The organism is Corynebacterium incognita (genome assembly GCF_014217255.1).
Taxonomy (GTDB): Bacteria; Actinomycetota; Actinomycetes; order Mycobacteriales; family Mycobacteriaceae; genus Corynebacterium; species Corynebacterium incognitum.
In genome coordinates this window covers 287,698-344,196 of record NZ_CP059404.1, presented here as the reverse complement: position 1 = coordinate 344,196, position 56,499 = coordinate 287,698, and the positions used below count along the sequence as shown (strand labels likewise).

The following is a 56,499-nucleotide window of genomic DNA, read 5'->3' as shown; positions in this document are numbered from 1 at the left end:
GGGCGCCGCTAGTGAGCTCGGTGTCCCACTGGGAGCGGGGGACCACGTGGCCGTCGACGGCCACGGCCATCCCGTCCACGGAGCCGTCGCCGGCGAGCTCGACGAGCAACTCGCCGATGGTGCGGGCGGAGGTGGAGCGGGGTTCGCCGTTGAGTTCAATGTTCATGATGTTCATGATGTTTATGATGCTCCTTCGTTGGGGTTGTGACGCAGCGGGGCGCAGGCCGAGAGATCTGTGGCCGGGGTCGTTCCCTCCAACACGTCCGCGGTGGCGCGGGCCGCGAGCGCGGCCAGCAGGATACCGTGGCGGAAATAGCCTGTGGATAACACTGCAGTCGGACTCATCCGGCCCAAGTAAGGAAGGTCGTCCGGGGTGCCGGGGCGGGCGCCGGTGGTGGCCTCGAGGAAGTCACAGTCCTCGAGGCCGGGGACCAAGCGGATGGCGTCGCGCAGCAGATCGTGGACGTCGCCGAGCCGGGGTGTGGGACGCCCGTCCTCGCGGGAGGTCGCACCGATGGCAACGGTGCCGTCCGCGCGCGGGATGACGTAGACCGGACGGTCCTCGACGAAGCCGCGGATCACCCGCTCACACAGCGGGAACTGCCGCTCGGGCACGCGCACGCGCAGGATATCCCCGTAGACCGGGCGCAGCTGCAAGCCAGGGACCAGTGCGCTGGCACCCAGGCCGTTGGCGATGACCACCTGGCCGCCGTCCTGGCACGCCAGCTCCGGGTCATGGAGTGAGTCTACTGCCCGGGGGACGAACTCCACTCCGAGGTTCAAGGCGGCATCGCGGGCGGCGGTGGCGAAAACCCGGGGTGCGACGTGGTGGTCACCCGGCAGTGATACCGCGCCCGCGAGTGCAGGCGACAAGGCAGGTTCCAGCCCGCGCGCCTGGCGCAGCGTGAGCCGCTCGACCGTCATGCCGTGGGCCGTCTGGTACTCCTGCAGCTCGCGCAGGTGCTGCGCATCCGCGCGGTCGGCGGCCACCACTAGTGTGCCCTCGGACCGGTGGCCCGTGGGCAGATCGGTATGCGTGGCGACGTCCCTTAAGAGCTCCGGCCACAGCTTCGCCGAGGCCAGCATCAGCGGGAACAGCGGTTCCTGGCGATACACCACCTCCGCGGCCGGGGCGAGCATGCCACCGGCGTGGTGTGTGGCACCCGACGCCGGGGCCGGATCGAAAACGCGCACGTTGGCGCCGCGGACAGCGCACGTGACCGCGGTGGCCAACCCGACGATCCCGGCGCCGATGACATCAATCTTCATCCGAATCCTCTTCCGGGCAACCCGCCTCGAATTCCCGGATCACCTCGCGCGCGAAAGCCTGGGGATCGGCCGCATGGGCGAAGCCGCGGACAATCGCCACCCCCGCGGCGCCCGCCTGTGCCAAGGCCGCGACATCGGAGATCTGCACATCACCGATGGCCACCAGCGGCACATGCGATGCCGCGGTGAGCGCTGGGTAGCCGTCCAGCCCAATCGGTGGGCGGCCAGAGTCCTTCGTGGGGGTGGACCGCAGCGGCCCGCAGCCGATATAGTCCACTACCTCGCGCAACTCGTTGGCGCCGTGGACCAACTCCAGGGTTCCAGTGGTCAGCCCGATGAGCGCGTCGTTGCCGAGCAAGGCCCGGGCGTCGCGGGGATCAAGATCGTCTTGGCCTAGGTGCACGCCGTGGATCGGCACGCCTTGGTCGCGCAGGGCAAGCGCGACGTCCACGCGGTCGTCGACAAGCACGCGGGTGCGGGGGTTAGCGTCCGCGACGGCATAGGCCACCTTCTCCGCCAGGGATGTCAGTGCCCTCGCTGAGATTGGTTTGCTGCGTACCTGGACCACCCCGGCGCCACCCTGCGCGGCAGCGGCGGCCGTGCGGACGATGTCCTCCGGCTCCCCAGCGGCGGTGACCAGATAACACCGCAAGTCAAGATCAGTGCGCAGCATGCGTCTCCTCGTCGCGAAGGTAAACCTTGGAACCAAGGTCCTTAAACTCTTGGGACTTTTGCGCCATACCCGCCCGGGCTTCCTCGACGGTCTGCACATCCTCGGCCACCGTAGGAGGGAAGGCGGGCATGCCCAGCTGGCTTTCTAACTTATCGCCAAACTCGTCCCGGATGTCCTGGCTGATGCGCATGGAGCAGAACTTCGGGCCGCACATGGAGCAAAAGTGCGCCGTCTTCGCGGGCTCGGCGGGCAGGGTCTCGTCGTGGTACGCCTGCGCGGTGTCCGGATCCAGCGACAGCGCGAACTGGTCGTGCCAGCGGAATTCGAAGCGCGCCTTGCTCATGGCGTCGTCCCAGGCCCGCGCGCCCGGATGGCCCTTAGCGACGTCCGCGGCGTGCGCGGCGAGCTTATAGGTGATGACACCGGTCTTCACATCATCGCGGTTGGGCAGGCCCAGGTGCTCCTTGGGGGTGACGTAACACAGCATGGCCGTCCCGCCCATGGCGATGTGTGCAGCACCGATGGCCGACGTGATGTGGTCGTAACCGGGCGCGATGTCGGTAACCAGCGGGCCCAGGGTGTAGAACGGCGCGTCGTGGGCCCACTTCTGCTCCAGCTCGTTGTTGTCCTGGATCATGTTCAGCGGCACGTGGCCGGGGCCTTCCACCATGACTTGGACGTCGAAGTCCCAGGCCCGCTTGGTCAGTTCGCCAATGGTCTTGAGCTCAGCGAACTGGGCGGTGTCGTTGGCATCGGCCAGCGAGCCGGGCCGCAGGCCGTCGCCGAGCGAGAACGCGACGTCGTAGGCCGCGAAGATCTCACACAGCTCGTCGTAGTTCTCGTAGAGGAAGGATTCCTTGTGGTGCGCCAGGCACCACCCGGCCATGATCGAACCGCCACGGGAGACGATGCCCGTCACACGCTTGGTAGTGAGCGGGATAAACGGCAGACGCACACCGGCGTGGACGGTCATATAATCCACGCCCTGCTCGCACTGCTCGATGACGGTGTCGCGGAAAATCTCCCACGTCAGATCCTCGGCGATGCCGCCCACCTTCTCCAGCGCCTGGTAGATAGGTACGGTGCCGATGGGGACAGGGGAGTTGCGGAGGATCCACTCGCGGGTGGTGTGGATGTCATCTCCGGTGGAAAGGTCCATGACCGTGTCTGCGCCCCACCGGGTGGCCCACCGCAGCTTGTTCACTTCCTCCTCGATGGACGAGGTCACGGCGGAGTTGCCGATATTCGCGTTGATTTTGGTCAAGAACTTCCGGCCGATGATCATCGGCTCGGACTCCGGGTGATTGACGTTGTTGGGCAAGATCGCGCGACCGCGGGCGATCTCCGAGCGCACGAACTCGGGATCGCAGTGCTCGCGCAGCGCCACGAATTCCATCTCCTTGGTGATAATGCCCTGGCGCGCATAGTGCATCTGCGTGACGCGCTTGCCCTCAACTGCCTTGAGCGGGGCGCGCTTCTCGCCCTGCCACTCCATGGATGCCGCACCGCGCTTTTGGGCGCTGCGGCCATCATCCGCGAGGTTGCGGGCACGACCGGCGTAACTGGCGACGTCGCCACGCTCGGCGATCCACTCCGCGCGCAGCGCCGGGAGACCTTCGGTGGGCTCGCACTGCGGCCCGCGCGTGCGATAGATACGGAAAGGTTCGTTCGGGCCGGTGGGGGAATCATCCAGCTGAATCTCGGTCTCCGGGACCTCCAGTCCGTCCTGGCGGATGGGGGAGTAGGAGTGCTTGGGGTGGATTTCGCGATCAAAATGGGTAGCCGTCATGGCCTTCAACCTCACTTCCTTCGCTGGTGTTAACCAGACAGGTTCAAACGGTGCTCGCACTGTGGCGTTAGTGCGATCTCAGCCCACTGCCATGGGCGCCCGTGTGATGGACAAATGCGCTTACTACCCTAAGCATGAATTGCGCGCCGGGGAGGAGAAATGGGAATTATTGCCCACGATCAAGGGGGATTTGGTGCGTGTCGTCGCCGTGTGGAAAGATGGGGAAGCTGAAATGTAACGGGCACGAACCGGTTAGCTGTCCCAGGCGCTAGGTTCCTCTACCTCAAATTGAAAAAGGACTGCTATGAGCAACATTCTTGACAAGGTCGATGCAGCGCAGCTGCGCGACGACATCCCATCCTTCCGCCCGGGTGACACCCTTGACGTCGAGGTCAAGGTCATCGAGGGTAGCACCCAGCGTACCCAGCTCTTCCGCGGCGTTTGCATCCGTCGCCAGGGCTCCGGCATCCGCGAGACCTTCACTGTTCGCAAGGTGTCCTTCGGCATCGGCGTGGAGCGTACCTTCCCGGTTCACTCCCCGAACCTGGACTCCATCAAGGTCTCCCGCCGTGGCCGCGTGCGCCGCGCCAAGCTGTACTACCTGCGCGATCTGCACGGCAAGAAGGCTCGTATCAAGGAGCGTCGCTAGTCGACGTCCCCTTGCTGGAATCCGCCGCATCCCTCACGGGGTGTGGCGGTTTCGTCGTTTTCTCCCGGTGCTAGGCTGGTTGCTCGTGGAAGAGAAGAGCTCAGCAGATAAGAAGCAGCTGCCGTGGTTGGTGGAAACCGCGCTCATCGTGGTCGTAGTGCTCGCCGTGGTCGGTGTGTTTCAGGCGTTCATTGGGCGCCAGTACGTCATCCCGTCTGGGTCCATGGAACCCACCCTGCATGGCTGCGAGGGCTGCGCGAATGATCGCGTATTCGTCCAAAAGGTGTCCTACTACGGTTCCGAGCCGGAACCGGGAGATGTCATCGTGTTCGAGGGCACCGAGGACTGGAACACATTGTGGGAGTCCCCGCGCAGCGACAACCCCACCGTGGCCAAGATTCAGGACGCGCTGAGCTACGTGTCGCTGGCCCCGCCGAATGAGAACAACCTGGTCAAGCGCGTCATCGCGACCGGCGGCCAGGAGGTGTCCTGCCAGGAAGGCGACCCTGCGGTGATGGTGGACGGCAAGCCCATCCAGCAAAATTACGTCCTGGATCCACCGACCTACGCCGTGGACCCGGCCACCGGCTCCGAGGCGTGCGGCGGCGAGTATTTCAGCCCCATCACCGTTCCAGAGGGGCGCTTGTTCATGATGGGCGATTCGCGCACCAACTCCCTGGACTCGCGCGCGCACATCGACGACGGTTCTTACGGCACCATCCCGCTGGAGAATGTCCGCGGCAAGGTGGAGTTCGTGTTCTACCCGTTCAACAACATCGGCGCCGTCGAAGACTACGATATCCAGGCCAAGTAGGCGCGCCATGGCCCGGCTTGCCCGCAGCTGGTGGCTGCTCCTGGTCGCGCTCGCGGTGACCGTCGCGGTGCTTGCCGCCATCCATACGTTCCTCGGCCGCGCCTACCAGGTGCCGTCGGCGTCTATGGAGCCGACGCTCATCGGTTGCGAGGGCTGCACCAATGACCGCATCGTCGTGGAAAAATTGAGCGAGCCCGGTGTCGGCGACGTCGTGGTGTTCCAGGCGCCGGTCTCGTGGGCGTCGGTGGTGGCCGCACCGCCGCTGTCCGACGATCCCTTCTCCCGCGGCCTCCGTCGCATCGGCACGGCCACCGGCCTGGTGCCCGGCGACAACAACGTCTTTGTCAAGCGCATCGTGGCCACTGGCGGGCAGGTCGTGCGCTGTCTGCCAGGCGATCCGGCTGTGATGATCGATGGGCGCCCCGAGCCGGGCAAGGCCGGCTGCGAGGGCGATTATTTCGGCCCTGTGCACGTGCCGGAGGGACGGCTGTGGGTCATGGGGGACAACCGCGACAACTCCCTCGACTCCCGCGCGCACATCGGAGACCAGTGGCAGGGCACTGTGGATGCCGACGCCGTGCGCGGGCGCGTGGTTGGCATCGTCTTCCCGTTGTCTCGCATCGGGGCAGTGCACTGACATGCGTCGGCTGAAACAATTACGGACGTACGAAGTGGCGCTGTCCAAGGCCGGGCTCGGGCCGGTGGCCGGCGTGGACGAGGCCGGGCGCGGCGCCTGCTGCGGGCCCATGACCATCGCCGCGTGCATCCTGCCCGAGCGCATCGTGCCGGGGCTGGCAACGCTCACCGATTCCAAACAACTCTCGCCGACCCGCCGCGACGAGCTTTGCGACGTCGTGCGTTCCGTCGCGGTCGCCTATGCGATTGTCCACATCCCGGCCGCCGCCATAGACGCCCGTGGCGTGCAGCACGCCAACCTTTCTGGCATGCGGCGGGCCGTGGCACGCCTGGATCCGCAACCCGGCTACGTGTTGACCGACGCCATGAAGATCCCTGGCCTGCCGCGGCCCCAGCTGCCCATCATCGGCGGCGACGCCGCCGCGCGCTGTATCGCCGCAGCCAGCGTCTTAGCCAAGGTCAGCCGGGACCGAATCATGGAACAGCTCGACGCCGACTACCCCGGCTACGGCCTGGCAGGCCACAAGGGCTACGGCACCGCCGCACACCACGCGGCCGTCGCCACGCACGGGGCAACGCAAGAGCACAGGATGAGCTACGCGAACGTCGCCAAGGCCCACGCGGAGTTCTTGGCGCGCCGCTAGCTAAAACCCCGCCGCGGAAGATTAAAGTATGCACGGACAACCGTTGACCGTCGAAGGAGCAGGCCGTGAGCGCTGAGGAACTAGACAACTACGAAGCCGAAGTCGAGCTGTCGCTGTACCGCGAATACCGCGATGTGGTCAGCCAATTCTCCTACGTGGTGGAAACCGAGCGCCGCTTTTACCTGGCCAACGCCGTGGAGGTCATCCCGCACACCTCGGGTCCAGACGTGTACTACGAGGTGCGTATGTCGGACGCGTGGGTGTGGGACATGTACCGCTCGGCGCGTTTCGTGCGTTACGTCCGCGTAATCACCTACAAGGACGTCAACATTGAGGAGCTGGACAAGCCGGACTTTGTGATGCCGGAGTAAAAGTCAAGACCCAATTTCTTCCCCTGTGGATAACTGCGCCGATGGTGGCGGAGTTATCCACAGTTTTGTTGTGTGCGGCTGCGCGGGGCTGGAACAGGTGCACGGGGTTGGGGCACGCTGTGAGTCGACAGTAGTTGTTGACACATCAGGGGGAAGACAATGACGCGTTCGGTGGCGCTACACAACCGAGAACTGGGCAAGCGGGGAGAACGTTTTGCTGCGGATTTTTATCGGCGGCGCGGGGCGCAGGTACTGGCACGCAATGTGCACTATCGCTGCGGGGAGCTGGACCTGATTGTGCGGGAGGGCGCGACGGTAGTCTTCGTGGAGGTCAAGACCCGCTCTTCCGTGGCTTTTGGAGGGGCGGAGGCCGTGACGGCGCGGAAATTAGCGCGGATGCGGCAGGCGGCGTTCCAATGGCTGCGGGATAAACCGGCATGCCGCGTGCGCTTTGATGTGGTGGTGTTGGTGGCGCAGGGGGATACGTTTTCGATGGAGTACTACGCAGGGGTGGAAGACGGTGCTCGGTAGGTGCTACTCGATTGCGCTGCAAGGCGTGGACGCCTCGGTGGTGACAGTGGAGGCGAATGTGGGCTCCGGTTTGCCCGGGGTGCACGTGGTGGGATTGGCTGACACGGCGGTGCGCGAGTCGCGGGAACGGGTGCGCACGGCGGCGCTGAACTCCGGGCTGGGGTGGCCGAAGACGAAGGTGGTGGTGTCGTTGTCGCCGGCGAATCTGCCGAAGGCGGGCTCCCAATACGACCTGCCAATGGCGCTGGCGATCTTGACGGCTGCGACGGACGGCGCCGCGGATATCCTGGCCGACGCGCTGGTGCTGGGCGAGCTGGGCCTCGACGGAGAGGTGCGGCCGGTGCCGGGTATCGTGCCGTCGCTGCTCGCGGCGCGGCGCCACGGGGTGCGCACGGTGGTCATCCCGCCGGGCAATGCGGCGGAGGCGATGTTTGTGCCGGACGTGGAGGTGGTGGTGGCACACACGCTTGTCGACGCCGTGCGGTGGGCCACCACCGCAGAACCCCTGCCGTTGGCGCGCGGGGCTGCGCAGATGGAGGGCGAGCGCCCGCAGGTGGGCGACTTCGCTGATATCGCCGGACAGGAGGAGGCGAAGCGGGCCGCGGAAGTCGCGGCAGCGGGCGGTCATCATTTGCTGATGATTGGCCCGCCCGGATCCGGAAAATCGATGCTGGCGGCGCGGATCCCCGGAATTTTGCCCCCACTGAGCCCAGAACAGGCCATGGAAGCGACCGCGGTGGCATCGGTAGCAGATAAGCCCGGCGATGTCATAACGCATCCGCCGTTCGTGGCCCCGCACGCGTCGGTGACCCGGGCGGCGTTGCTGGGCGGCGGGCCCGGGAACCCGCGGCCAGGCGCGGTGAGTCTCGCGCACCACGGGGTGCTGTTTCTGGACGAGGCTTCGGAAATCTCGGCGGCGGTGCTGGATGGCTTGCGCGCGCCGCTGGAAGAAGGAAAGGTGCGCTTGGTGCGCCACCGGCGCGAGGTGGTGTTCCCGGCGCGCTTCCAGCTCGTGCTGGCGGCGAACCCGTGTCGCTGCGCGGCGGATAACCCCGGGGAGTGCCGGTGCAAGGGGCGTGAGCGTGCCGACTATCTGAAGAACCTTTCGGGCCCACTGCGGGACCGCCTGGACATGCAGATCCGGCTGTCGGGTCAGGCGGCGGTGCTGCACAGTGACGGTGAGGAGTCAAGCGCGGTCATCGCGGAGCGGGTGCTGGCGGCGCGTGCCTATGCGCGGGAGCGGTGGTCGGCGGCGGGGTATGCGGCGGTGACGAACGCGGCGATGCCCGCGCCCCGGCTTCGACGCGAGTTCCCTGCGGACGAGGTAGGCATGGCCTTGTTGGGGAGCCATTTGGCGGCGGGGGAGCTGAGCCAACGGGGCGTCGATAAGGCGCTGACGTTGGCGTGGACCATCCGCGACTTGGAAGCGGCGCGTGATCCCTGGACAGCGGCAGCGGCACCGAATATTGACCACGTGGCGCAGGCCCTAGAACTGCGGGAGGAGGCAGCCTGATGGAGGCGTGGGCGTATCTCAACCGGGTGGTAGAAGGGCCGTCGCGGCCGCTGCAGGAGTTCTTGGCGGCGGGTAAGAGCGCGGAAGAGTTGGCGAATGGAATCCGGCGGCGGGCGTCTTGGCTCGGGGAGCTGGGGCGGCAGACGCAGGCGCGCTATGAGTGGGACCGGGCGGCGGAAGACCTGGCCATCGCGGCCGATCACGGGGCGCGGCTGATAGTGCCGGGCATGGACGAGTGGCCGACGGCGCCGCTGGACCAGGCGTTTGGCTTCGCGGCCTCGGGCACGAGTGAGCACGTGCGTAGCTACCAAGACGATGCGGTGGCGCCGCACGGGCTGTGGGTCCGGGGCGGCGACCTGGGTGCGGCGGTGGCGCAATCGGTGGCCGTGGTAGGAACCCGGGCGCACACGCGCTATGGGCATGATGCCACCGCGGAACTCGTGAAGGACCTGGCAGCGCACCACTGGACGGTGGTCTCCGGAGGTGCGCTGGGTATCGATACCGCGGCGCACACGGCGGCGTTGCGCAGCGACGGACCGACAGTGGCAGTGATGGCGTGCGGGATTGACCGGGCGTACCCCGCTCGAAATGCGGGCCTGTTCGATGACATCGTGGCAGCCGGGGGCTGTGTAGTCACCGAGTACCCGCCGGGGGTCCCGCCGCAGCGACACCGGTTTCTTACACGCAATCGCCTGGTGGCGGCGCTGACGGCGGGCACCGTGGTTGTAGAAGCCGGTTGGCGCTCCGGGGCATTAAATACCTTGAGTTGGGCTGAAGGTCTGGGCAAGGTCACGATGGCGGTGCCCGGCCCGATTACGAGCACGGGCTCGCTGGGCTGCCACCAGCGGATAAAGACCGGTACGTCGCTGGTGACCAGCGGTGCCGATATCCGCGAGCTCGTAGGCGCGGTCGGTGAGGTGGACGCGTCCTACCAACACGAGCTGGATTTTGGGCCATCGCCGGTCCAGCAGCTCAGCCGCAATGAATTGCGGGTTTTTGATGCGCTACCCGCTGCGGGCACGGATGCTGGCGCTGAGTCCGCGGCAGTGGCGTCCGCAGCCGGACTCACCGTGCCGCTGACCGTGCACCTCCTGGTGGATCTGGGCAAGCGTGGCATGGTGCGCCGTGAGGGAGTGGAGTGGTTCCGGGCGCTAGACTAGGTGCCCATGACAATGCTTGCCGAGGCAATCGAGGACTTTGCGCACTACCAGCGCACCGTCCGTGGGCGCGCGGAATCTACCGTTAAGGACTACCGCGCGGACCTGCGAACCCTCGTGGACTACGGCGTCACTGACTTCGCGGCGTTCGACCTCAATGCGCTGCGCGGCTGGCTTGCCGACGCCGTGTCTGCCGGCAAGTCCCGCGCCACCCTCGCCCGGCGCACGGCAGCGGTGCGCGCGTTTTCCACCTGGGCCGCGCAACACGGCTACATTCCGCGTGACGTCGCCGCGCGCCTCGTCACGCCGAAGCGCGGCCAGCACCTGCCCGTGGTCCTGAAAAAGAAAGACGCCGGGGAACTCGTGGGCAATGCGGTGAGCGCGGATGAGACCCATTTCCTGCGTGACACCGCCATGCTGGAGACGCTGTACGCGACCGGCATCCGTGTGGCCGAGCTGTGCGGGCTCAACGAACGCGACATCGATTTCGGCGCCCACACCCTCAAGGTCACCGGCAAGGGAAACAAACAGCGGGTTGTGCCCTTCGGCGCCGCCTGCGCGGACGCCCTCCAGCAATGGTTCGACGTCGGCAGACCCCACCTGGCGAATCCCGACGAGCAGGCCGTATTCGTTGGAAGCCGGGGCGCGCGCATAGACCCGCGCCAGGTACGTCGGGTCGTCACCAAGGCAGCGGCGGTGACCGGTGCCGGCAACCTCACCCCACACGGGTTGCGTCACACTGCCGCCACCCACCTTCTCGAAGGTGGCGCCGATCTGCGCATGGTCCAAGAACTCCTCGGCCACGCCTCCCTGCAGACCACCCAGGTCTACACCCACGTCTCCGCGCAGCGCCTCAAGGACGTCTTCAACCAGGCGCACCCCCGGGCCTAAAGTGGTTTGAGTCGGATGACGGGGGCGTCGAGAAGCTCTAATGGATCGAAGTAGGTGTCCGGGCCCGTCTTCGCACCCCAATGCAGGCCCGGGTGGCCGTGCCCCAGGCGGCCAATGACCTCGCCCTCCGCCACAACGTCACCGCGCGAGACTGCGGCATGTACCGGCTGGTAGGTGGTCCGAAACCCCTCCGGATGATCCACAGAGACCACCGGGGTCCCCGCGACCACACCAACGAACGCCACCCTCCCGGCCCCGGCCGCGAGCACCGGCGCGCCGGGCTCCAGCGGCACGTCGACGCCCCGATGCCCCGGCGACCATTCCTTCTCTGGCTGTTCAAACCCCCGCGTCACGCGCGACGGCGACCGTTGCCCGCTGGCCGGATCCACCCAGCCGGACAGCATGAGACTCAACACCACAAACCCACTGGCGATACCTTTTCGCTTCATGCTTTCCAGTAGAGCCCACAGCGGGTAACGCGGGGAAGAGTATCGTGGCCGGCCTGTGGACAACTGTGCCGCGATCCCCGTCATCCGTAATACCTTGTGGAATACTCGGCGCGTGGTTTGGACGATTGCGCGCATTGCCACTAAGATTGTGCTACAGCAGTGTGCTTGCGCACTGACTACGCGCGGCGAAGTCGGCGCCACCAGCTATAATGGGCGCGCCAATCGGTCATCGACGGGGTCCCTGTAATCCAGGGTGTTGATGTCGATATTCGTTGCCAGGGTGGGGGATAAAAGCCCTCACAACTTCTCATAACCGAAACTATTTGATTTTCAAGAAAGCGAGCGAATCATGGCAGTTGTAACCATGCGCGAGCTCCTCGACGCTGGTGTGCACTTCGGCCACCAGACCCGTCGTTGGAACCCTAAGATGCGTCGTTTCATCTTCACCGACCGCAACGGCATCTACATCATCGACCTGCAGCAGACCCTGACCTACATTGACGAGGCTTTCGAGTTCGTCAAGGAAACCGTGGCTCACGGCGGCACCGTGCTGTTCGTTGGCACCAAGAAGCAGGCTCAGGAAGCTGTGCAGGAGGCTGCTGAGCGCGTCTCCATGCCGTACGTCAACCACCGCTGGTTGGGTGGCATGCTCACCAACTTCCAGACCGTGTCCAAGCGTCTGCACCGCATGAAGGAATTGCAGGCCATGGACGCTGCTGAGGACGGCTACAAGGGCCGCACCAAGAAGGAAGTCCTGATGCTCAACCGCGAGCGCACCAAGCTGGAGCGCGTTCTCGGCGGCATCGCTGACATGACCAAGGCTCCGTCCGCACTGTGGATTGTTGACACTAACAAGGAGCACATCGCGGTCAAGGAAGCTAAGAAGCTGAACATCCCGGTCGTGGCCATCCTGGACACCAACTGCGACCCGGACGACGTCGACTTCCCGATCCCGGGCAACGACGACGCCATCCGTGCGACCAAGCTGCTCTCCGGCATCGTGGCAACCGCCATCGAAGAGGGCAAGAAGGCTCGCGAGGAGCGCCAGCTGGCTGCCGCTAAGGAAGCTGCCGGCGACACCGCTGAGAAGGACGCTCGCGACGCTGCTGAGGCAGCCGCTGCTTCTGACCCAGCTTCCGCTGAATAAACTACCGCAGTGACCCGGGTTTCCATGCTGAAACCCGGGTTTTTGTATGCTTGTCGACGCCCACTCAACCGCCCGGTAAGGTGTGGGTGAGCGTTTTTCGACCCTGATTTCAGCGCGATGTGTAAGTGTCGGCTACGCTTAGACGTCGAATACCGATCTATTTCAAGGAGGATCGCCCCAATTATGGCGAACTACACTGCTGCAGATGTCAAGAAGCTGCGCGAAGCAACCGGCTCCGGCATGATGGCCTGCAAGAAGGCCCTGGAAGAGGCTGGCGGCGACTACGACAAGGCTGTCGAGCTGCTCCGCATCAAGGGTGCTAAGGACGTGTCCAAGCGTGCTGACCGCGAGGCATCCGAGGGCCTCATCGCTGTTTCCGGCAACACCATGATTGAGATCAACTGCGAGACCGACTTCGTTGCTAAGAACGACGACTTCAAGGCTTTCGCTGCTCACGTGGCTGAGGCTGCAGCTGCTGCCAAGGCTAACTCCGCTGAGGAGCTGGCTGAGGTGGAGATCGACGGCATGAAGGCCTCCGAGCGTGTGGAGCAGGAGTCCGCAAAGATCGGCGAGAAGCTGCAGCTGCGCCGCGCTGTCACCGTTGCGGGCGACAACGTCGCTACCTACCTGCACCAGCGCTCCGCTGACCTGCCGCCGGCAGTGGGCGTCATGGTCACCTACGAGGGCTCCGCAGAGGGCGCTCACGCAGTTGCGCTGCAGGTTGCCGCTATGAAGGCCGAGTACCTCAACCGCGACGAGGTCCCGGCTGAGCTCGTTGCTAAGGAGCGCGAGATCGCCGAGCAGATCACCCGCGAAGAGGGCAAGCCTGAACAGGCAATCCCGAAGATCGTCGAGGGCCGCCTGAACGGCTTCTACAAGTCCGTCGTTCTTCTGGAGCAGGCTTCCTTGTCTGATTCCAAGAAGACCGTTGAGCAGGTTGCCAAGGAAGCTGGCACCACCATCACCGGTTTCGAGCGTTTCGAGGTTGGCGCCTAAGGCCCGCCTCTGGTACCACCCGCGCCCTGTGGCTCGGGTGGTCTCTTCGTTTTCCACCGCCACACCAGCTCGCCGCCCACTCGCTCTATGCGGCCGTTGCGTGGGGGAGCGTCTGGGTTGTCGTCGTTGCGGCCGTTGTGAAAGCGACACAGCATCGTGAGGTTGCCCGGTTCGGTCTCGCCGCCGTGCTTGTGCGCCCGCAGATGGTGAACCTCGCAGCGATCCGCCGGCACGTTGCACTCCGGCCACGCGCACCGCGGGGACTCCGCCATCGCAAGGATTCGCTGTTTCCACGACGCAAAACGCGCCCGGTAGAGGTTTACCGGGGCCGCTACCGGGTGAAACAGCCCCGCGAAGACCTCGTGGCTCATGTTGCCCCGACGCACCGCCGTGAGCCACTCGACGCCGGAGATCGACGTGCCGTCGGAAAGCTGCAGCTCCACGTCATCCCCGGCACCCGCCACGATCTTGTCCAGCGACTCCAAAGGAACCGTCACGACCGTGGTGTAGCGCGCTCGCGCGAGACCATACCCCGACTTCACGTGCTGCCAGAACGCCCCCGCCAGCGCCAACGAGCGCGGCTCATGGCTGCCGCGCGTATAGGTCTCCAGGGTCTTTTCTAAGTCGGTGATCATCCGCTGGTCGCCGCAAATGCTTAAAGTTCGCATGCCGTCACGCGCCGTACTAATGCGCACGCCCGCCTGCGGCGGCGCCGGGGCCGCCAGCTGAGCCACCCTTGCCCGCGCCAGCCGCTGCACTTCCTCGAAGCTCCCCGCGTGTGCGCACAGCTCCTCCCGCAGCGCCCACGCTCGGCCGCGCCCCCGCACGCGCCCAGCGTGCCGCTCGATCATCTCCAAACGCTCCAGCGACCATCCCCGCTCCCGGGACACCGCCACCGCCCGTGCCTGCCGCGCCGGCGAGTCCGCCGGGCCAAAATAGACCTCCGCCAGCCGCCGCCAGCGCCGCGCCTGAGCCACAGAGACGCCGAGGCGCGTGGCGACGTCGCCAGGCGCACGCCGCGCACATTCCTCCAGGATGGCCATGCCCTGGCGGCTCACCATCTCCAACGCCTCAAACACATTCATGACCGTGACCCTAAACCCCGCCTCGCCCCACCTCAACCCCCTCAATCGCCTCCTGTGGATAACTGTCACCGCCCCGCTCAGTTATCCACAACCCCGGCGCGAGCGAGTGTGTATCTCGCGCCGCGTTGGGTAGGATGGGATCCAATTGTGCCCACTGCATTGTTCAAGGAGACTGAAGTCCGCCGTGTCTAATCCCGAAGAGTTTAAGCGAACTGGCTACAAGCGCGTGATGTTGAAGCTGGGCGGTGAGATGTTCGGCGGCGGCAAGGTCGGCATCGACCCGGACGTGGTGGAAAACGTGGCGCGTCAGATTGCGGAGGTGGCGCGTCAGGGCACCGAGATCGCCGTGGTCATCGGCGGTGGCAATTTCTTCCGTGGTGCCGAGCTCTCGCAGCGCGGCATGGACCGTTCCCGCTCGGACTATATGGGCATGCTGGGCACCGTCATGAATTCCTTGGCGCTGCAGGACTTCCTCCTGCAGGAGGGCGTCGAGTGCCGAGTGCAGACTGCCATCAACATGGCGCAGATTGCCGAGCCGTACCTGCCGCTGCGTGCGGCGCGCCACCTGGAGAAGGGCCGTGTGGTCATCTTCGGTGCCGGAATGGGTATGCCGTATTTCTCCACTGACACCACGGCAGCGCAGCGCGCTCTGGAGATCGGCTGTGAGGTGCTGTTCTTGGCCAAGGCTGTCGACGGCGTGTACTCCGACGACCCGCGCACCAACCCGGACGCCGAGCTGTTTACGGAGATCACCCCTCGCGAGGTCATTGAGAAGAACCTCAAGGTCGCTGACGCCACCGCGTTCTCGCTGTGCATGGACAATAATATGCCGATCCTCGTGTTTAATTTGCTGACTGAGGGCAATATCGCCCGCGCCGCCAACGGTGAGCAGATTGGCACCTTGGTAGAGTCTAAAAAGGCTTAAACCTCCCCAGAAAGGAATCTCCCCATGATTGATGAAATTCAGATGGAAGCCGAAGAGCGCATGTCCGCCTCGGTGGAGCACACCCGCGAGGACCTCACCACCATTCGTACCGGTCGCGCAAACCCGTCGATGTTTAACGGCGTGGTTGCAGAGTACTATGGCGCCCCGACGCCGATTACCCAGATGGCCACCATTTCGGTGCCAGAACCGCGCATGTTGCTCATTAAGCCCTACGAGCAGTCCATGATGGGTGAAATCGAAAACGCCATTCGCAACTCTGATCTGGGCGTTAACCCGACTAATGACGGCCAGGTGCTGCGCGTAACCATCCCGCAGCTGACGGAGGAGCGCCGTAAGGAAATGGTGAAGGTCGCTAAGTCCAAGGGCGAGGATGGCAAAATCGCGATCCGCAACGTGCGTCGTAAGGCTATGGAACAGCTGAAGAAGCTGCAGAAGGACGGCGACGCCGGCGAAGATGAGATCACCGCTGCCGAGAAGGAAATGGAAAAGGTCACCCACGGCTACATCGAGCAGATCGATGAGCTGGTGACCAAGAAGGAAGCGGAGTTGATGGAGGTCTAGAAAGACTTCTGGCGCGTCGATGAGGGAGGAATCCATGGTGGCTGATGCCAATTCGCCGCAGCGGCGGCGCGGGCATTTGCCACAGCCAAAAAATAACGCCGGGCGTAATCTGCCCGTGGCTATTGGCATGGGCGTTTTTCTCGGCGCGCTCGTCATTGGCGCCATTTGGGCGGGCCCGTTCTGGTGGTACCTCTTGGTCTCCGTGGCCGTCGCGTGCGCCACCTGGGAGGTCGTTGGGCGCCTGCGCGAACATTCGTACCACCTGCCCAAGTACTCCATGTCCGCGTGGGGAGCGGTGATGGTATGGGTGTCCTGGTTCGCGGACGCCAAGGGTTTGGTGGCAGTGTTCGTCACTGCGGTGTTGGCCTTGATGTTTGGTCGGCTGTTCCATAACGGGCGACACCGGCCGCCGATAAATTATCTCCGTGATACGGCGGTGGGTATCTTTGTGCTGACCTGGATTCCGCTCTTTGCGACGTTCGCGGCCATGCTGTCTACCGTTTCCACCCCGTTTGCTTCGGGTGCGGCCTCTATTGTGACGTTTATGCTGTGCGTGGTGGCCTCGGACGTCGGTGGCTTCATCGCGGGCGTTATGTTTGGCTCGCACCCGATGGCGCCGGCGGTGTCGCCGAAGAAGTCATGGGAAGGCTTTGCAGGCTCGGTGCTTTTCGGCACGGTGACCGGCGCTCTCACCGTCCATTACTTGCTGCACCACCACGCCTGGATTGGCGCCATCATGGGCTTCATTCTGGTTATTTGCGCTACCTTAGGCGACTTGGTGGAATCCCAGTTTAAGCGCGAACTGGGAATCAAGGACATGTCGTCGATGATTCCCGGCCACGGGGGCCTTATGGATCGCCTAGACGGTATGCTCCCCGCTGCTATGGTCACGTGGGTCGCCATGACCTTGCTCGCTACGCAGCACTCCCTGATTTGATTTCTTGACCTGTCGGCGGAGTTCAAACATGCGCCAACCGCCGACCAGCGCCATGATCAGCGCGCCCGCGATAGCGAAAATCAAAAACGCCACGCCCGCAGGCCACTCCACGGACCAGGCGAAGAAGTTCAGCTCAGTCGTCTGCTGGTTTTGCAAGATGAAGATGATGAGCAGGATGAGCAGGAGGAAGCCCACGATGAGGCTGAGCCAGGTCGTCGCCGCAAAGGAACCTTTAACTTTTGTCTTTGGAGAGTTATTCATGACACCCATTAAACCGTGCTGCCGTAGATTGTGCTAAAACAGGGGCGATCTGGGAAGATGGGCACTATTATGGCTGAATCTCTGAAACTCAATTTTTCCGCGCCGCGACGTGGCATGCCGCCGAAGCATTTTGCGGACCTCGATCAGGACGAGCGCGTCGAAAAGCTCGCGGAGCTTGGTTTGCCGAAGTTCCGCGCTAAGCAGCTCGCCACTCATTACTACGTGCACCATACCGCCGACGCCTCGGAGATGACGGACCTGCCGGCCGCCGCCCGCGACCAGGTAGGGGAGGCGTTGTTCCCTGAGCTGATGACGCCCATCAAGGCCACCGAGACTGATGACGGCGAAACTTCCAAGTCGCTGTGGCGGCTTCACGATGGCACCTTGCTCGAATCGGTGCTCATGCGTTACCCGGGCCGCGCGACGCTGTGCATTTCCTCGCAGGCGGGCTGCGGTATGGCGTGCCCCTTCTGCGCTACCGGCCAGGGCGGTCTCGACCGCAACCTGTCCACCGCGGAGATCGTCGAGCAGGTCCGTCACGCCGCGCGCACCATGGAGGCCGAGGGCGGGCGCCTGTCCAACATCGTGTTCATGGGCATGGGTGAGCCGCTGGCAAACTACAAGCGCGTGGTGCAGGCCGTGCGCCAAATTACCGCCCCGGCGCCGTTTGGTTTTGGCATTTCGATGCGCAACGTCACCGTGTCTACGGTGGGCGTGGCGCCCGCGATCCGCAAGCTTGCCGACGAAGACCTGTCCTGCACGCTCGCCGTCTCCCTTCACACGCCTGACGACGAGCTGCGTGACACCCTCGTCCCCATTAATAATCGCTGGTCTGTCGACGAGGTCCTCGACGCCGCGAAGTACTACGTGGAGAAGACCTCGCGCCGCGTGTCCATCGAGTACGCGCTGATCCGGGACAAGAATGACCAGAATTTCCGCGCCGACATGCTCGGCCGCAAGCTGAAGGAAGCTCTGGGCACTAAGGTGCACGTTAACGTCATCCCGCTTAACCCGACACCAGGCTCGGAATGGGATGCGTCTCCGAAGGCGCAGCAGGAGGAGTTTGTCCGCCGTGTCCAGGCCCAAGGCGTGCCGTGCACCGTGCGCGACACCAAGGGGCAGGAAATCGCCGCCGCCTGCGGTCAGCTCGCTGCCGAAGAGCGCGAGCAAGCTAGCGCATAAAAAATAGCCCCGGGCCTGGCGGCCTGGGGCTTCGTTACGCGGAGCTTACTTATTGAGCTCGGCGCGCAGGTGAGCCACGCGGGAGGGCTCGATGTTGAGGGCGCGCAGCTGGGCGTCGTTAAGCTCGGAGTAGCGGTTGGACACGGTCTTCTGGTCGTAGGTCCAGTCGTACTCCTGGTAGCCCGCCGGCTGGTTGCGGCCGGTGAGGGTGCGGACCTGGTTCAGCTTCGGCTGGAACATGTGGATGAGCAGGCCGATGGCGATAAGTGCGGCGCACAGGAACAGCCAAATAGTCTCCACGTGGCCCTCGTGGTTTCCGAAGTTGTACATCAAGAGGGTGAATACGGAGATCCAGCCGAAGATCTGCACGCCGGAGCGTGGGGTGCGGCTCCAACCGAAGCCGGCAGATGGGACGTCCTCGGTGGAAACGCCGTCGAATACCTCGTACTCGTTCTTGTGGGAAGACACGTGCTCTCCTTCGCAGGTCATTAAACTCTCCCAGTATTTTAGAACATTTGTCACCGCTTGGCGATTAATACCCCCGAGGTGTCGATTATGATAGGCCAGCGTGAGTAAAAAGCGAATTTTAGTTCTCGGCTCTACTGGCTCGATCGGCACGCAAGCGCTGGAGGTTATGGCTGCTAACCCCGATAACTTCGAGTTGGTGGGTATCGCTGCGGGAGGCAGTGATCCGGCGTTGGTGGTGGAGCAGGCGCGCGCCTTCAACCTTTCTGCTGACCACATTGCTGTGGCGCGTGCCGACGCCGCGGCCGTCGTCACCGGCGAATTAGGCGCGGCGGTGCGTTACGGCGACGACGCCGCGGAGCAGCTCGTGCGCGACGTCGCCGCGGATACAGTACTCAACGCGCTCGTTGGCTCTCTGGGCCTGGGTGCGACGCTGGCCACGCTGGAGCGGGGCGCGACACTCGCGCTGGCTAACAAGGAGTCCCTCGTGGCCGGCGGCCAGCTGGTCATGGACGCCGCGGGACCGGGGCAGATCGTGCCTGTGGATTCCGAGCACTCCGCGATGGCGCAGTGCCTGTGGGCGGGGCAGCGCCGCGAGCTGGACTCGCTGGTGCTCACGGCCTCCGGCGGTCCGTTCCGCGGCCAGACCCGAGCGGACATGTGGGGCGTCACCCCGCAGCAGGCGGCACAGCACCCCACGTGGTCCATGGGGCAGATGAACACTTTGAACTCCGCGACGCTGGTGAATAAGGGCTTGGAACTCATCGAGGCGACGTTGCTTTTCGACGTCCCCGCCGAGCGCATCGACGTCACCGTCCACCCACAGTCCATCATCCACTCCATGGCGACGTTTACGGATGGCTGCACGATTGCGCAGGCCTCGCCGCCGTCGATGAAGCTTCCTATCTCGCTGGCAATCAACTGGCCCGAGCGCGTGCCGGGCGCACAGCAAGCACTGGACTTTTCCACCGCGCACGAGTGGCGTTTCGAGCCGTTGGACGAGGAGAACTTCCCCGCAGTGCGCTTAGCTCGCGAGGCCGCGGCCGCTGGAGGGACCACCCCGGCTGTGTACAACGCGGCTAACGAGGAAGCGGCCGCCGCGTTCCTGGCTGGTCGGATTCATTTCCCGCAGATTGTGGACGTCGTTGGCGAGACGCTGGCGCAGGCAAATGAGTTTGCTGTGGTGCCACGCGACGTCGCGGACGTGCTCGCCGTAGAGAAGGAGGCGCGGGCGCGCGCCAACGCGCTCGTGGATCAGATCGAGAAGTAGGATGACAAACCTGTTAGGCATCGCGCTCTTTGCCCTAGGCATCGGGCTGACCATTGCGCTGCACGAGGCCGGGCACATGCTCACGGCTCGCGCCTTCGGTATGCGTGTGCGGCGCTACTATATCGGCTTCGGACCGAAGGTGGCGTCGTTTCGCCGCGGCCACACCGAGTACGGCTTGGCGGCACTGCCGCTGGGCGGGTTCTGTGATATCGCGGGTATGACGGGCGAGGACCCGCTGACCCCCGAGGAGGAGCCACTCGCGATGTATAAACGGCCGTGGTGGCAGCGCGTCATCGTGCTGTCCGGCGGTGTGATCGTCAACCTCCTGCTGGGGCTTATCATCTTGTATTTCATCGCGGTGAGCTCCGGCATCCCGGACCCCACGGCTGACACCCGGCCGCGGGTGGGGGAGCTGTCCTGCTCGGCGGACCAGCGGACCGACGGAGAGCTGGAGAAGTGCTCCGGGCCGGGCGCAGGTGAGCGCGCCGGCATCGCTGCCGATGACGTCATCGTGGCCTTGGACGGCGAGGAAGTGAAGTCCTTCGCCGAGGTGCGTGACTACGTGCTCGTGCGCCCCGGCGAGGAAGTCATCTTCACCGTGGAGCGCGGCGGCGAGGTGAAGGACGTGGCTGTAACCCCGGACGTCGTCAAGCGGCTCAATGCCCAGGGCGAGCTCGTCGAGGCCGGCGCCGTCGGGCTGGCCAACAAACCGCTAAACATCGTACGTACCTACGGGCCACTGGAGGCCGCGCCGGCGGTGGTGCACCTGTCGGTGCAGCTTCTCGACGCCACGATCGACGGCATCGCGCAGTTCCCGGCGAAGATTCCCGGTGTGGTGGCCTCCATCTTTGGCGCCGAACGCGACGAGGAATCCCCGATGAGCGTCGTGGGCGCCTCCCGGGTGGGTGGCGAGCTGGTGGAGCGGAGCCTGTGGCCGTCGTTCTTCATGCTGCTGGTGTCGCTGAATTATTTTCTAGCGTTGTTTAATCTCATTCCGCTGCCGCCGTTTGACGGGGGCCACATCGCGGTGGTGTTTTATGAGAAGATTCGGGACGCGCTGCGCCGGATGCGCGGGCTCCGGCCGGGTGGACCGGCAGACTATTCCGGACTGATGCCGGTGACCTACGCAGTGGCGGCACTGCTGTTGACGGTGGGTGCCATCACCATTGTGGCGGACGTGGTCAACCCGATCCGGCTTTTTGGCTGAGTGCTAGAGTGGGAAAGAATTCACAATAAACACCAAGCATGTAGGAGCATTATGTCTACCCCTATCGGACTCGGAATTCCGGACGGCCCACCACCGACGCTGGCGCCGCGTCGTAAGACGCGCCAGCTGTTTGTGGGCCCGGTGGGCGTGGGTTCGGATCACCCGATTTCGGTGCAGTCGATGACTACGACGAAAACTAACGACGTCAACGCGACCCTGCAGCAGATCGCGCAGCTGGCGACCGCGGGTTGCGACATCGTCCGCGTGGCATGCCCGAAGACCATTGACGCGGAGGCGCTGCCGGAGATCGCGCGCAAGTCTCCCATTCCGGTCATTGCGGACATTCATTTCCAGCCGAAGTACATCTTCGCCGCTATTGACGCGGGCTGCGCCGCCGTGCGCGTGAACCCGGGCAACATTAAGGAGTTCGATGGCCGCGTCAAGGAAGTGGCTAAGGCTGCTGGTGACGCGGGCATCCCAATCCGCATTGGCGTGAACGGCGGCTCCCTGGACAAGCGGATGCTGGAAAAGTATGGCAAGGCTACTCCGGAGGCTCTGGTGGAGTCCGCGATGTACGAGGCGGGCTTGTTCGAGGAGCACGGCTTCGGCGATATTGCGATCTCCGTCAAGCACTCCGACCCGGTGCTCATGGTGGAGGCTTACCGCCAGCTGGCGGAGCAGACTGATTACCCGCTGCACCTGGGCGTGACCGAGGCAGGCCCGAAGTTCATGGGCACCATTAAGTCCTCGGTGGCCTTTGGCTCGCTGCTGGCTGACGGCATCGGCGACACCATTCGCGTATCTTTGTCCGCGGATCCTGTGGAGGAGATCAAGGTCGGCGACCAGATTCTGCAGTCGCTAAACCTGCGTCCGCGCAAACTGGAAATCGTGTCCTGCCCATCCTGTGGTCGCGCCCAGGTGGACGTGTACAAGCTGGCTGAGGAGGTCACCGCTGGCCTCGACGGCATGGAGTTCCCGCTCCGCGTGGCCGTCATGGGCTGCGTGGTCAACGGCCCGGGCGAGGCCCGCGACGCCGACCTCGGCGTAGCATCCGGCAACGGCAAGGGCCAGATCTTCGTCAAGGGTGAAGTTGTTAAGACCGTGCCTGAGGACAAGATTGTGGAAACCCTCATCGAGGAGGCCATGCGCATCGCCGACGAGCAGGGCCTGGAGGCCATCGAAGGTGCTAAGGCCGAGGTTCGCGTCACCAAGTAAAACTGGAGTCGCGCCCCCGAAATTAGCCACCGACCTGCTAATGTTCACCTCTATGAACAGGTCGGTGGCTTTCTTGTGCACGGTGCTCGTGTGTGCGGCGTCGCTCGTGGCGTGCACCCCTAAACCGGTCTCGGCGAAGCCGACGGCGCAGCAATTCCTCGACGCCTTCGCTGCCCCAGAGCTCGAGGGTATCGTCGACGATCCGCAGGCCGCATCCTCGGTGCTCACCGAGACTTTCACCGGCTTGCAAGCCGAGGGCGTGACCACCACGCTCAACGAAGTCACGCAAGATGAATCCGTCGCCACCGCGCATTACACAGTCTCCTGGGATCTGCCCAAAGACCGCGAGCTGACTTACGACACCTCCATGACCCTCACTAAAGCCGAGGGCTCGTGGCTCGTGCGGTGGCAGCCCTCCGCGGTACACCCGCAGCTGGGCGCCAACCAGCACCTGGAGTTGCGGGCGGAGGAGGCGCCGCGCGCGAGCGTGGTCAGCTCCGACGGTGTTGAGCTGCTCAAGCCCGGCCTGACGTACCGCGTGGTGGTAGACATCGATAAGGTCGCCGACCCGCGGCCGCTGGCCGCCGAGGTTGCCGAGGTTATCAACGCAGCCTCCGACAAGGACATCGATGCCCGCGAGCTTGCCGACGCCCTCGATGGCGCCAGCGGGTCCTACTCCGTGGCGACCCTCGACGAGAACACCGGCCGCCGTATCGAGGAACAGCTTCAAGGCACCGAAGGTGTGCGCGTTAATCAGGAACCGGCCCTCGTTAGCCGTGACCGTGGTTTCGCCCCCGACATCATGGCCCGCGTGCGCACCATCGTCAACGAGGACGTCGAGGGGGCCGCCGGGTGGAACATCTCCATCGTCAACGAAAACGGTGCCGCCCTCGACACGGTCGTCGAGGAGGCTCCACAGCCCGCCCCAGCCATCACACTGGGCTTGGACTACGACGTTCAGCGCGCCGCGGAGAAGGCCGTGGACATGCGCCCGGAGTTGGAAGCGATGATGGTGGCTATGCGGCCGTCGACAGGCGAAATCCTGGCTGTGGCGCAAACGGACAAGGCTGACGAGAAAGGCGACGTCGCGCTGGCGGGCCAGTACCCGCCGGGCTCTGTGTTTAAGATCGTCACCGCCGCGGCAGGCCTGCAGAAGCAGCAGCTGAATTCTGAAGCCATCGTGCCGTGTCCGGGAACCATGGACATCTACGGCCGAGTGGTAACCAACTACAACGGCTTCGCGCTCGGCAATGTTCCCTTGCGCGAGGCGTTCGCGCAATCGTGCAACACCACCTTCGCGGATATTTCCACGCGCCTGGAGAAGGGCGAGCTGAAGAAGATCGGCGAGCAGTTCGGACTGGGCCGTGATTACAAGATTCCGGGACTGACCACAATCACCGGTTCGATTCCGGAGGGCGAGACGGCCCTGGAGAAGACCGAGGCTGGTTACGGCCAGGGCTACGACCTTGCGAGCCCGTTCGGCATGGCGCTTGTCTCTGCGACGGTCGCGGCGGGCAAGACCCCGAACCCGTACCTGATTTCCACGCACAAGACGAAGTCCGCGGCGTCGAAGAAGCTGGATCGGCACACGCTGGACAACCTGCGCACTCTCATGCGCGCCACGGTGACTGAAGGCACCGGTCGCGGGATTCAGGGACGGGGAGAGGTCTACGGCAAGACAGGTGAGGCCGAGGTCAACGGCGGTTCGCACGCTTGGTTTACAGGGTATCGCGGCGATATTGCCTTTGCGACGCTCGTGGTACTCGGCGGTGGCTCTGATGTGTCTGTATCGATGACTGACCAGTTCTTTAACAACCTTGACGAGTATCGCAAGACCACCACGGGCTTGGAGAAGAACTAGGGGGCTACCATAGAGGGCATGACTCGAAGCGGAAAACTAGTACCAGGTAAGCCGACCCCCGTCCGGACCGTGCCCAAGGATATTGAGCGCCCGGAATACGTGTGGAAGGACGAGGTTCAAGAAAACATCGGCGAGCCTTTCGTCCAGACGCCCGAGACCATCGAGGCGATGCGTGAGGCGTCCAAGATTGCGGCGAATGCGCTGCAGGAGGCTGGCAGGGCAGTGGCTCCCGGCGTGACCACAGACGAAGTGGACCGCGTGGCCCACGAGTACATGTGCGACCACGGCGCGTACCCGTCGACGTTAGGATATCGCCATTTCCCCAAGTCGAGCTGTGTGTCTCTCAACGAGATCGTGTGTCACGGAATCCCGGACAGCACGGTGATTGAGGATGGGGACATCGTCAACATCGACGTCACTGCGTACAAAAATGGCGTCCACGGCGACACCAACGCGACCTTCCTGGCGGGAAACGTCAGCGAGGAGCATCGTCTGTTGGTGGAGCGCACCAAGGAAGCGACGATGCGTGGCATCAAGGCGGCGAAGCCGGGACGCGAAATCAACGTGATCGGACGCGTGATTGAGTCCTACGCGAACCGTTTCGGTTACAACGTAGTGCGGGATTTCACCGGCCATGGCGTGGGCCCGACGTTCCACAATGGGCTCATCGTGCTCCACCATGACTCCATGATCTACCGGGACGTCCTCGAGCCCGGCATGACGTTGACCATCGAGCCCATGATTAACCTGGGCTCGCTGGACTACGACGTGTGGGATGACGACTGGACCATTCAAAACCGTGACGGCAAATTTACCGCGCAGTGTGAACACACCATCGTCATCACCGAGGATGGCAACGAGATTCTCACGTTGCCCGACGCTTAGCGGCGGAAAATCGGATCCAGGAAGTGCTGCGGGATGATGTTGTTGTACACCGCGTAGTTGTACGCAGCAATCACGCCGCCGATACCGGAAGCAACCGCGCCGATGATGGTGGCGGTCTTCCACTTGGATGCCCACTCCGGGACGTCGTCGGCGGTCTCGGTGCCCCACAGCTCGGCGCCGGTCACCTGGTTCTCATCCTTGACGACGGCCTGGCCGTCCTCAACGGTGTAGGCGCCCCAGTCCTGACCCAGCTGGGTCACGGAGGACTGAGCGGAAGCAACGGTGGTGCCGGCCATGCCGACGGTCAGTGCAGTAGCTGCTGCAACGGCAGCCTTACGGAAGTTACGCATTGTATTTGTTCCTTCTTTCCTTGAGAGCTTAGAAGTGGTGCGGGCCGTGGTGGATGTAGTTGTAGATCGGGCCGACGATAGCGCCGATGAAGGTGCCTACTACACCCAGGATGGTCGCGCCGTACATGATCTTTGCCCACGCCGGCTGCTCGCCGAAGCCTTCCTTGGAGGAGCCGAAGATGGCGGTGCCGTTAGCCGGGTCGGTGGCGTCGGTCGTGGAGCCAATCTTGGAAGAGAGGGAGCCGCCGGTCTCACCGTTGTCGTTAGCGCCACCAGTGACGGTGGTGTCCTCGTGGACCTCGATCGCGTCTGCGTCGCCAGCGGTCTGGGCGCCGGCTACGGTGGTGCCGCCGAATGCCACTGCCAGGGCGGTGGCGCCTGCAACAGCTGCGGTACGGAATGAACGCATTGTAAATCCTCAAACTTTCGGGTTGTGTACAAATTGCTGAAACACCGGTGTTCACACGACACCATAACCAAAAGCTCATGGTTTGGGAATGCTCTCTCAAGCTAGGCGAAAACCCTGCATTTTAAATAAATGCGTCGACCTGCATAAACAGGAAGTGTTTGGCCCTCAATTTCGAAAAGTGATTCTTGTCACGTAACGCTACAGCTCCAAACCGAGAATAGCGTTCTCCGTCACCTCGGGGAGAGCAGGGTGGATCCAGTACTGCTTCCGCGCGAAATCCCGCAGGTCAATGTCGTAAACCATGACCGTGATGAGCTGCTGGATGAGCGTCGAAGCCTGTGGGCCAAAGAAGTGCGCGCCAAGCAGACGCCCAGACTTCTTGTCAGCCACCAGCTTCACGACGCCCGTGGAGTCCTCCATCGCCCAGCCGTACGCAACGTCGCCATAGTTTTGCACCTTCACCGTCACGTCGTGCCCCGCCTCGCGGGCCTGTTTCTCCGTCATGCCCACGGTGGCAATCTGCGGGTTCGTAAACACTGCGGAGGGAACAAACTCGTGGGGCATCGACCGCAAATCCTCCGGGTGCAACAGGTTGTGCGATACCGCGCGCTGCTCAGCGTTGGCCACGTGCTTGAGCATGTAAGGCGAGGAGACATCACCCAGCGCCCACACGCCTTCGGCGGTCGTGCGTCCGTACTCGTCGACCTTGACGCGGCCGTCGTCAAGCATGTCGACGCCGCCTAGGTGCAGGTCCATGTGGTCGCCGTTGGGGATGCGGCCGGTGGCCACGAGGATGGCGTCGGCTTCTAGTGTGGTGCCATCGGAGAGGGTGAGGCCGGATTCGGAGACGGCCGTGGCGGTGACGCCGGTCCGGACGTCGAAACGCTCTCGCGTCACGGCGTTGAAGCGCTCAGCGAGGTCGGCGTCGAGGAACTTCAGCAGAGGCTCCGACCGGTTGACGATGGTGACCTCGGTGCCTAAGCCGTCAAAGACGTGGGCGAACTCCATAGCGATGAATCCGCCGCCCACCACGATGAGTCGGCGCGGCTGCTCGTCGAGGCGCATGATGTCGTCGCTGGTGTAGACCGGCAGGCCCGCCTGGCGTGCCTGCGCGTACACGTCCGGCAGCATGGGGCGTGAGCCGGCCGCGATGACAATCTGCTCGCCGGAAATGACCTTGTCGCCGGTGCGCAGAGTTTTCGGCGCGACGAAGCGCGCGTGCTCGTCGTAGACGTCGATATTGGGGGTTTCCGGGCCGCGCCGGTACTCCTCGCCACCGGCCGCGATCTTGTCAATGCGGTTGGCAAAGATGCGCTCCACCATGGCTTTCCAATCTACGTCGGTCACCTCAGCCGACAGGCCCAGCTTGTCTGCAGAACGCGTGGCTACAGCGGTGTCCGCCGCGTACACGAACATCTTGGTCGGGATGCAGCCCACGTTCAGGCAGGTGCCGCCAAACGTTCCCTTCTCTACGATGGCGATGGATTTGTCATCGAATTCCGGGCTCGGGATCGAGTTGCCGGAGCCGGTACCGACGATGATGAGGTCGTAGTGGGCATCCACCTGGGTCATGAAGCTCTCCTTCTTATTGGTTCTGCTTAAGCCAACGATCCGTCACGCGCAAAGCTTCCTCGCGGGCCGGCTGGAGGGATAAGTAGACGTCGTGGCGGGCGCCTTGCAGAGGGTGTAGCTCGCCGGCGGCGCCAAGCATGGGCGCGAAACGTTTGATGTCCGCAACGTCGACGATGGCGTCCGCGGTATCGGTTTCTGGAGAATAGGGCTTGCCCAGGCGAGTGGTGTTCGAGCAAAGTGTGAGGAAGGGCACGCCGACATCAACTGTTCCCGACTGCACCTTGTCCTGTCCGAGCACCACGGCGCGTAGCCAACCCAGATACTTGGGGTGGCCGGGCAGGGGCTTGAATCGTAGATCGTACGTCCACTCACCGTGATGCGCGGCATGGAGGGACTCTCCGTACCCAGTCATGCCCTTGCCCGGCAAGGGGAGGCGAGGGAAGTATCCGCCAAAGAACGTCACGATCGGCCGCAGCGCCTTTTCCACTTGCGGCGGAACCATCATCCCCAGCCACGGGCTGTTGAGAATAAGGCCGTGGAACCAACCGTGGCGTACCGGATCGGTCTCGCGAAGGTGGTTGAGCCACAGTGCGCAGATGAGGCCGCCGGTGGAGTGAGCCATGATGGTGCACTGAGGGTGCTCAGCCATCAGGGCATCGGACGCTGCCTCGAGGTCCACGAAGTAGTGGTCCAACGTCGTCACATAGTGCCAGCGCTGACCCTCAGTGCGGGCGCGGCCACACTTGCGCAGGTCTAAGCCGTACACCGCGTAACCCAGCTCGTGGTAATGGTGTGCGACGTGCTCTTGGAAGAAGTAGTCCGTCATGCCATGTACCAGCAGCAGAGCGGGGCGCCCCGCGAGCGACTCCGCCGCGTCGGGTTGGTAACGCACGAGTGCGGCGCGCACGGGGGTTTCACCGTCGGGGTCGTCGCCAAGCGGAAGGAAGGTGACCTGAAAATCGTCACCGAGAATGTCATTGCACCACACCAAGTCCATGGTTTTCCAGGATAGCCAAAAGTGAAAAATCTTCATCCGGCAGTGGTGGTGATGTCACATTAATTTATTTAAGGCGTAAGCTAGATGCCAATTGTTGTTCCCGAATTCTAAAATGAAGAGGTATAACAGGTGTCCACACCTAAAAAGAACGCACCAGTTTCTGATGAGGTCGATGTAGCGCTTATCGGCGCTGGCGTGATGAGCGCCACGCTCGGCGCCATGCTGCGAGAGCTGGAACCCAGCTGGACCCAGATGGTATTCGAGCGTCTCGACGGCCCCGCGCTGGAATCCTCCTCCCCGTGGAACAACGCCGGTACCGGTCACTCCGCGCTGTGCGAGCTCAACTACACCCCGGAAAAGAACGGCAAGATCGATATCACCAAGGCTGTGACGATCAACGAGAAGTTCCAGATTTCTCGCCAGTTCTGGTCCCATCAGCTCAACAACGGCATCCTCACGGACCCGCGCGAGTTCCTCAATCCAGTAGCACACATGTCTTTTGCTCAGGGCGATGAGCAGATCGCGTACCTGCGTAAGCGCTACGAGGCTCTGTCCAACAACTACATGTTCCCGGACATGCAGTTCACCGACGATGAGGCCACCTTTGCCGAGAAGCTGCCGCTCATGGCCAAGGACCGCGACTACTCCAAGGAGAAGGTCGCCATTTCTTGGACCGACGTCGGAACCGACATCAACTTCGGTGCGCTGACCAAGCAGTTCCTCACCGCCGCCAAGGCCGCGGGTACCGAGATTCGTTACGGCCACGAGGTCGTAAAGATTAAGCGCGATGGCAAGAAGTGGAAGATCTTCACCAAGAACGTCCACACCGGCGACACCACCGTGGTGCGCGCGAACTTTGTCTTCGTCGGCGCCGGCGGCTACGCCCTGGACCTGCTCCGCAAGGCGGGTGTGTCTGAGGTGCACGGCTACGCGGGCTTCCCGGTTTCCGGCATGTGGCTGCGCGCTAAGAACCCGGAGCTCATCGAGCAGCATGACGCCAAGGTCTACGGCAAGGCCAAGGTCGGCGCTCCGCCGATGTCCGTGCCGCACCTGGACACCCGCGTCATCGACGGCCAAAAGGGCCTGTTGTTTGGCCCATACGGCGGCTGGAGCCCGAAGTTCCTCAAGAAGGGCAGCTACACCGACCTGTTCAAGTCCATCCGCCCGTCCAACCTGGGTTCCTACCTGGGCGTTGCGGTGCAGGAATTCGATCTCACCAAGTACCTGATCTCCGAGGTCATGAAGGACTTCGAGGATCGCGTCGAGGTGCTGCGTGAGTACGTGCCGTCGGCCCGCCCGGAGGACTGGGAGACCGTCGTGGCTGGCCAGCGCGTCCAGGTGATCAAGCCGCAGTACGCCCCGAAGTTCGGCTCCCTGGAGTTCGGCACCGCCACCATCAACAACCAGGAAGGCACCATTGCCGGCCTGCTGGGTGCGTCCCCGGGCGCTTCCATCGCGCCGGCTGCGATGCTGGAGCTGTTGGAGCGTTGCTTCGGCGAGCACATGATCGAGTGGGCTGACAAGATCTACGAGATGGTCCCGTCGTACGGCACCAAGCTCGGCCGCGATAGCAAGATGTTCGACGAGATGTGGGAGTTCACCCAGTCCACTCTGAAGCTCGATCAGTAGGGGGCGATGCAGAAGGTCGTGCCCAATTTTTGGGCTGATGCGGTCGGCGAGGACATCGTCGGCTATTACCAGCAGGTGCTTGGCGACGCCGCCGTCACCTGCGCCGCCCATGTGCGGTACCCGGCAGGCCCGCGAATCGGCGGGACGCTGCTCGTGGACCTTGAGTTCTACGGTTACCGGGTTACCTTCATTAACGGCGGTCCGCAGTTTCGGCCGAACCCGTCGCTGAGCCTGCACCTGCGCCTTCCATCTGGGGCGCGGGAGGTGGCCCAGTCACTGTCCGCCGAGGGCCGGGTTCTCATGGAATTCGGGGAGTATCCTTTCGCCGCGGAGTACGCGTGGGTGGAGGACAAGTTTGGCGTGAGCTGGCAGGTTTTCGGAGCTGCCGCGGACAACGGTGTGCAGCCATGCCTGATGTTGTGTGGCGAAGCCCAAGGCCGCGGCACGGAGGCCGCGACGTTTTATACCGGCGCGCTTCCCGACGCCGCGGTGGGCGACCTCGTGCCCACCTCTTCCGGTGAGCTGTTGTACGGCACTATCGAAATCGCCGGCGAGCCCATCGCCTTGATGGACTCTGGTGTGCCCCAAGACTTTAGCTTCAGCACCGGTGCGTCGCTGTTGCTCAATGCGCACGGGCAGGCCGAGTTGGACGCGATGTGGGAAGCGCTGTCCGACGTCCCGGCCGCCGAGCAATGCGGCTGGCTTGTGGATCGTTTCGGGCTGTCTTGGCAAGTCGTGCCCGATAACCTTGCTGAGCTGATGGAGCGCCCCGACGCTTACGACAAGCTCATGGCGATGAAGAAGATCCAGATCGCGGACTTTTAGGTCCCGCAGAAGGTGCGGTAGCCCGCAAGGCCGTCGCCGCTCGGCTGGAGGAAAATCGGGTCGGGCTCAGCAAAGGGCTGCTGGAGCGCGCCGGACAAGGCGTTGAACTTGCGTAGGTCGCCGTTCGTCGCCGCCTGTAGAGCTTCCTCGACCCGCAGGTTGCGGGGGATGAGCCGGGGGTTGCGCGGGGGCGTTGCCTTGCCGCGCCACTGCGCCACCCATTCCGGGGCCTGGAGGAGGTCGCGGAGTGCTCCTTCATCGGCGTCGGCAAGCGCGCGGTGTACCGAATTGAGGTCCGGGTGCTGAGCGGACAGCACCTCGTCCCAGCCGTTAAGGATCTCGGTGTCCGCGGGCGAAACACCCAGTGCACGGGCTTGTTCGGCCGCGTGCGCTCGGGCCCAGATAGCGGGGAAGGAATCGACGGCTTCTTGTGCCCAGTCCAGCCCGAGTGAGGGCACAATGGCCTGCGCGAACTGTGCCAGGTTCCAGTGCACGATATCGGGTTGGTGGCCGAAGGCGTAGCGCCCGCCGGTGTCGATGGAGGAGTAGCACGTGTCCAGGTCGAAGTTCTCGGCGTAGGCGCACGGGCCGAAGTCGATGGTTTCGCCGGAGAGCGTGGTGTTGTCCGTGTTCATAACGCCGTGGATGAAGCCAAGGCGCATCCATTTTGCCACGGTGTCGGCCTGGGTTTCCATGACGCGCCGGAACAGCTCGCGGCGGCGCTCCTGCGGGTGCGGCTCCTTGGCAACGTCGGGATAGTGGCGTTGCGCCGCGTAGTCCAGCAGGTCATTGACGGCGTGTTCGCCCAGGTGCATCGCGGCGAATTGCACCGTGCCGATGCGCAGGTGTGACGCCGCCGCCCGCACACCCACTGCCGCGGGCTGGACGGGCACGCTGCCGAAGCCCTGGCGCTGGATCGCGATGCCCGTCACGATCACTGCGAGGCTACGGGCGGTAGGCGCGCCGACTGCGTGCAGGTACTCGGAGTGGAGGTACTCGCGCAGCATCGAGGCCAGTGTGCCACGCCCGTCCGAGCCGGGGCGGGAGTACGGGGTGCGGCCGATACCCTTCGCGTGCAGGTCCACCACGTCACCCGCAGGCGTGTGCCATTCGCCGAGAAGGAGCGCGCGGCCGTCGCCAAGCACGGGGCTCAGCTGGCCGAACTGGTGCCCCGCATACGCCATGGCCACTGGCTTGTCGCCGTGGCCGAGCAGGAAGTCGATGCCCGCGGGGCTGGCCAACCACTCCGGGTCGAGGCCGAGCTCCAGCGCTAAGGCCTCATTAAGTACCACCAGCTGCGGCCGGGGGTGCTCCTCGCCGTGGCTGGGCGCGGTCAGCGTAGGGAAGCGGAGGGCGTAGTCGTGAGTAAATACGGGTGCTTTCACAACCCCCACTGTAGTTCTAGCCCGCGCGCAGGATGGATTCCATCTTCTTTCCGCGTGCCAGCTCGTCGATGAGCTTGTCCAGGTAGCGAATTTCGCGCATGAGGTCGTCCTCGATCTCCTGGACCTTCACGCCGCACACGGATCCGGTAATGAGCTCCCGGTTAGCGTTCATAGCCGGTGCCTGCGCGAAGAAGTCCCGGAAGGTGACCCGGTTGTCCACCACGGCGGCGATGTCACTATCGGAATATCCCGTCAACCACGTGATGATCTCGTGTACCTCTGCCTTCGTGCGCCCCTTGCGCTCAGCCTTGTTGACGTAGTGCGGGTACACCTCGGCAAAAGGCATGGAGAAGATACGGTGCTCACTCATCCGCGCCATCCTCCTTGAGCGAGTTGGCGTGCGGGAACATGGTGCCACGCACGTGCACGTCCACGGCGCCACCAATCCAGATATTCGCGCCATCGTCGTAGACGTGCACCAGGCCTGCGCGGCCCACCTGACTGCCCTGCATGGCGGTGTAGATCTCCGGGACCTCATCACGCTCGCGCAGCCACTGCGCCACCGCGCCGTTGAGCGAGCCGGTCACCGGATCCTCACGGGTGCCGGTAAACGCGCGGACCTCGTACAGCGGGCCCTCGTCCACCGCCTCGTCGTCGGCAACGAAGCCAACGAGCCCGAATTTCATCGCATTTTCTTGGACCTTGACCTCCCGCACCGCGGCGGCGCTCTTCAGCTGCACGATGATCCAGCCGGGGCCGTTGTCGCCCCACACCGCGGCTACGACGTCGTCACGCTGGAGGCCGCAGGACTGAATGATTGCCGCCAGGTCGGCGTCGTCCACCTCGCCGCCGCGCTGCAGATCCGGGGTGGCAAAGGAGAAGATAGTCTCCTTGCGCTCCTGCGCGTTGCGGATGGTTTCTTCCTGGATCTCCACCAGCCCCACCGCGCATTCCTGCACGATGTTGCCCGCGATCTGCGGCTCGCCGCCGGCCTCGCGCCAGGCGCGCGCCGTGCCCAATGTCGGGTGCCCGGCAAAGGGGAACTCGGTGTAGGGGGAGAAGATGCGCACTCGGTAGTCTGCGCGCGGATCCGTGGGCGTGAGCACGAAGGTGGTCTCTGAGAAATTTGTCCACGAGGCGATGGCCTGCATTTCCTCGGTGGTGAAATCATCCGCGCCCATCACCACGGCAACAGGGTTGCCGGTAAAAGGGCCGGTGCCAAAGACGTCTAACTCGAAATATTCGCGCTCCATGGGTTAATAGTGTAGCTAGTGCAGCTTCGACGTGCGGCCACCACTGCCGAGGTATTCCTTAAAATACGGCAGCACGAACTCCACCTCGCCCCACCCGGCAGGCGCAATGAGGTCCCGGGCGATGAGCTTGTGCCGAGAGTCGCTGAGGCCCTTGGTGGTTTTGCCCATCTCCGCGGCGATGTCCGCCACCGCCACGGGGTGATTGTCCTCGCCCATCACCCGTGCCATGGCGAGGAGGACATTGCGCTGGCCGTCGGGGACCCCTTTCATGGACGGGTGGTGTACTTGCAGGGCGATGGTGTCGATGGCTTCGCGTTCGATGGCGAGGATGTCGTCCGGGCTTATCGACGCCCTGCCCGCGCGGCGTGCCACATCCCACGCCAGCGATCCCACCAGCTGCACGAGGTAGGGATAACCCTGCGCCACCAGTGCTGCGCGGGTGGCCGCCTCCTCGGTCATCTCGATCCCGGAGCCGCGGGCGGTGTGGAGGAGGGCTTGCTGTGCGTCGTCGTCGGTGAGCGGGCCTAAGTCGAAGCGGCGGGCGCGGCGCATGAACGTGGTGCCTGGCAGGTCCAGCAGCGTGTCGACGCCGTGGGTCAGTCCCGCGACGATCAGGCTGACGTTCTTGTCGTCGCGAATGAGATCCTGGTAGGCCGTGGCTAGCTCGTGGAGGTCCGTAGGGTCCGCGTCTTGGACTTCGTCGACGGAAATGACAAATCCGGTGTTGTGCGGCGCTAGGGCGTCGGCAAGCTGGTGCATGCGCGAGGTAAGCGTGGGGGTGGGTTCCGCCTCGGCGTCGAGATCCGTAGAGATGGACCCTAGGCCCATGACGCGCAAGCCCGTGATGTCCCGACGCTTGGCGCGGCCGCGAAAAGTGTGGAGCGCTTCCGGGATGATGGAATCTACCAGCCGGCCCGCCATTCCAGGAGTGCTTGGGGTGCGCAGGATGAGCCAGCCGTGGGCGCGGGCGCGGTCTTCGAGTTCGCTGAGTAGGACGGTCTTGCCGATGCCGCGCGAGCCGCTGAGCACCAGGCTGCGGTGTGGGTGCCCGGGGCCGGCACCGATGGCCTCGTCGTAGTCATTGAGGGCACTGGCACGACCGGCCCAGTAGCGGGGCGAGGCGCCGAACGTGGGGCGGAAGGGGTTGTGCAGCGAATCGTTCATGCATGCCACTTTAGCGGAGGCAATTGAGAAATTTGAGAAACCTCAGACCACCAGCGTGATTTCGCGGCTATTCGTCGCGGGCGCCTCCACCGTAAAGCCTGCGGCACGGGAGAGATCCACGGCGTCGTCAAGGCTGGTTGCCTCACCATCCGCCTGGGCCAACGCGCGAGCCAGCTGCCCCTTGTAGTGCTTGTTGAAGTGGCTGACCACCTTGCGCGAGCCGTCCGGCTGCACCGATTCCACCCGCACCGTCACCGCCTGCGGGCACCGCCCGAGCTGCTGGTAGGTGCCCGAGCGGAGATCCACCACCATCTCCTCGGTGGCCACCTCGCCCAACACCGCGCTGATTGCCTTGCCCCAGCGTTTCTTCATTGTCGGCACCTCGGCGCCGTGGGGCAGCTTCGTCCCGCCCGACAACCGGTAGTGGGGGATGCGGTCGCGGGCGGAGAGCAACCCAAAGAGCGCGGAACCGATGGCTAACCGTTCCCAGGCGGCGTCGCCAAGCGTGGGAGCGTCGAGGGCGTCGTAGAGCACGCCGGTATAGCGCAGGAGAGCGGGCATCGTCGGCGCGGATTCCAGCACAGCGTTAGCTTCCACCTCGGGGCGCAGCTTCTCTGACAGGCCGAGAACCTCCCGCGCGCGGTCCGGCTCTGCGGAACACACCTGCACCAGATCCGCGGCGATGGCGCGGCGAGGAGCGTCCAGGGTAGGGAAGGACAGCTCCTCCCACGTGATGGCCGGATGCTCCCCACCCGGCGCCTTGGTCTCAGAAGGGGGCAACACTATGAGCATGGGTCAAGCATAACCGGGTATATTTTGAGCCATGATTACACGCCTATCCACGCTCTTCCTCCGCACGCTGCGCGAGGATCCCGCAGATGCCGAAGTCCCCAGCCACAAGTTGCTCGTTCGCGCCGGCTATATTCGCCGCGCCGCGCCGGGCGTGTACTCCTGGCTGCCGTTGGGGCTGCGTACCCTGCGCAAGATCGAGGACGTGGTGCGCGAGGAAATGAACGCCATGGGTGGACAGGAACTCCTCTTCCCGGCGTTGCTGCCACGCGAGCCCTATGAGAAGACGCAGCGCTGGACCGAGTACGGCGACAATCTCTTCCGCCTACAGGACCGTAAGGGCAACGACATGCTTCTCGGGCCAACGCACGAGGAGATGTTTGCCGACGCGGTGAAGGACATGTATTCGTCGTATAAGGACTTCCCGGTCACGCTGTACCAAATCCAGACCAAGTACCGCGACGAGGAGCGCCCCCGCGCGGGCATCCTGCGCGGCCGTGAGTTCGTCATGAAGGATTCCTACTCTTTCGACATGACCGATGAGGGGCTGGACGAGTCGTATGCCCGCCACCGCAAGGCGTACCAGAATATTTTTGATCGCCTGGGCATCGAGTACGCAATCTGCCAGGCGACGTCCGGTGCGATGGGCGGTTCTGCGTCCGAGGAATTCCTGGCGGTCTCCCCGGTGGGCGAGGACACGTTCGTCCGCGCCACCGGTGGCGATTATGCCGCGAACGTCGAGGCCGTTGTGACGCCTGCGCCGGAGGAGCGCTCTATCGAGGGGCTTGCCGACGCCGTAGTGCACGAGACCCCAGACTCCGAGACCATTGCCACGCTCGTGGACTGGGCCAATACCGCCGGGGTGACCGTGGACGGCCACGCGGTGACCGCAGCGGACACTCTCAAGTGCATGGCAGTTATGGTGCGCCAGCCCGGCGTGGCCGCCTACAGTGACGACGAGGAGCTCGTCGGCGTGCTCATTCCGGGCGACCGCGAGCTGGACGAAAAGCGCCTGGAGGCGTCGTTGGAACCAGCCGAGTTCCGTTTGGCTGAGGACAAGGACTTCAAGAAGTACCCGTTCCTGGTGCGCGGCTACATCGGTCCGCGCGGGCTCAATGCCAACGAGGTGCGCGTGCTGGCGGACCCGCGTGTGGTGCGCGGCTCGGTGTGGATCACCGGCGCGGACGAGGTGAATCGCCACGTCGTGGGCCTAGTGGCCGGCCGTGACTTCCATGTGGACGGCACCGTCGAGGCCGCGGAGGTGCGCGAGGGCGACCCGGCACCGGAGGGCATGGGCACGCTGACGCTGGAGCGCGGCATCGAGTTGGGCCACATCTTCCAGCTGGGCCGCAAGTACACCGAGGCCTTCGACGTGCAGATCCTGGACGAGAACGGCAAGCGCGCGGTGCCGACCATGGGGTCCTACGGCATCGGCATTTCCCGCATGATGGCCGTGCTGGCGGAGCAAAACCTCGACGAGAAGGGCCTGAAGTGGCCGGTGGCCGTTGCGCCGTACCAGGTGCACGTGGCCGTGGCGAACAAAGATCCTGAGGCCATGGAGGCGGGTGAGAAGCTCGTCGCGGAGCTTGACGCCGCCGGCGTGGAGGTACTCTTCGACGATCGCCCGAAGGTGTCCCCGGGCGTGAAGTTTAAGGACGCCGAGCTGCTTGGTATGCCGTTTGCAGCCATCCTGGGCCGCAGCTTCAAGGACGGCATCATCGAACTGCGTATCCGGGGCGGAGAGACCCTCGAAGTCCCCGCCGGGGACATCGTGGCCACGCTCCAGGAGCTTATTGCTTCCGCACGGTAGCGGGCCACCAGAACTTCTCGCCGACCAGCTGGACGATGGCGGGCACCAGAATGGTGCGGACTAGGAGGGTGTCCAATAGGACGCCCAAGAAGATGGTGATACCAATCTGTGCCAGTGCCACCAGCGGCAGCACGCCGAGTGCGGCGAAAACCGCTGCCAGCAAGATGCCGGCGGAAGTGATGACGCCACCCGTGGAGGACAACGCCGTGAGGATTCCGCGGCGCGTGCCCACCGCGGCGGCGTCTTCGCGGGCGTGGGTGACGAGGAAGATCGTGTAATCAATACCCAGCGCCACCAAGAACACGAAGCTAAATAGTGGCGTGGACGACGCGAAGTGCTCGAAGCCGAAGACAAAGTGCGATACCCACCAGCCCAGGCCGAGCGCGGCCACGTTGGTAAGCAGCACCGAACCGACCATGATGAGCGGCGCGAGGAGAGAGCGTAGCAACACCATGAGCATGACGAAGACCAGCGCGAGCACTAGCGGGAAGATGAGCGTGCGGTCGGCGGCGGAGTAGTCCTCTTCGTCGATCAGGTTGGCATCGGGGCCACCCACGAAGGCTCCCGGAAGTACTGCGCGCAATGCCTGCGTGTCCGCTCCGGAGATCTGTAGCAGCGTGTAGTCCGCCGGGGCTGAGTCGTTCACAGTCTGGAAGCTCACGGGATCTCCCAGCGGGCGTGCGGAGGCGCCGAGGTCCTTGAGCGTCGCCTGTGTCTGCTGGACGTTCTTGGTAGCCACGATCGGCGGGGTGGCGGTTTGCTCGGGGAATGTCTCAGCGATGGTGTCAGAGGCCGCAATAGATTCCGGAGTGTCGATGAACTGATCCGCCTGGCCGAGGCCGGTGGACTGCTGGAAATAGCCCACGCAGCACACGGCCAACGCCGCCAGTGACGCCGCCGCAACCTTGGCCGGCTGCTTGTCCACAACCGCGCCCACGCGATCCCAGAAGGCGTGCTGCGGGACGTCGCCAAGCTTCGGCTTCTTAGGCCAGAACACCCAGCGGCCGCACCATGCCAAGAGCCCCGGTAGGACGAACAACGCGAAGGTCCAGGCCACCACGATGCCCAGCGCGGACGCCACACCGAGCGCGCGGGTCGTCGGGATGGCAGAAAGTACCAAGCACAACACGCCCACGATGACGGTGGCGGCCGAAGCAGTGACGGCCTTCAATGTCGGAAGCCACGCCGCGCCCATGGCCGCGTAGCGGTCCTCGTGCGAGCCGAGTTCGTCGCGGTAGCGCGAGATGAGCAGCAGGGCGTAGTTGGTGCCGGCGCCGAAAACCAGCACGGACAAGATGCCCGAGGTGGATTCGTTCCACTGCATACCCAGTGCGCCCAGCACCCACGTGAAAACTGTGGCGGCAACACGGTCCGCCACACCGATGACCAGCAGCGGAAGTAGCCACAAGATGGGGGAGCGGTATGTGATAATCAGCAGCACCGCGACGATGAGCGCGGTCACGCCCAGCAGCAGGAAGTTAGCGCCCGCGAACACACCCGCGAGATCCGCCTTGATGGCCGCAGGTCCAGTGACCTGAGCGGTGGCGCCCACACTTTCTGCGGCCTTCGCTGCGTCGGCACGCAGCTTCTCAATGGCATCGGAGTTCTCGGTGTTGTTCGTCGCCGTCACCGAGGTAGGGACCAGCGCCGCGGTGCCGTCCGGGTTAGGGATCGCTGGCCCGCCCAGCCCCTTGGCCGCTGCCTGAACATCTTTGATATCCAGGCGCTCCCCGGTGGGCGAGGACAGCACCACAATGGCCGCGGAAGTATCACCAGTACCGGCGGCGTCCTGCATCTCGGCAACGATTGCCGCCTGGCTGTCGTCTGGCAGCGTGGCGGTGGAAGACTGCGCCTGCGTGAACGGCCCGATGGCGACGGCAGCGATGCCAAGGGCAAGGAAGAACAACGCCACGAAACGTTGTGCGCGAATCCATGAAGATGTCATGCGGTTAGTTTAGGCGGGCACGTGATGTGCCAGCTACAACCACTGCCCAATCCCGCCACGCGGCCGACTCCGCGTTAACCGCGGCATGCTCCCACTGCGCGGCGTCTTCCTTGTCCAGATAGGCGAGGTAGCCTGCCGCCTGCTTCCCCGAGGAGGGCAGAGGCGCCCCGCTGGCTTCGTAGGCTGGTGCCGGCGCGGGCACTTCCCCGGCGGACTCCAGTGCATCACTGAGCTTGGCGACGCGGCGTTCGTGGCGGCCGAGTGCCTCCTCCACCTGGGCTTGGGTACCTCCCCCCGCGAAGGCTTCGGTGACGTCGAGGGCGTAAATGACCGAATACTCCCAATCGAGGAGCTTCTTGGCGGCCTCGATGTCCGCCGGGGCGACGCCTTCTTCACCGAGGTTCGGCGTAGCGGTGAAGTCGGCCGGACTGAAGCTGGCGGCGGCCAGGTCGATGGCCTGTTCCACAATGAGCGTGCGGGAGGACTCCGGGACCTGGTCCAGGGCGTCGAGAAGCTGGGCGCGCGAGTCCTTGTAGACGTCGGCGGTGGTAGCGTCGTCGGGAAGCGGGGTGAACTCCCCACGTTCTACCGCACAGGACTCGGGGGCGTTGCCGTCAGCGTCGGTCCCGCAGATCCGCTCGATCTCCGCATACAGCGCCGCGGCGTGGTCCATGCGCCCGGCCGCCTTATCTGGATCGGCGGCGAGCGTGCGGGAGGCAGCATCGGCTTCAGCATCCCGGGCTAGAGTGACCAACGCCGCGTCGGGCGTGGGGCCGAAAGCATTGAAGAGGGGCTGGAGGGGCTCACAGCCGGACAAGGCGGGCACGAGTGTAAGAGTGCAGAGCCCGGCGGCGACAGACTTGAGACGTGACACTCACAAGACCTTACCCACCTCCAAGCCGGAATTGGCGATAGGCTGGGGACTATGGCATTTCCAGATACAGAACGGCTGTCCCAGATCCTCGCGCCGGTGCTTGAGCGCCACGGCGTGGACCTGGAGGGTATCAAGGCTACGCCGGCGGGGAAGAAGTCTCAGGTCGTCGTCAAGGTCGACGCGGACGATCGTCCCGATTTGGACCGCCTTGAGGTTATTTCCGGAGAGATTTCGGATACCTTCGACGCCGCCGAAGCAGCGGGCGAGGTCAACTTCGGTGCGGGATACACCCTGGAGGTGTCCACTCCCGGCGTTGATCTGCCGCTGACCGCACCGCGCCACTGGCGTCGCAATGCGGGACGTATTGCTAAAGTTCGTCTCGCGGACGACAACAAGGCACAGACCTTTCGTATCGGAGCGCTGAGCCCGGAAGACAATGCGGTGATCTTGATCACGACGAAGGCCAAGGTCCCAGCCGTGCACGTCGTGCAATTAGCCAACGTGGAGGACGCGGTGGTAGATATTGAGTTCGCACAACCACCGGCGGCAGAAACTGAGATCGCCGCGTTGGGTTTTGCGGAGGCGGAGAAACTGGCCACGCCAGCGAGCTAAGACGTAGATGACATTGAAATCTTTGGTAAGGACAACAAGTGAATATTGATCTCCAGGTATTGCGCTCGATTGAGAAGGAACAGGGGGTCAGTGTTCGTGACCTCATGTCCACCATCGCCGGGGCGCTGCTGCGCGCCTACCGCGAGTACCGCGAGACGGAAGCCAGCGAGAACACCAAGGCCCGCATCGACATTGACCAGGACACCGGTGCGGTAGCCGTCATCGTCACGGAACGCGACGCGGAGACAGGCGAAGTACTGAGCGAGTACGACGACACCCCAGTGAACTTCTCCCGCGTGGGTGCCAGGGCCGTCCGTGAGGCCATCGTCGCGCGCCTGCGCGAGGCTGAAGCAGAGCGCACTTTCGACAGCTACCACGGTTACGAGGGCACGATCGTTTCCGGCATCGTTCAGCGTGATGCTCACGCCAACGCGCGTGGCATCGTCGTGGTACAGCTTGGCTCCGAGTACGAGTCCCAAGACGGCATCCTGCTGCCCGCGGAGCAGATCCCAGGTGAGAAGCTTGAGCATGGTGACCGCATCAAGGCTTTCGTCGTGGGTGTGAATCGCTCCGGCGCCAACGTGCAGATCGCGCTGTCTCGTACCCACCCGGAACTGGTGCGCGGCTTGTTCGAGCTGGAGGTCCCTGAGGTGGCGGACGGCAACGTTGAGATCGTCGCCATCGCCCGCGAGGCGGGCCACCGCTCGAAGATCGCGGTCGTCGGCAAGGCCAAGGGCCTCAACGCCAAGGGTGCCTGCATTGGCCCGCGCGGCCAGCGCGTTAGCAACATCATGAAGGAGCTGGCGGGGGAGAAGATCGACATTATCGATTACTCCGAGGACCCGGCGACCTACGTGGGTAATTCTCTGGCGCCGTCCAAGGTTGTGCGCGTACGAGTCCTCGACCCCGAGGCCCAGGTGGCTGAGGTGACGGTACCGGACTACCAACTGTCGTTGGCTATCGGTAAGGAAGGCCAGAATGCCCGCCTCGCCGCGCGCTTGACCGGTTGGAAGATCGATATCCACTCCGACGCCGATCCGGCGTCTTAGAGCACGAACGGAGTACTGTGCGGGCCCGTAGTGGGTGAGTCGGTTCATTTTTGGGTGAACTTAGCGTAAACTAGGTGGTTGGCCTCGATGCCTTCAATGGTCGAGCACGAAACACGCCAATGACGTCTAACGTTTTAAGGAGCTGAATGCGACAGTCGCGCCCTCAACGCGAGCCCCGCATTCGCACGTGTATCGCCACCCGCACCCGCCACCCGGAGTCTGAACTCCTGCGCGTTGCGTTGGATCCGCAAGATCCTTCGCGTTCCGTGGTGCTTGCGGATCCGGCGCGCCGCCTTCCCGGTCGGGGAGCGTGGCTCGTGCCCACCCTGGAAGCATTTAAGCTGGCGGAGGACAAGCGCGCTTTTGGACGCGCCCTCCGTGCGTCTGCCACAGTAGACACTACGAAGGTACGCGAGTACCTGGAGATTCTGCTTCGTCCGGACGCCGCCGCGGATACCGCGATGGCTGCCGGTCGGACCGATGAGATTGTAAGGAAGACCTAAGCACTGATGAAGACACAACGATGAAGCATCAGCGATGAAAGTCAACGACCACAACTAGAGGTCCGGCCCCGCACGACGGGCGCCTGTGGCCTCTAGGAAACCTAAGAGGAGACAAGTGCCCGGAAAGCTACGTGTACACGAGTTGGCAAAACAGCTCGGCGTAACCAGCAAAGAATTGCTCGCCACGCTGAAAGAGCAAGGCGAGTTCGTCAAGACGGCGTCATCCACCATTGAACCCCCAGTGGTGAAAAAGATGCGTGCCCATTATGAGGCGCAGGGCGGCGGCGAGGCCGACGCCGAGAAGAAGGCCGACAACAAGTCGGATAAGAAGGCTGCTAAGCCAGGCGCCCCCAAGCCTTCTGCAGCCAAGCCCGGGGCCGCGAAGCCGGCAGCGCCCGCAGCGGCAAAGCCGAGCCCGGCGGCTCCCGCCAACGCACCGAAGCCTGCAGCCAAGACTTCCGCAACCCCCGCAACTCCGGCCAACGCGCCGAAGCCCGGGGCTCCGAAGCCGAAGCCTGCAGTGACCCCAGCCAGCGCAGCGAAGACCCCGAAGCCGGGCGGTCAGGGCGAGCGCCCAACCCCGGGCAACGCGATGCCGCGTCCTATGCCGAAGCCGGGCGGTCGTCCGCGCGTGGCCAACAACCCATTTTCCACCGGCGGTGGCGAGCGTCCGCCACGTCCCGGTGGCGGCCGCGGCCCGCGTCCAGGCGCAAAGCCGGGCGAGCAGCGCGGCGGTAAGCCACGCGGCGGCGAGCGCCCGAACCAGCGGCCGCAGGGCGACGGTAAGCGTCCAGGCGGAGAGCGTCAGGGCGGCGGTCGTCGTCCTAGCCCGGCAATGATGCCGGCACACCCGAACCCCGCAGCGATGCCGTCCAAGGCAGCCGGTGCAGGCGCTGGTGGCCGTGGCGGCCGCGGTGGCCGCGGAACTGGGCATGGCCCGGGTGCCGGTGGCCCTCCGGGCGGTTTCCGTGGTGGTCGCGGCGGTCGCCGCGGCGGCACCGCGGGTGCTTTCGGCCGTCCTGGTGGCGCTCCGCGTAAGGGCAAGAAGTCCAAGCGTCAGAAGCGCAGCGAATACGAGGCAATGAGCGCACCAAACGTCGTCGGTGGTGTGCGTTTGCCAGACGGCGGTGGCTCCAAGGTGCGCCTACGCCGCGGTGCTTCCCTGTCCGACTTCGCCGAGAAGATCGGTGCGGATCCGGCAGCATTGGTGCAGGCCCTGTTCAACCTGGGCGAGATGGTCACCGCCACCGCTTCTGTGTCCGAGGAGACCTTGCAGCTGCTCGGTGCCGAGATTAACTACGAGGTCGAGGTCGTCTCCCCTGAAGACGAGGATCGCGAGCTCCTCGAGTCCTTCGACCTGCAGTTCGGTGAGGACGAAGGCGGCGAGGAGGCACTCGAGAACCGTCCTCCAGTCGTGTCCGTCATGGGTCACGTCGACCACGGTAAGACCCGCCTTCTGGACACCATCCGTAAGACCAACGAGGGCGCGGGCGAAGCCGGCGGCATTACCCAGGGCATCGGTGCATATCAGGTCAACGTGGAGGTCGAGGACGCCGAGCGCGCCATCACCTTCCTGGATACCCCGGGCCACGAGGCGTTTACCGCCATGCGTGCCCGTGGTGCGAAGTCCACCGACCTGGCCGTGCTGGTCGTCGCCGCTGACGACGGCGTCATGCCGCAGACGGTGGAGGCCATCAACCACGCCAAGGCCGCCGACATCCCTGTCGTGGTCGCGGTGAACAAGATCGATAAGCCGGAAGCCTCCCCGGATAAGATCCGTGGCCAGCTCACCGAGTACGGCATCATCCCTGAGGAGTACGGTGGCGAGACCATGTTCGTGGATATTTCCGCGAAGAGCGGTCTCAACATCGATCAGCTGCTCGAAGCCATCGTGCTGACTGCGGATGCTTCGCTGGAGCTGACCGCTAACCCGGACATGGACGCCCAGGGCGTCGCCATCGAGGCTCACCTGGACCGCGGCCGCGGCCCGGTGGCCACCGTCATTGTCCAGCGCGGTACTTTGCGCGTCGGCGACTCCATCGTCGTCGGCGATGCGCACGGTCGCGTGCGTCGCATGCTGGATGAGTTCGGTAACGACGTGGAAGAGGCGGGTCCGTCCCGTCCGGTCCAGGTCCAGGGCCTCAACGGTGTCCCTGGCGCCGGCGACAACCTACTGGTGGTCGAGGACGACCGCGTAGCACGCCAGATCGCCGCACAGCGCGACGCCCGCAAACGGTCCGCAATGCAGGCGAAGGCCCGCAAGCGTGTTTCCCTCGAGGACCTGGATGCAGTGCTCAAGGAGACCTCGACGCTCAACCTCATCCTCAAGGGCGATAACGCCGGTTCGGTGGAAGCTCTGGAGGAGTCCTTGCTGGGCATCGAGATCGACGACGAGGTCGAGCTCAACATCATCGACCGCGGCGTGGGTGCTGTCACCCAGACCAACGTCACCCTGGCTGCGGCCTCCGACGCCGTCATCATCGCCTTCAACGTTCGCGCTGAGGGCAAGGCGACGCAGGAAGCCAACCAGGAGGGCGTGGACATCCGCTACTACACCGTCATCTACCGCGCCATCGAAGAGGTGGAGCAGGCTCTCAAGGGCATGCTCAAGCCCATCTACGAAGAGCGCGAACTGGGTGCAGCGGAGATTCGTGCGCTGTTCAAGTCCTCTGCAGTGGGCACCATCGCCGGCTGTATGGTCACCGAGGGCAAGGTCAAGCGCGGTGGCAAGGCACGTATTGTCCGCGACAACAACGTGATCACCACCGATGCGAAGATCGAGTCCCTGCGCCACGAGAAGGACGACGTCAACGAAATCGCCGCCGGTTACGAGTGCGGTATGGTGCTGTCCTACCCGGACATCCAGGAGGGCGACATCGTTCAGGTCTACGACGAGGTCGAGGTTCCGCGTACCTAGTGCGCCGCACCTAGGCGCTTGTCGACGCCCTGTGCAGCTCCCGGTCACCGCTACGTGCGGGGCCGGGAGCTTTTGCATTGTCCGGCCCGGGGTTAGAATGGGTGGCTGTTAACAATTCAGGTCTACTCAAGTGAAGGCAAGGTGGTTGTCATGGCTGATAACGCGCGCGCAGGACGGTTGTCCAAACGCATCCAGGAAATCGTTGCGATGGCCATCGAACGAGACATTAAGGACCGCCGCCTGGAGCTCGTCACCATCACCGACTGCCGTCTGACCGGCGATTTGCACGACGCCACTATCTACTACACGGTGCGCGGCGCCAGCATCGACGAAGAGCCGGATACCGAGGCCGCCGCAGAAGCACTGCACCGCGCCCGCGGTCAGTTGCGCAAGCTGGTGGGAGATAGCCTGTCGGTGCGTTACACCCCGAGCCTGAGCTTCGAACTGGACACCGTCCCTGAGGCCTCCGCGCACATGGAGGAGCTGCTCGCTCGCGCCCGTGCGCGCGACGAGGAGCTGGCCAAGCTCAAGGAGAACGCCTCCCCGGCCGGGGATGCTGATCCGTACAAAAAGCCCGCGGATAACGGGGAGTCCTAGCCCGTGGAAGAACAACTCTACGACCAGGTGATTGCGCGTCTTATAGAGGCGCACAACATCCTGGTGATCACCCACCTGCGCCCAGATGCGGACGCCATCGGCTCGGCCACCGCGCTGGTGAAGGGGCTGCGACGGCTGGGCAAGGACGCCCGCGCGGTCATCGGCCAGCGCCGGGAGATTTCACGTAATCTCCTGAGTATCCCGGGCGCGGAGGAAGTCGAGCTCGTGGACACTCTGCCTCAGGGCTACGACCTTTACGTCACCGTGGACTGTGGTTCCATCGACCGCACGGGTTCCTTGGCGCCGGAGCTCGCCGACGTCGCCACGCAGGATCGCCTGCTCGTCATCGACCATCACGCCTCTAACGTAGGATTCGGCAGCACGAACCTCATTGACGTGGACGCGGAGTCGACCACCACCATCTTGGATGAACTCCTCGATCGCATGTCTGTGCCCGCGGATAAGGACATCGCGCACTGCTTGTACGCGGGGCTGGTGACGGACACCGGTAGCTTCCGGTGGGGACGTCCGGTGATGCACGATCTGGCCGCGCGACTGATGAGCTACGGGCTGGATACCAAGAGGATTGCCGAGGATCTGCTGGATTCCACCACGGACTTCGACCTGCAGATGGTCGGCCGCGTGCTGGCCAACGTGTCCGTGATCCCGGCCGGAAACCACACCGCCGCGGTGCTGGTGGCGCCGCACGCGGATATCGCTGGTCACTCCGATGCCGCCGTGGAGTCCCTCGTTGACTTCGTGCGCGCACTGGAAGGAACGGACGTGGGCGTGGTGTTTAAGGGCCAGACTGATACGGTCTGGGCGGTGAGCCTGCGCTCGTCCGTCATTGACTGCGCGGAATTGGCCGTGAAGTTTGGCGGCGGCGGGCACGTCCCGGCCGCGGGCTACATCACCACCGGAACGCCCGACGACGTGGTCGCCGAAGTGATCGCCGCGCTCACCGCCATGGATTAAGACATGGTCAGTGCGCGAACAATCTTCGCGCTGGCACTGCCGGCGCTGGGCGTTCTTGCCGCCATGCCGGTGTATCTGCTCATCGACACCGCGGTGGTGGGGCGCCTGGGCACGCATGCCCTCGCCGCGTTAGGCGCGGGCACAACGGTGCAGGCCGCGGTGACCACCCAGTTGACCTTCCTCAGCTACGGCACCACGGCGCGTGCTGCACGGAAGTTCGGTGCGAGCGATCGCGCGGGTGCCGTCGCGGAAGGCGTTCAAGCAACCTGGGTGGCCATTGCGGTAGGGGCGGTGCTCGCCACCACCATGTGGGTCGCCGCCGACGCCGTCGCCTTGGCCATGGCCGGGGACCCTACGACGGCAGAGGCGACAGCCTCTTGGCTGCGCATCAGCGCCTTCGCCATCCCGCTCGCGCTCATTGATATGGCCGGCAACGGCTGGTTACGCGGCATCCAAAACACCAGGCTGCCGCTCTATTTCACCCTCGCGGGGGTGATACCGGGCGCGGTGTGCGTGGTTTTCTTCGTGCGCTGGTGGGGCGTGGATGGCTCCGCGTACGCCAACCTGCTGGGGTTCACTATCACTTCCGCGTGCTTTATCGGCGCCCTGGTCCGCGAACACGAGGGGGACTGGCGGCCGCGCCCGCGGGTCGTCGTCAAGCAATTGGTGCTGGGGCGCGATCTCATTGTGCGCTCGCTGGCTTTCCAGGTGGCGTTTTTGTCCGCCGCAGCGGTGGCCGGGCGCATCGGCCCGCAGGCGCTTGCCGCGCACCAGGTTCAGCTGCAGCTGTGGAACTTCCTCACCCTGGTGTTGGACTCGTTGGCGATCGCGGCGCAATCGCTCATTGGCGCTGCGCTCGGCGCGCGAGACAAGGACCATGCCCGGGCGGTGGGCGCGACCATTGTTCGCTATTCGGCTTTGTTTTCGTGCGCACTGGCGGGTGTATTCGCCGCGGGGTACCACCTGATCCCGCGGCTATTTACCCAGGCCCCGGAGGTGCTGGGTGCGTTGGCCGGCCCGTGGTGGATTATGGTGGCGATGGTGGCGGTAGGTGGCGTCCTCTTCGCCCTCGACGGCGTGTTGTTGGGGGCTGGGGACGCCGCGTTCCTGCGCACCATCACCATTGCCTCGGTAGTCCTCGGCTTTGTACCGGGCATCGCACTGGCTTATGTCACGGGCGCGGGGCTGACCGTCATCTGGTTGGGACTGGCCGCGTTCATCGGCATCCGCACGGTGGCGGTGGTGCTGCGGTTCCGTTCTATGAAGTGGGCCGTGGTGGATTGAGTTTCGCTAGACTTTAGTGACTAGAAATTATCGGGTGCGACAAAGCTGTTGAGGAGGTCGGAGAGTTGACCACAACCCTGTGGGCGGTCGCGGACTTGCATGCCGCGGTGAAGGCCAACGGCCCGACCATTGAGTCCATTCAGCCGGAGGATCCTTCGGACTGGTTGATTGTGGCGGGCGATGTTGCCGAGCGCACCGAGCTCATCATCCACACGCTCACCACCTTGCGGCGGCGGTTTGCCAAGGTCATCTGGGTACCTGGCAACCATGAATTGTTCTCGCGGTCGTCGGATGAGGCACGCGGATACGACAAATACTACGAGCTGGTTCGCCTATGTCGGGAAATTGACGTGGTGACACCGGAGGATCCGTACCCGGTGTTTGACGGGACCACCATCGTGCCGTTGTTTACCCTGTACGACTATTCGTTCCGCCAGCCAGGTACCTCCGTGAAGGAATCGCTGAAGTTGGCGGAGTCCAAGTCCATCATGATGACGGATGAGGTGGCCATCGCCCCGTTCGTGGATGTGCGGGCGTGGTGCTGGGATCGCTTGGCGTATTCCATCAAACGGCTCTCGCGTATCGACGGTCCGACTGTGCTCATCAACCACTGGCCGTTGGTACAAGAACCCACGCTGCGGATGCGCTGGCCGGAGGTGGCGTTGTGGTGCGGCAGTAAGCACACTCGCATGTGGCCCACGCGCTACCAAGCCCAGGCGGTGATTTACGGACACCTGCACATGCCCGGCGAGGTCGAGGTTGACGGCGTCAAGCACGTGGAGGTGTCCCTCGGCTATCCCCGAGAATGGCGCCGCCAGCTGCATACACGGCAGTGGCCGTACCCGGTGCTGCGCACGGACAAAGTCCTCCCGGTGACGGATACGTGGGAGGCGATTCGCTGATGCTGACGCCGGACCTTTTCCCAGACTCTGCGCGGTTTTGTTACGTGCGTACGGATGACACTGAGTCTGATCTCCTCAACTACGACCACCTGCATCCCCTCGAACAGTCTTTAGTGTCACATTCGGTAGAAGTGCGCAAGGCAGAGTTCGGTGACGCCCGCTGGTGCGCCCACCGGGCGCTGGCGGAATTGGGCTACTCCGGCCAAGAACCCATTCTGCGGGGGGAGCGCGGTATGCCGCTATGGCCCAAGGGGTTCGTGGGCTCCATGACCCATACCACCGGGCTGCGGGCGGCGGTAGCGGCGCCGGAGAAGTTCGTGCGCTCCATGGGCATCGACGTCGAGCCCGCCGAACCACTCCCAGAAGGAGTTTTGCCGCAGGTGGCTCGTTCCGGTGAAACGGCGCAGCTTGACCGCCTGCGCGAACAGGGCTACGAGTGTGCCGACCGAATTCTATTCTGTGCCAAGGAAGCGACCTATAAGGCGTGGTTCCCCATGACCCACCGCTGGCTCGGCTTCGAGCAGGCGGAGATCGACATCCGTGACGACGGCAGCATCATTTCCTACTTGCTGGTGCGGCCGACCCCGGTGCCGTTCATCACTGGGCGTTGGGTCGTGGCGGAGGACTATGTTGTTGTCGCTACGTCTGTGCCGCAACACCCGGGCATTGAGCTGTAAGCCCTACAAGGTGGAGGGGTGTGCCACGAACACCGTGGCTAGGCGCTTGCCCTGCTCCTTGACCAAGGCGATGGCGCGGCCGTCCGGGGTGACGGCGGCGTGGGTGCCGGTGAGACCGCGCGGTTCCAGCCATTTGCCCATGGCCAATGCCGCGCCTTCCTCCGCGGTCACCTCCAGGGTGGGGTAGCAGGCGGGCAGCGCCGCGTCGAGGGGGAGCGTGACCGCGGGAGTCGTCCCCGAGTCTGCTTCGGTGGCAAGGTCTTCCAGCGTGCGCGCCCCGTCGAGGGAGAACGGGCCGACGGCCGTGCGCCGCAGTGCGGTGAGGTGTCCGCCCACACCGAGGTCCCCGCCGAGGTCTCTGGCGAGCGCCCGGATATACGTTCCGGAGGAGCAGTCGACGGTCACATCCAAGTCAATGAACTCTCCGTTGCGGCGGATGTCGTGGACCGTGAAACGGCTGACTGTCACCGGCCGGGCGGGGATTTCTACGCTCTCGCCGTCGCGGACTCTTTCGTGCGCCCGCTTGCCGTCGATTTTGATGGCGGACACGGCGGTGGGGCGTTGCATGATGTCGCCCGTGAGCTTGTCGACGCCCGCGTAAATCTCGGCGTCGGCAAGCGCCTCACCCATGTCAGCGCAGCTGCGGGAACGCTCGGTGAGGACTTCACCCTCGGCGTCGTCAGTGGTGGTGGCTTGACCGAGTCGGATGGTGGCGTCGTAGGACTTGGTGCTTGCGACCAGATGCGCGAGGAATTTGGTGCCACGCTCGATGCCCACCACCAGCACCCCAGTGGCCATGGGATCTAAGGTGCCCGCGTGTCCGACCTTCTTTGTGGAATAGAGTCGGCGCAGACGTCCCACAACGTCGTGCGAGGTCATGCCCGCGGGTTTGTCCACAACCACGAGTCCGGAGGAAGCAAGCGAGTCAGTCATAGGGGATAGTTTAGGCGTCGCCTAGACAGCAATGTCGTACGATGGTGCGAGTGGATATCTGGTACGGAATGGACGAGGCTCGCGCGGGGTTGCGTGCGGGGGCCCGCACGGCGGTCACCATCGGGGTTTTTGATGGGATGCACCGCGGGCATCAGCTCTTAGTACGTCACACTGTCGAGCATGCGCGGGCGCACGGTCTGGAATCTGTGTTGGTGACTTTTGACCCGCACCCGGTGAGTGTCTTCCTGCCGGAGCGCGCACCGCTCGCGGTGACCACGCTGGAGCGCCGCCTACAGGTGGCGGCGGAGATGGGCATTGACCATGCACTCGTCATCGACTTCACCCGCGAACTCGCCGGGCTGTCTGCGGCGGACTACGTCGAGGAATTGCTCGTGGGCACGTTGCAGGCGAGCCACGTGGCTGTGGGGGAGAACTTCACCTTCGGCGCGGAGGCGGGCGGTACCCCGGCCGTGCTGACGCAATTGGGCCGGGAGCGGGGCACGGCGTCGTTTAGCGTGGATACCGTATCTTTGCTGGACGACGACGGCGTGCGCATCTGCTCGACGGCGATCCGTGACTTCTTGGCCGCGGGCAACGTCGCGCGCGCGAACTGGGCGCTGGGTCGGCACTTCGCGGTGTCCGGCCCAGTCCTACGCGGTGCGGGTCGCGGCGGAAAAGAGCTGGGATTCCCCACCGCGAACCAGTACTTCCCGGAAAACATCGCTATCCCGGCGGATGGTGTTTATGCCGGTTGGTTCATCGTGGAGCCGCCTGCGGACATCGCCGGCAACATGGAATCCGGTGTCGCGTACGCCGCGGCGATCTCGGTGGGAACGAACCCCACCTTCGGCGACCAAGAGCGCAGCATCGAGTCCTTCGTCTTGGACCGCGACGCCGACCTGTACGGCCACGAGGCCACGGTGAAGTTCGTGGATCACATCCGGGACATGGTGAAGTTCAACTCTGTGGACGAACTGCTAGAGGCCATGCATCGCGACGTCGCGCGGGCCCGCGAGGTTCTCTCCGCGGACGCGGCCACCCAGGGGTGGTCAGCGGACGAATACTTCCTCCTCCCCGGCGATTTGGAAGGTGAGACCGCGGGCAGGTAACCTTAACCGCTGGCCTTCGACTGCGGTCCGCAGCAGTTGCAGGTATGGAGAAAATTTTCATGCGGACTGAAACACAATAGGAGAAATACTCATGGCACTGTCCACTGAGAAGAAGGCAGAAATCCTCAAGGAGTACGGCCTTCACGAGACCGACACCGGTTCCCCTGAGGCGCAGGTGGCTCTGCTCACCGAGCGCATCACCACCCTGACCGAGCACCTCAAGACCCACAAGCACGACCACCACTCCCGTCGTGGCCTGCTGCTGATGGTTGGCCGCCGCCGTGGCCTGCTGAAGTACCTGGCTGAAAACAACATCGATCGCTACCGTGATCTGATCGCTCGCCTGGGTCTGCGTCGCTAAGTCTTGTAGTACTACTGACGCAAGCTTGATGTCCCGGCTCCCTGCAATGGGGAGGCCGGGACTTTTGCGTGTCGGGCGGCCGAAGCGAACCACCTGCTAGGATGTTGGAGAATGTAAATTCACACACTCTGCAGCCGCCGGTGGCACCGATGATTACCGGGGCGCAAGACGCACAATTACAGGAGATTATTTCCTTTTATGAACGCTCAACACTCGGTCAATTTCCAGGTAGACGAAGACTTCGGCATCACCGAGGCCATCGTTGCGCTGGATAACGGCGACTTTGGCACCCGCACCATCCGCTTCGAAACTGGGCAGCTTGCTCGCCAGGCCGGCGGTTCCGTGACTACCTACCTCGACGACGACACGATGCTCCTGGCCACCACGACTGCATCGAACCAGCCCCGCGAGGGCTTCGACTTCTTCCCGCTCACCGTTGACGTAGAAGAGCGCATGTATGCTGCGGGTACTATCCCGGGCTCCTTCTTCCGCCGCGAGGGACGTCCCTCTACCGAGGCCATTTTGGCCTGCCGTCTGATTGACCGCCCGTTGCGTCCGACCTTCGTTAAAGGCCTGCGCAACGAGGTGCAGTGCGTCATCACCGTGTTGTCCATGGACCCGTCTGAGTACTACGACGTCGTGGCCATTAACGGCGCGTCCGCCGCGACCCAGCTCTCGGGCCTCCCTGTGTCCGGCCCCGTCGGCGGCGTGCGCGTGGCCCTCTTGGCCGACGACAAGCACCCGGAGGGCCAGTGGGTAGCCTTCCCGAACCACGAGCAGCACGAGCGCGCCCTCTTCGAGATGGTCGTCGCTGGCCGCATCGTGGAGCGCAAGCGCGGCCGCACAACCGAGAAGGACGTCGCCATCATGATGGTGGAGGCCGGCGCCGGCGTGAACGTGGTGGAGCGCATCAAGGAAGGCGCCCCGGCGCCGACCGAGTCCACCGTGTCCGAGGGCCTGGAAGCTGCCAAGCCGTTCATCCAGGCATTGTGCGAAGCGCAGGCCGGCCTGGCTGAGCGCACCGCGAAGGAAACCCAGGACTTCCCACTGTTCCCGGCGTACACCGAGGATATCTACGCTGCCGTGGAAAAGACGGCTACGAAGAAGCTCGCTGAGCTGCTCACCATCCCGGGCAAGCAGGACCGCGACGATGCCACCAACGCGTACATGGACGAGGTCGTCGACAAGCTCGTTGACACCGTGGACGACGACCTGGACGAGGCCGAAGCGACGAAGCAGATCCGCGCCGCCTACAACGCGGTGATGAAGGCTATTGTTCGCGAGAAGATCCTCACCGAAGGTTTCCGCATCGATGGCCGCGGCGTCACCCACATCCGCGACCTCGGCGTCGAGGTGGAGCTGGTTCCGCGCGCCCACGGTTCTTCCTTGTTCGAGCGCGGCGAAACCCAGATCCTGGGCGTGACCACGCTGAACATGCTCAAGATGGAGCAGCAGCTGGACTCGCTGCATCCGGTGAAGTCCAAGCGCTACATTCACCACTACAATTTCCCGCCGTACTCCACCGGCGAGACCGGCCGTGTGGGCTCCCCGAAGCGCCGCGAAATTGGCCACGGTGCTCTGGCCGAGCGCGCCCTCGTGCCGGTTATTCCGTCGCGCGAGGAGTTCCCGTACGCCATTCGCCAGGTCTCTGAGGCTTTGGGCTCCAACGGTTCCACGTCGATGGGTTCGGTGTGTGCGTCCACGTTGTCGCTATACAACGCTGGCGTTCCGCTGAAGGCTCCAGTGGCGGGTATCGCCATGGGCTTGGTCTCCGGCGAGGTGGGCGGCAAGGAGAAGTTCGTGGCGCTCACGGATATCCTGGGTGCTGAGGATGCGTTCGGCGACATGGACTTCAAGGTCGCCGGCACCGCGGACTTCATCACGGCGCTGCAGCTGGATACCAAGTTGGACGGTATCCCATCGTCCGTGCTTTCCGACGCCCTGAACCAGGCCCGCGACGCGCGCCTGGAGATCCTCGACGTTATGGCCGACGTCATCGACGGCCCTGATGAGATGAATGACCTGGCGCCTAAGATCGTGTCGGTGTCTGTCCCGGCCAACAAGATCGGCGAGCTCATCGGCCCGAAGGGCAAGACCATCAACTCGATCACCGAGGAGACCGGCGCGGAGATCTCCATCGAGGACGACGGCACCGTGTTCGTGTCCGGCACCACGGGCAAGGCCACGGATGCAGCGATTGAGAAGATCAACTCGATTGCCAACCCGCAGCAACCTAAGGTGGGCGAGCGTTACCTGGGCACCGTGGTCAAGACGGTCGCCTTTGGCGCGTTCATTTCTCTGACCCCGGGTCGCGACGGCCTCATCCACATTTCCAAGCTCGGCGGCGACGAGCGCATTGAGAAGGTCGAGGACGTGGTCAACGTCGGCGACAAGATTGAGGTGGAGATCGCGGATATCGATAACCGCGGCAAGATCTCGCTGGTGCCGGTCGACGAAGACTAGTACCGCACCTTTAGCCGGTTTCACAGACCCCCTCTCGCTGCATAGGCGAGAGGGGGTTTGTGCGTACACTGCTAACAGAGACTGAATAAGCACGACTGGAAAGTGGGTACATTCATGACTGCAGAGCGTTTGAAGGTTGGCGTTATAGGTGCGGCCGGGCGTGTGGGGCAGGCGATCGTGGACGGTGTGAACGCCGCGGACGATATGGAGCTCGTGGCAACGGTGAGCCGCGGCGATGACCTGGCCGAGCTCGTCAGCGCCGGTGCCCAGGTGGCCGTAGACTTCACCACCCCCAACGTGGTCATGGACAACCTCGAATTCTGCGTGAGCCACGGCATCCACGCAGTAGTGGGCACCACTGGTTTCGACGAGGGCCGCCTGGCCACCGTCCGCAGCTGGTGTGAAAAGGAAGGCGCGGGGCACGTGCTCATCGCCCCGAACTTCGCCATTTCCGCGGTGCTGACCATGGTCTTTGCCCGCCAGGCGGCGCAATACTTCGAGTCCGCCGAGGTCGTGGAATTCCACCACCCCAATAAGCTGGACGCGCCGTCAGGTACGGCAGTCCACACGGCGCAAGGGATCGCGCAGGCCCGTCGCGAAGCAGGTATGGGCGCGCAACCTGACGCCACGGAGAAGGCCCTGGAGGGCTCCCGGGGCGCGGACGTCGATGGTGTCCCAGTCCACGCGGTGCGCATGCAGGGCATGGTCGCCCACGAGGAGGTTATCTTCGGCACCCAGGGGCAATCCCTGACTATTCGACAGGACTCCTACGACCGCACCAGTTTCACCCCGGGCGTGTTGGTGGGGGTACGCCAGATAGCCGCGCACCCAGGTCTGACGGTGGGATTGGAACACTACCTTGGCCTCTAACACAACGAGCGGGGCAAGCGCGCGGGAATTGGACATCCAGCTGGTGGCCGCTACGGAGATGCTTCCCGACCTGCGGGTGGGCGCGAATGACTCCGTGTGGGCGCCCGGCGGGCCCGCCGCGGACGCGGAGGCGCTGGTGGAATTCGCGGGCCGCGCCCGCTATGAATCATTTGGCAATCCCAACCCACGGACGGCAGACACTGAGGCCTATGTGCACCACGTGATGGAGATGGGGCACCGGGACCTGCTGGAGCATGCCTCGGCCACCATGTTCATCCGGGGATTGTCCTATACCGCGGCGCGGGAAATCCTGGACACCCCGGGGCTCCACGTCACGCGTTCGTCGGCGCCGCGCACGTTGCCCGAGGCGCTGGAGGTGGTAGTCCCCGCGGACATAAAGGGCGACGAGCAGCTGGAGCGGCTGTTTTTGCGTGCGGTGGAGGACACCAATTTCGTCTACAACGAATTGGTCGCTGGCTTGGAAGAGGCGCTGGCCGACGAGGACAATGCTCTGGTGCGCACAAAGCGGGTCCAGGAGGCGGCCCGCGCGATTATGCCGCAGGCTACTGACACCCCGTTGCTGGTCACCGGCAGTGTGGCACAGTGGCGGGAGTTTATTGTGCGCTGCGGTGGCCGTCTCGCCAGCCCGGAGACGCGTGCGGTGTCCATCGGGGTGCTGGAGTTGCTGCGCGGGCGCTCGCCCGTGCTTGTCGACGACCTCGTGGTCACCCGCGCCGATGATCCTTCCGGTGGGGGAGAGGGCGCCGAATACGTCGTGTCCCAGATTTAAGTTGGGTTTTGGGCGCCCCGATACCCACGAAACGGTGAACAACGGGTAACC

At 64.1% G+C, this 56,499-nt stretch carries 56 protein-coding genes, 1 pseudogene and 1 riboswitch (1 of these 58 only partly in view); of the genes and pseudogenes, 37 read left to right on the top strand and 20 right to left on the bottom strand.

What is annotated here, in order from left to right:
- The 4 genes from thiS to thiC form a co-directional block, all read right to left on the bottom strand.
- Positions 1-175: the 5' portion of a sulfur carrier protein ThiS gene (gene thiS / locus H0194_RS01660; RefSeq protein ID WP_343061318.1), read on the bottom strand. 35 nt of this gene lie to the left of the window's left edge; the window shows 175 of its 210 coding nt (coding positions 1-175); its start codon is at positions 173-175; its stop codon lies off the left edge, out of view.
- 5 nt (positions 176-180) lie between these two features.
- Positions 181-1,269, bottom strand: coding sequence for a glycine oxidase ThiO (thiO, locus tag H0194_RS01655; RefSeq protein ID WP_185176162.1), 1,089 nt, complete (start codon positions 1,267-1,269; stop codon positions 181-183).
- On the bottom strand, positions 1,259-1,942 hold the full coding sequence (locus tag H0194_RS01650; RefSeq protein ID WP_185176161.1) for a thiamine phosphate synthase: 684 nt from the start codon (positions 1,940-1,942) through the stop codon (positions 1,259-1,261). Before H0194_RS01650 ends, thiO begins: the two co-directional genes overlap by 11 nt.
- Positions 1,929-3,731, bottom strand: a complete 1,803-nt coding sequence (gene thiC / locus H0194_RS01645; protein ID WP_185176160.1) for a phosphomethylpyrimidine synthase ThiC — start codon at positions 3,729-3,731, stop codon at positions 1,929-1,931. Before thiC ends, H0194_RS01650 begins: the two co-directional genes overlap by 14 nt.
- Positions 3,730-3,844: riboswitch (TPP riboswitch) on the bottom strand. It overlaps the preceding gene by 2 nt.
- 191 nt (positions 3,845-4,035) lie before the next feature.
- Between thiC and rplS the strand changes: the two genes are divergently transcribed.
- The 9 genes from rplS (at position 4,036) to H0194_RS01600 (ending at position 10,937) form a co-directional block, all read left to right on the top strand.
- On the top strand, positions 4,036-4,380 hold the full coding sequence (gene rplS / locus H0194_RS01640; RefSeq protein WP_185176159.1) for a 50S ribosomal protein L19: 345 nt from the start codon (positions 4,036-4,038) through the stop codon (positions 4,378-4,380).
- 85 nt (positions 4,381-4,465) lie between these two features.
- On the top strand, positions 4,466-5,194 hold the full coding sequence (gene lepB, locus H0194_RS01635; RefSeq protein WP_246388997.1) for a signal peptidase I: 729 nt from the start codon (positions 4,466-4,468) through the stop codon (positions 5,192-5,194).
- A 7-nt stretch (positions 5,195-5,201) separates the two neighbouring features.
- Positions 5,202-5,831, top strand: coding sequence for a signal peptidase I (gene lepB, locus H0194_RS01630; RefSeq protein ID WP_246388996.1), 630 nt, complete (start codon positions 5,202-5,204; stop codon positions 5,829-5,831).
- A 1-nt stretch (position 5,832) separates the two neighbouring features.
- Positions 5,833-6,474 carry a ribonuclease HII gene (locus tag H0194_RS01625; RefSeq protein WP_185176157.1) on the top strand — a complete coding sequence of 214 codons (642 nt, stop codon included), beginning with the start codon at positions 5,833-5,835 and terminating at the stop codon, positions 6,472-6,474.
- Between the two features lie 65 nt (positions 6,475-6,539).
- Positions 6,540-6,845: a DUF2469 domain-containing protein gene (locus tag H0194_RS01620; protein ID WP_185176156.1), complete on the top strand. Its 306-nt coding sequence runs from the start codon at positions 6,540-6,542 to the stop codon at positions 6,843-6,845.
- 159 nt (positions 6,846-7,004) lie between these two features.
- Positions 7,005-7,376: a YraN family protein gene (locus H0194_RS01615; RefSeq protein ID WP_185176155.1), complete on the top strand. Its 372-nt coding sequence runs from the start codon at positions 7,005-7,007 to the stop codon at positions 7,374-7,376.
- Positions 7,366-8,889, top strand: a complete 1,524-nt coding sequence (locus H0194_RS01610; protein ID WP_246388995.1) for a YifB family Mg chelatase-like AAA ATPase — start codon at positions 7,366-7,368, stop codon at positions 8,887-8,889. Before H0194_RS01615 ends, H0194_RS01610 begins: the two co-directional genes overlap by 11 nt.
- Complete coding sequence (dprA, locus tag H0194_RS01605) at positions 8,889-10,049, top strand: DNA-processing protein DprA (RefSeq protein ID WP_185176154.1); 1,161 nt, start codon at positions 8,889-8,891, stop codon at positions 10,047-10,049. Before H0194_RS01610 ends, dprA begins: the two co-directional genes overlap by 1 nt.
- 6 nt (positions 10,050-10,055) lie before the next feature.
- Entirely contained in the window at positions 10,056-10,937 is an 882-nt protein-coding gene (locus H0194_RS01600; RefSeq protein ID WP_185176153.1) for a tyrosine recombinase XerC, read from the top strand.
- Here the strand turns inward: H0194_RS01600 and H0194_RS01595 are convergent.
- Positions 10,934-11,386 carry a M23 family metallopeptidase gene (locus H0194_RS01595; RefSeq protein WP_185176152.1) on the bottom strand — a complete coding sequence of 151 codons (453 nt, stop codon included), beginning with the start codon at positions 11,384-11,386 and terminating at the stop codon, positions 10,934-10,936. The two genes, H0194_RS01600 and H0194_RS01595, sit on opposite strands and share 4 nt — an antisense overlap.
- A 349-nt stretch (positions 11,387-11,735) precedes the next feature.
- On the opposite strand from H0194_RS01595, the gene rpsB reads away from it, so the two are divergent.
- Together rpsB and tsf are read left to right on the top strand one after the other, a co-directional pair.
- Positions 11,736-12,533, top strand: a complete 798-nt coding sequence (gene rpsB, locus H0194_RS01590; RefSeq protein WP_185176151.1) for a 30S ribosomal protein S2 — start codon at positions 11,736-11,738, stop codon at positions 12,531-12,533.
- A gap of 183 nt (positions 12,534-12,716) precedes the next feature.
- Positions 12,717-13,529: a translation elongation factor Ts gene (tsf, locus tag H0194_RS01585; RefSeq protein ID WP_185176150.1), complete on the top strand. Its 813-nt coding sequence runs from the start codon at positions 12,717-12,719 to the stop codon at positions 13,527-13,529.
- Here the strand turns inward: tsf and H0194_RS01580 are convergent.
- Positions 13,526-14,614, bottom strand: coding sequence for an HNH endonuclease signature motif containing protein (locus H0194_RS01580; protein ID WP_185176149.1), 1,089 nt, complete (start codon positions 14,612-14,614; stop codon positions 13,526-13,528). The two genes, tsf and H0194_RS01580, sit on opposite strands and share 4 nt — an antisense overlap.
- Before the next feature lie 229 nt (positions 14,615-14,843).
- Between H0194_RS01580 and pyrH the strand changes: the two genes are divergently transcribed.
- From pyrH to H0194_RS01565, 3 genes are read left to right on the top strand one after another with little or no spacing between them, the layout of a single operon-like run.
- Complete coding sequence (gene pyrH / locus H0194_RS01575) at positions 14,844-15,539, top strand: UMP kinase (RefSeq protein ID WP_211996083.1); 696 nt, start codon at positions 14,844-14,846, stop codon at positions 15,537-15,539.
- A 24-nt stretch (positions 15,540-15,563) separates the two neighbouring features.
- Positions 15,564-16,121, top strand: a complete 558-nt coding sequence (gene frr / locus H0194_RS01570; protein ID WP_185176147.1) for a ribosome recycling factor — start codon at positions 15,564-15,566, stop codon at positions 16,119-16,121.
- Between the two features lie 34 nt (positions 16,122-16,155).
- Complete coding sequence (locus H0194_RS01565) at positions 16,156-17,058, top strand: phosphatidate cytidylyltransferase (protein WP_246388994.1); 903 nt, start codon at positions 16,156-16,158, stop codon at positions 17,056-17,058.
- Here H0194_RS01565 and H0194_RS01560 read toward each other — a convergent pair.
- Positions 16,981-17,304 (bottom strand): annotated as a pseudogene (locus H0194_RS01560) (LapA family protein); the annotation flags it as partial. The gene H0194_RS01565 and the pseudogene H0194_RS01560 sit on opposite strands and share 78 nt — an antisense overlap.
- A gap of 84 nt (positions 17,305-17,388) precedes the next feature.
- Here H0194_RS01560 and rlmN point away from each other — a divergent pair.
- On the top strand, positions 17,389-18,501 hold the full coding sequence (gene rlmN, locus H0194_RS01555) for a dual-specificity RNA methyltransferase RlmN (RefSeq protein WP_185176144.1): 1,113 nt from the start codon (positions 17,389-17,391) through the stop codon (positions 18,499-18,501).
- A gap of 45 nt (positions 18,502-18,546) precedes the next feature.
- Here rlmN and H0194_RS01550 read toward each other — a convergent pair whose 3' ends face one another.
- On the bottom strand, positions 18,547-18,969 hold the full coding sequence (locus H0194_RS01550) for a DUF2631 domain-containing protein (RefSeq protein WP_246388993.1): 423 nt from the start codon (positions 18,967-18,969) through the stop codon (positions 18,547-18,549).
- A 100-nt stretch (positions 18,970-19,069) separates the two neighbouring features.
- Here H0194_RS01550 and dxr point away from each other — a divergent pair, with 100 nt between their 5' ends.
- From dxr to map, 5 genes are read left to right on the top strand one after another with little or no spacing between them, the layout of a single operon-like run.
- Positions 19,070-20,236 (top strand): 1-deoxy-D-xylulose-5-phosphate reductoisomerase, encoded by a 1,167-nt coding sequence (dxr, locus tag H0194_RS01545; RefSeq protein WP_185176142.1) that lies wholly within the window; start codon positions 19,070-19,072, stop codon positions 20,234-20,236.
- Between the two features lies 1 nt (position 20,237).
- A complete protein-coding gene (locus H0194_RS01540) occupies positions 20,238-21,443 on the top strand; it encodes a M50 family metallopeptidase (protein ID WP_185176141.1) in 1,206 nt (401 codons plus the stop codon).
- 51 nt (positions 21,444-21,494) lie between these two features.
- Positions 21,495-22,658, top strand: coding sequence for a flavodoxin-dependent (E)-4-hydroxy-3-methylbut-2-enyl-diphosphate synthase (gene ispG / locus H0194_RS01535; RefSeq protein WP_185176140.1), 1,164 nt, complete (start codon positions 21,495-21,497; stop codon positions 22,656-22,658).
- A gap of 52 nt (positions 22,659-22,710) precedes the next feature.
- On the top strand, positions 22,711-24,519 hold the full coding sequence (locus tag H0194_RS01530) for a penicillin-binding transpeptidase domain-containing protein (protein WP_185176139.1): 1,809 nt from the start codon (positions 22,711-22,713) through the stop codon (positions 24,517-24,519).
- A gap of 18 nt (positions 24,520-24,537) precedes the next feature.
- Positions 24,538-25,404, top strand: coding sequence for a type I methionyl aminopeptidase (gene map / locus H0194_RS01525; protein WP_185176138.1), 867 nt, complete (start codon positions 24,538-24,540; stop codon positions 25,402-25,404).
- On the opposite strand, the gene H0194_RS01520 is transcribed toward map, so the two are convergent.
- The 4 genes from H0194_RS01520 to H0194_RS01505 form a co-directional block, all read right to left on the bottom strand.
- Entirely contained in the window at positions 25,401-25,754 is a 354-nt protein-coding gene (locus H0194_RS01520) for a hypothetical protein (RefSeq protein WP_185176137.1), read from the bottom strand. The genes map and H0194_RS01520 overlap by 4 nt on opposite strands.
- 28 nt (positions 25,755-25,782) lie before the next feature.
- Positions 25,783-26,163, bottom strand: coding sequence for a hypothetical protein (locus H0194_RS01515; protein ID WP_185176136.1), 381 nt, complete (start codon positions 26,161-26,163; stop codon positions 25,783-25,785).
- 198 nt (positions 26,164-26,361) lie between these two features.
- The gene (mtr, locus tag H0194_RS01510; RefSeq protein WP_185176135.1) at positions 26,362-27,735 is read right to left on the bottom strand and encodes a mycothione reductase; all 1,374 of its coding nucleotides are present in this window, start codon (positions 27,733-27,735) and stop codon (positions 26,362-26,364) included.
- A 13-nt stretch (positions 27,736-27,748) separates the two neighbouring features.
- A complete protein-coding gene (locus H0194_RS01505) occupies positions 27,749-28,732 on the bottom strand; it encodes an alpha/beta hydrolase (protein WP_185176134.1) in 984 nt (327 codons plus the stop codon).
- A 129-nt stretch (positions 28,733-28,861) separates the two neighbouring features.
- Between H0194_RS01505 and mqo the strand changes: the two genes are divergently transcribed.
- Together mqo and H0194_RS01495 are read left to right on the top strand one after the other, a co-directional pair.
- Positions 28,862-30,361 carry a malate dehydrogenase (quinone) gene (mqo, locus tag H0194_RS01500; RefSeq protein ID WP_185176133.1) on the top strand — a complete coding sequence of 500 codons (1,500 nt, stop codon included), beginning with the start codon at positions 28,862-28,864 and terminating at the stop codon, positions 30,359-30,361.
- 6 nt (positions 30,362-30,367) lie between these two features.
- On the top strand, positions 30,368-31,186 hold the full coding sequence (locus H0194_RS01495) for a VOC family protein (protein ID WP_185176132.1): 819 nt from the start codon (positions 30,368-30,370) through the stop codon (positions 31,184-31,186).
- On the opposite strand, the gene H0194_RS01490 is transcribed toward H0194_RS01495, so the two are convergent.
- From H0194_RS01490 to yaaA, 5 genes are read right to left on the bottom strand one after another with little or no spacing between them, the layout of a single operon-like run.
- Positions 31,183-32,571, bottom strand: a complete 1,389-nt coding sequence (locus tag H0194_RS01490; protein ID WP_185176131.1) for a protein adenylyltransferase SelO family protein — start codon at positions 32,569-32,571, stop codon at positions 31,183-31,185. The genes H0194_RS01495 and H0194_RS01490 overlap by 4 nt on opposite strands.
- 16 nt (positions 32,572-32,587) lie before the next feature.
- Positions 32,588-32,941 (bottom strand): DUF2200 domain-containing protein, encoded by a 354-nt coding sequence (locus tag H0194_RS01485; protein WP_185176130.1) that lies wholly within the window; start codon positions 32,939-32,941, stop codon positions 32,588-32,590.
- On the bottom strand, positions 32,934-33,824 hold the full coding sequence (locus tag H0194_RS01480) for a PhzF family phenazine biosynthesis protein (RefSeq protein ID WP_185176129.1): 891 nt from the start codon (positions 33,822-33,824) through the stop codon (positions 32,934-32,936). The genes H0194_RS01485 and H0194_RS01480 overlap by 8 nt, the downstream gene beginning before the upstream one ends.
- Before the next feature lie 15 nt (positions 33,825-33,839).
- Positions 33,840-34,988, bottom strand: coding sequence for an ATP-binding protein (locus tag H0194_RS01475; RefSeq protein WP_185176128.1), 1,149 nt, complete (start codon positions 34,986-34,988; stop codon positions 33,840-33,842).
- Between the two features lie 42 nt (positions 34,989-35,030).
- Positions 35,031-35,780 carry a peroxide stress protein YaaA gene (gene yaaA / locus H0194_RS01470; protein ID WP_185176127.1) on the bottom strand — a complete coding sequence of 250 codons (750 nt, stop codon included), beginning with the start codon at positions 35,778-35,780 and terminating at the stop codon, positions 35,031-35,033.
- 31 nt (positions 35,781-35,811) lie between these two features.
- Between yaaA and H0194_RS01465 the strand changes: the two genes are divergently transcribed.
- Complete coding sequence (locus tag H0194_RS01465) at positions 35,812-37,587, top strand: proline--tRNA ligase (protein WP_185176126.1); 1,776 nt, start codon at positions 35,812-35,814, stop codon at positions 37,585-37,587.
- Here the strand turns inward: H0194_RS01465 and H0194_RS01460 are convergent.
- On the bottom strand, positions 37,568-39,532 hold the full coding sequence (locus tag H0194_RS01460; RefSeq protein WP_185176125.1) for an MMPL family transporter: 1,965 nt from the start codon (positions 39,530-39,532) through the stop codon (positions 37,568-37,570). The genes H0194_RS01465 and H0194_RS01460 overlap by 20 nt on opposite strands.
- A gap of 4 nt (positions 39,533-39,536) precedes the next feature.
- Complete coding sequence (locus H0194_RS01455; protein WP_185176124.1) at positions 39,537-40,358, bottom strand: DUF4439 domain-containing protein; 822 nt, start codon at positions 40,356-40,358, stop codon at positions 39,537-39,539.
- 99 nt (positions 40,359-40,457) lie between these two features.
- Here H0194_RS01455 and rimP point away from each other — a divergent pair, with 99 nt between their 5' ends.
- The 9 genes from rimP (at position 40,458) to H0194_RS01410 (ending at position 49,922) form a co-directional block, all read left to right on the top strand.
- Positions 40,458-41,018 carry a ribosome maturation factor RimP gene (gene rimP / locus H0194_RS01450; RefSeq protein ID WP_185176123.1) on the top strand — a complete coding sequence of 187 codons (561 nt, stop codon included), beginning with the start codon at positions 40,458-40,460 and terminating at the stop codon, positions 41,016-41,018.
- A 38-nt stretch (positions 41,019-41,056) separates the two neighbouring features.
- Complete coding sequence (nusA, locus tag H0194_RS01445; RefSeq protein WP_185176122.1) at positions 41,057-42,067, top strand: transcription termination factor NusA; 1,011 nt, start codon at positions 41,057-41,059, stop codon at positions 42,065-42,067.
- A 146-nt stretch (positions 42,068-42,213) separates the two neighbouring features.
- Positions 42,214-42,570: a YlxR family protein gene (locus tag H0194_RS01440; protein ID WP_185176121.1), complete on the top strand. Its 357-nt coding sequence runs from the start codon at positions 42,214-42,216 to the stop codon at positions 42,568-42,570.
- 115 nt (positions 42,571-42,685) lie between these two features.
- Positions 42,686-45,487, top strand: a complete 2,802-nt coding sequence (gene infB / locus H0194_RS01435; protein WP_185176120.1) for a translation initiation factor IF-2 — start codon at positions 42,686-42,688, stop codon at positions 45,485-45,487.
- Between the two features lie 150 nt (positions 45,488-45,637).
- Entirely contained in the window at positions 45,638-46,084 is a 447-nt protein-coding gene (gene rbfA, locus H0194_RS01430) for a 30S ribosome-binding factor RbfA (protein ID WP_185176119.1), read from the top strand.
- 3 nt (positions 46,085-46,087) lie between these two features.
- Positions 46,088-47,059, top strand: a complete 972-nt coding sequence (locus tag H0194_RS01425) for a DHH family phosphoesterase (protein ID WP_185176118.1) — start codon at positions 46,088-46,090, stop codon at positions 47,057-47,059.
- Positions 47,060-47,062: 3 nt separating this feature from the next.
- Positions 47,063-48,343: an MATE family efflux transporter gene (locus H0194_RS01420; RefSeq protein WP_185176117.1), complete on the top strand. Its 1,281-nt coding sequence runs from the start codon at positions 47,063-47,065 to the stop codon at positions 48,341-48,343.
- Positions 48,344-48,408: 65 nt separating this feature from the next.
- Complete coding sequence (locus H0194_RS01415; protein ID WP_185176116.1) at positions 48,409-49,245, top strand: metallophosphoesterase family protein; 837 nt, start codon at positions 48,409-48,411, stop codon at positions 49,243-49,245.
- On the top strand, positions 49,245-49,922 hold the full coding sequence (locus H0194_RS01410) for a 4'-phosphopantetheinyl transferase family protein (RefSeq protein ID WP_185176115.1): 678 nt from the start codon (positions 49,245-49,247) through the stop codon (positions 49,920-49,922). Before H0194_RS01415 ends, H0194_RS01410 begins: the two co-directional genes overlap by 1 nt.
- Positions 49,923-49,925: 3 nt before the next feature.
- On the opposite strand, the gene truB is transcribed toward H0194_RS01410, so the two are convergent.
- A complete protein-coding gene (gene truB, locus H0194_RS01405; protein WP_185176114.1) occupies positions 49,926-50,855 on the bottom strand; it encodes a tRNA pseudouridine(55) synthase TruB in 930 nt (309 codons plus the stop codon).
- A 41-nt stretch (positions 50,856-50,896) separates the two neighbouring features.
- On the opposite strand from truB, the gene H0194_RS01400 reads away from it, so the two are divergent.
- From H0194_RS01400 to H0194_RS01380, 5 genes are all read left to right on the top strand, one after another.
- Positions 50,897-51,964, top strand: a complete 1,068-nt coding sequence (locus tag H0194_RS01400; protein ID WP_185176113.1) for a bifunctional riboflavin kinase/FAD synthetase — start codon at positions 50,897-50,899, stop codon at positions 51,962-51,964.
- A gap of 91 nt (positions 51,965-52,055) precedes the next feature.
- Positions 52,056-52,325 (top strand): 30S ribosomal protein S15, encoded by a 270-nt coding sequence (rpsO, locus tag H0194_RS01395; RefSeq protein ID WP_185176112.1) that lies wholly within the window; start codon positions 52,056-52,058, stop codon positions 52,323-52,325.
- A gap of 198 nt (positions 52,326-52,523) precedes the next feature.
- Complete coding sequence (locus H0194_RS01390; RefSeq protein WP_185176111.1) at positions 52,524-54,788, top strand: polyribonucleotide nucleotidyltransferase; 2,265 nt, start codon at positions 52,524-52,526, stop codon at positions 54,786-54,788.
- 114 nt (positions 54,789-54,902) lie between these two features.
- Entirely contained in the window at positions 54,903-55,658 is a 756-nt protein-coding gene (dapB, locus tag H0194_RS01385) for a 4-hydroxy-tetrahydrodipicolinate reductase (protein WP_185176110.1), read from the top strand.
- The gene (locus tag H0194_RS01380) at positions 55,648-56,448 is read left to right on the top strand and encodes an FAD-dependent thymidylate synthase (RefSeq protein ID WP_246388991.1); all 801 of its coding nucleotides are present in this window, start codon (positions 55,648-55,650) and stop codon (positions 56,446-56,448) included. The genes dapB and H0194_RS01380 overlap by 11 nt, the downstream gene beginning before the upstream one ends.
- The last annotated feature ends 51 nt before the right edge of the window (positions 56,449-56,499 follow it).

Bases quoted from the DNA above. Each gene is read 5' to 3' on its own strand.
- thiO (WP_185176162.1), bottom strand. From the start codon at position 1,269: ATGAAGATTGATGTCATCGGCGCCGGGATCGTCGGGTTGGCCACCGCG.
- H0194_RS01650 (WP_185176161.1), bottom strand. From the start codon at position 1,942: ATGCTGCGCACTGATCTTGACTTGCGGTGTTATCTGGTCACCGCCGCT.
- thiC (WP_185176160.1), bottom strand. From the start codon at position 3,731: ATGACGGCTACCCATTTTGATCGCGAAATCCACCCCAAGCACTCCTAC.
- rplS (WP_185176159.1), top strand. From the start codon at position 4,036: ATGAGCAACATTCTTGACAAGGTCGATGCAGCGCAGCTGCGCGACGAC.
- lepB (WP_246388996.1), top strand. From the start codon at position 5,202: ATGGCCCGGCTTGCCCGCAGCTGGTGGCTGCTCCTGGTCGCGCTCGCG.
- H0194_RS01625 (WP_185176157.1), top strand. From the start codon at position 5,833: ATGCGTCGGCTGAAACAATTACGGACGTACGAAGTGGCGCTGTCCAAG.
- H0194_RS01615 (WP_185176155.1), top strand. From the start codon at position 7,005: ATGACGCGTTCGGTGGCGCTACACAACCGAGAACTGGGCAAGCGGGGA.
- dprA (WP_185176154.1), top strand. From the start codon at position 8,889: ATGGAGGCGTGGGCGTATCTCAACCGGGTGGTAGAAGGGCCGTCGCGG.
- H0194_RS01600 (WP_185176153.1), top strand. From the start codon at position 10,056: ATGACAATGCTTGCCGAGGCAATCGAGGACTTTGCGCACTACCAGCGC.
- H0194_RS01595 (WP_185176152.1), bottom strand. From the start codon at position 11,386: ATGAAGCGAAAAGGTATCGCCAGTGGGTTTGTGGTGTTGAGTCTCATG.
- rpsB (WP_185176151.1), top strand. From the start codon at position 11,736: ATGGCAGTTGTAACCATGCGCGAGCTCCTCGACGCTGGTGTGCACTTC.
- tsf (WP_185176150.1), top strand. From the start codon at position 12,717: ATGGCGAACTACACTGCTGCAGATGTCAAGAAGCTGCGCGAAGCAACC.
- H0194_RS01580 (WP_185176149.1), bottom strand. From the start codon at position 14,614: ATGAATGTGTTTGAGGCGTTGGAGATGGTGAGCCGCCAGGGCATGGCC.
- pyrH (WP_211996083.1), top strand. From the start codon at position 14,844: ATGTTGAAGCTGGGCGGTGAGATGTTCGGCGGCGGCAAGGTCGGCATC.
- frr (WP_185176147.1), top strand. From the start codon at position 15,564: ATGATTGATGAAATTCAGATGGAAGCCGAAGAGCGCATGTCCGCCTCG.
- H0194_RS01565 (WP_246388994.1), top strand. From the start codon at position 16,156: ATGGTGGCTGATGCCAATTCGCCGCAGCGGCGGCGCGGGCATTTGCCA.
- rlmN (WP_185176144.1), top strand. From the start codon at position 17,389: ATGGCTGAATCTCTGAAACTCAATTTTTCCGCGCCGCGACGTGGCATG.
- H0194_RS01540 (WP_185176141.1), top strand. From the start codon at position 20,238: ATGACAAACCTGTTAGGCATCGCGCTCTTTGCCCTAGGCATCGGGCTG.
- ispG (WP_185176140.1), top strand. From the start codon at position 21,495: ATGTCTACCCCTATCGGACTCGGAATTCCGGACGGCCCACCACCGACG.
- H0194_RS01530 (WP_185176139.1), top strand. From the start codon at position 22,711: ATGAACAGGTCGGTGGCTTTCTTGTGCACGGTGCTCGTGTGTGCGGCG.
- map (WP_185176138.1), top strand. From the start codon at position 24,538: ATGACTCGAAGCGGAAAACTAGTACCAGGTAAGCCGACCCCCGTCCGG.
- H0194_RS01520 (WP_185176137.1), bottom strand. From the start codon at position 25,754: ATGCGTAACTTCCGTAAGGCTGCCGTTGCAGCAGCTACTGCACTGACC.
- H0194_RS01515 (WP_185176136.1), bottom strand. From the start codon at position 26,163: ATGCGTTCATTCCGTACCGCAGCTGTTGCAGGCGCCACCGCCCTGGCA.
- mtr (WP_185176135.1), bottom strand. From the start codon at position 27,735: ATGACCCAGGTGGATGCCCACTACGACCTCATCATCGTCGGTACCGGC.
- H0194_RS01505 (WP_185176134.1), bottom strand. From the start codon at position 28,732: ATGGACTTGGTGTGGTGCAATGACATTCTCGGTGACGATTTTCAGGTC.
- H0194_RS01495 (WP_185176132.1), top strand. From the start codon at position 30,368: ATGCAGAAGGTCGTGCCCAATTTTTGGGCTGATGCGGTCGGCGAGGAC.
- H0194_RS01485 (WP_185176130.1), bottom strand. From the start codon at position 32,941: ATGAGTGAGCACCGTATCTTCTCCATGCCTTTTGCCGAGGTGTACCCG.
- H0194_RS01480 (WP_185176129.1), bottom strand. From the start codon at position 33,824: ATGGAGCGCGAATATTTCGAGTTAGACGTCTTTGGCACCGGCCCTTTT.
- H0194_RS01475 (WP_185176128.1), bottom strand. From the start codon at position 34,988: ATGAACGATTCGCTGCACAACCCCTTCCGCCCCACGTTCGGCGCCTCG.
- yaaA (WP_185176127.1), bottom strand. From the start codon at position 35,780: ATGCTCATAGTGTTGCCCCCTTCTGAGACCAAGGCGCCGGGTGGGGAG.
- H0194_RS01465 (WP_185176126.1), top strand. From the start codon at position 35,812: ATGATTACACGCCTATCCACGCTCTTCCTCCGCACGCTGCGCGAGGAT.
- H0194_RS01460 (WP_185176125.1), bottom strand. From the start codon at position 39,532: ATGACATCTTCATGGATTCGCGCACAACGTTTCGTGGCGTTGTTCTTC.
- rimP (WP_185176123.1), top strand. From the start codon at position 40,458: ATGGCATTTCCAGATACAGAACGGCTGTCCCAGATCCTCGCGCCGGTG.
- H0194_RS01440 (WP_185176121.1), top strand. From the start codon at position 42,214: ATGCGACAGTCGCGCCCTCAACGCGAGCCCCGCATTCGCACGTGTATC.
- rbfA (WP_185176119.1), top strand. From the start codon at position 45,638: ATGGCTGATAACGCGCGCGCAGGACGGTTGTCCAAACGCATCCAGGAA.
- H0194_RS01420 (WP_185176117.1), top strand. From the start codon at position 47,063: ATGGTCAGTGCGCGAACAATCTTCGCGCTGGCACTGCCGGCGCTGGGC.
- H0194_RS01410 (WP_185176115.1), top strand. From the start codon at position 49,245: ATGCTGACGCCGGACCTTTTCCCAGACTCTGCGCGGTTTTGTTACGTG.
- truB (WP_185176114.1), bottom strand. From the start codon at position 50,855: ATGACTGACTCGCTTGCTTCCTCCGGACTCGTGGTTGTGGACAAACCC.
- H0194_RS01400 (WP_185176113.1), top strand. From the start codon at position 50,897: ATGGTGCGAGTGGATATCTGGTACGGAATGGACGAGGCTCGCGCGGGG.
- rpsO (WP_185176112.1), top strand. From the start codon at position 52,056: ATGGCACTGTCCACTGAGAAGAAGGCAGAAATCCTCAAGGAGTACGGC.
- H0194_RS01390 (WP_185176111.1), top strand. From the start codon at position 52,524: ATGAACGCTCAACACTCGGTCAATTTCCAGGTAGACGAAGACTTCGGC.
- dapB (WP_185176110.1), top strand. From the start codon at position 54,903: ATGACTGCAGAGCGTTTGAAGGTTGGCGTTATAGGTGCGGCCGGGCGT.